Source organism: Algoriphagus confluentis, from assembly GCF_036245625.1.
Classification (GTDB): Bacteria; Bacteroidota; Bacteroidia; order Cytophagales; family Cyclobacteriaceae; genus Algoriphagus; species Algoriphagus confluentis.
In genome coordinates, this window is sequence record NZ_BTPD01000012.1 from 1 (window position 1) to 57,671 (window position 57,671).

The window sequence follows — 57,671 nt, forward strand, 5'->3', positions numbered from 1 at the left end:
GCTTGATATTCTCCCGCAGACAAAAGTCACGTTGGGTCAGACCACTGGATTTGAAGGAAGCTACCATCGCCTCCATTTCTTGTTGACTCGCTCTTTTCATAAGTTTGTTTTTGAAGCAAAATTAGCTGGTCAATGGAGGCTGAAAAATATGCAGTTGCTCGGGTGGATACTTCCTAACACCCTTCGCTGCACGAACCTGGGAGGCTTATCCATCACCAAAACAGCCAAAGAAATCGAGCAAAAGCTGGCGACCAAGCAGTTTTTTAAAAGCTGTTGATCCTTGAGTAGAATTTAACCTACGAAAGAAGAAGGCTAATCAATGGATATGATGGATTGAACACTGATTCTTTGAATCCAATCTTTTCCTGAATTAAACTCAGTGCTTCAGCATTTTGGAACTGAGCGAAAAGAGAAATACCGCTCCGGGAATGATCAACATGGGCCAATCCAGCACGCTGTTGGATTTCAGAACCTGAGTACAAAAGGTGATCAAAAGTGTCAGCAGGATCGCATTCCAGGTTAATTGCTTCAACTGGTAAAAATCCTGAATGACCAGCCAGGAAAGGTTGATTTTTTTCAAAAAGCTGAATTCCGGATAGAATAGCTTCATGAACCCTAAGGACAGAATCAGGAAAACCAAAGCCACCAAAAACAAGTCCAAAGATTCGATGATTTCCAAGCCTGGTTTGGCCTGTGGTCCACCGATCCAGAAAATTGAAAATGCATGGACCGTTTTATAGACTCCCAATCCTGCTGTGAATAAGAAATTTACAAACATAGTCAGTGATATCACCAAAACGGTCCATTGATAAGCCTTGATCATTCTTTTTCTTTTTTGGAGCTAGTACCTATTTCTGGCTTCCAAGGCTTCGGCTGAAGAGCGTGTCGTAATGGCCCTTATGATCAAAGACATCATTGTCTTTGGCATATTCCTGCCAGTTCTGAATGAGTTTTTCCTTGATTTCGGGGTATTGAGCAGAAAGATCCGTTGTCTCACCCGGATCATTTTCCCGATCAAAAAGTTGCCACTCTCCAGGGCCAAAAGGGGGAGGCAGACGCAGGATTTTCCATTTGCCTTGGATGTAGGCTTTTCTCTCGAACAGTTCCCAACCCATTCCCTCTTCAGAAGCGTGAATTTCGGTAGCATTGCCGTCCAACACAGCGCGCATGGATTTTCCAATAGGTTGCCTTACGGCTTTTCCTTTAAACTCCTGAGGATAGCTGGCTTGGGCAAGCTCCAAGAAGGTAGGCATCAGGTCGGTTACATGGAAAAAACTCTTATTCCAAAGCCCTTTTCCAGAATTAGCATTAGGCATTTTCACAATCAGTGGGGCCCTGATTCCTCCTTCAGAGGCAAAACTTTTGAATAAGCGGAAGGGGGAAGAGGAAACTTGTGCCCATCCTGGACCCATTTCAATAAAGGAATTGTGCAATCCTCTGTTTTGGAGTGAATTGTCAAATCCTCCGAGATAAACTCCGTCCCCATTTCCCGGGTAGGTGGTGGCCATTACCCCATTTGCTCCATTGTCTGATAGGAATACGATCAGGGTGTTGTCATACATTCCTTCTTTTTTCAGGTAATCAATGATTCGCCCGATACTCATATCCAGATACTCCACCATGGCAGCATACACTTCCATGTCTTTTGCCAGCTCCTCCTGATGCTCCGGAGACAAAGAAGACCAGGCAGGAATGCCGCTTGGAGCAAAGGTATTTACCCCTTGAGGTACAATCCCGAGGGTTTTTAGGTTTTCAAGGCGAAGTACTCGCAGAGAGTCCCAACCCATATCGAATTTGCCATGGTACTTGTCGATGTATTCCTTGGGAGCATGGAGCGGGTCATGTGGAGCAGTATAAGCAGCATACATGAAGAAAGGCTTCCCATCTCCCTTGTGCTTGTCGATGTAGTGAATAAGAGTGTCCGTATAATTTTTGGTGGAATAAAAATCAGAAGGCAAGGCGTCGATTTTTTTTCCATTGACCCGATAATCCATCACTTGAGGCGGGGAAAGGGGATTTTGGTCTGCATAATGACTCCCTCCTCCCTGAAGTAAGGAAAAGGATTCCTCAAATCCCCTCGCAGAAGGAATTTCCTGATCTCCGTCGCCCAAATGCCATTTGCCTGCCATGTAGGTGTGATATCCGCTTTCCCTGAGGATTTCGGGAAGAGTCACCACCTGATCATTGAGGTGACCGGTGTAGCCGGACATGCCTTCCAATGCCGGATAGCGGACTTCGCTCATGACCCCTATTCCTGTCACGTGGTTATCATTTCCGGTAAGTAAGGCTGATCTGCTGGGAGAGCAGGTGGGAAGTACATAAAAATTGGAGAAAAGCATCCCTTCCCGGCTCAGCTGCTCTAGGATAGGGGTGTGAATGTTTCCTCCAAAAGGAGCAATGTCGCTAAATCCCAAATCATCAGCGACCAGGATGAGGATGTTGGGCCGCTCAGGGCTGCTGACTTCCGGAGTAGGTCTGGTACATGCAGAAGCCAAAAGGAAAACGACAATAAATATTCTTTTCATCATGCTGTAGGGTCAAAGCATAGCATCCCATTGCGGGATGGATGCAGGGTTAGGTTGATTTTTGATGGATGCCTCTTTTTCTTCTCTCAGAATCTTGGGGAAAACAAAAGGTCAATTTCCAGTAATTTCAAATGATTTTTTCATTTTGGCAACAGGCCAGGATTGCTTTATCAAGAATCTGGAATACAGGTGAGTACCAGCCTCCATTCGGGAACTCCCTCATTGGATTCGTATGGTATAATCTTGGTAGATTGCTTCTATGCTCATTTTTTGAGCCGGAAGCTGAAGAGTTGTGGAGGAGAGGTGGCTGGTTCCGTTGGAAAAGTAGGCATAGGTAAGTTTTCCCTCGACCTTGTCTGCTCCCATCAGGCTGCTGAATTCCTTGTAGGTGAACAGCAACGTTTCCGGATCTATCCTTACCAATACCCGGTCGCCATTGACTTTTACATTGAACGCCAGGGCCTCGATTTCTCCTTCTTTCTCTGTGATGGTCGCTTTATCAAAAAAGTCAATGAGTTCACCTTTGCTCATGAAAGCATAGTCAACAGACAGGGAAAGTGCTTTTTGAATGTAATCCATTTTGTCTTCCGCAGCGCTGGTTTGGGCCTTTCCTCTCAGCCCGGGCTTTTTCTCCACGGTGGTTTTGGCTTCTATCCTCTTGGCTTGGAGGTTTCCGGAGTCATCAAAGCTGAACTCAGTCAGTGTGGTCAGTTTGAGTTGACTTTCAACAAAAACATCTGACCTTCTCTTCCAGATGTATTCTTTGAGTTGATTTCTGTTTTCCTCTTCTGCCCTTGAAATATCAAGAGAGAGCAATTCCTTATCCATTTGGGCTTGAGCAGTAGCGGTGATAAATAGCAAGCAGGCTAAAACAAGGATACTTTTTTTCATAGTCAATTAAAATTCCAAAATGTCGGGTCCAACCTAATTCTTTTGTGGATGGGTAAAACTATTATATTGTAGATTCAGTAACCATTCCTCCCAGTTAATTAACCGTTGCATGAGTTTATCTTTTCCTGTCTCCAATACTCAAATAATCAGTCAATTAGAGAAAATACTTGATTTTCAGGTCTTTCGTAATTCCTTGATACTGACTGGGTTTTTAAAGTTTGTCATTGAAGAGACCTTAGCGGGAAGAGCAAAAGATCTCAAGGAATACACGATTGGAACTGAGGTATTGGGAAAAAAAGTAGGCTATGATCCTCAAGGGGATGCTTCGGTCCGGATTCATGCAGGAAGACTAAGGAAGGTTTTGCAGGAATACTATTCCGGGCCGGGCAAGCTGGATTCGGTTTTGATTTCCATCCCCAAGGGGACCTATGTCCCTGTTTTTTCCCAAAAAGACCCTGAGCCACCCGGTTTTTCGGAAACAGGATCCACTATTTCGAAACCCACACTGGCTGTTGTTCCCTTTCAGGATTTAGAGGATGAAGGCCTCAAAGCCTTCGCGGATGGGCTATGTGAACAGATTTGCAGTGATTTAGGTTTTTTTAGCGAATTGTCGGTGATTTCGTATTTTTCTTCACGCAGAATGGCTTTTCAGGAATTGGATTTGAAAAATGCAGGAAAACTGCTGGATGCCACCTACTTGCTCACTGGAAGTATCCAATCCAAAAATGACCGGGTGCGAATTCGGGTCCAGCTGATCCAAAGTGCTTCCCAAAAACTAATTTGGTCCAATCTGTATGAGCGGGAAAAGTCCGAGTTAGGAGGATTTGCCCTCCAGGATGACATTGTTCATCATGTAGTCAATCAAATCGGAGGAACTCATGGGATTATTTTCCGGGAGGGAGCAAAAGCCAATCCCATCCGCCCTGCAGTCGATATCAAAGTGTATGATGCGATCCATTGGTACTATTACTTAGTCAATGACGTCAACGAACCCACGTTTCGGAAAGGGTTGGAAATCATGAAAAGTACGGTCAATTTTGATCCCAACTATGCCTTGGGATGGGCTATTCTGGGTGAAACCTATGTTGCAGGATATTTCTATGGATTTGATGCCATGCTGGATGACCCACTCCGCGAGGCGATCCGCTGCGGTCAAAAAGCGATCAAGCTCGATCCGATGACTCAGCATAGCTATCAGACTTTAGGATTGGCCTATCTATTTCAACGCAAAAAGAAGGAATGCCTCCAAATCATCGCGGAATGGGAAAAACTTCCCCACAGGGCCAATGGAATAGCCGGAGGATTGGGCTTTTGCCTAATCGCGGCCGGGGATTTTGAAAAAGGATATCGGCTTCTTTGCGAATCCATCCAGATCAACCCCTACTACCAGTGGTGGTTCAATGCAGGCTTGAGTTTTTACCATTTTGCCAAAGGAGAATATGACGATGCACAGTATTGGGCTGAAAAGATTCAAGGACAAAGTTTACTCTGGGAATTGATTTTGAAGGCAGCTTCCTACTCCCAGCTCGGGCAGACTTCCTCTGCCCAATCCACCTATCTTCAACTCAAAAATATCCTTCCCGATTCCGTCACTTTGGACCAAATCCTGGGTTCTTTTTTGCTTTCTGAGTCCTTGGTGGAGGAATTGGGAAAGGCTTTGAAGAAAGCCAATTCGGTCAATACTATGGTCTAAATAAGGTGCAGATAAAATATCTTGAGACGAACAAATGCCGATAGAATCAAATCGGTTCACTCTTTAATCAAACCGCTAGTTTTAGTCGATTTTTTTTTGCCTTTGAGCTGAATTAGGGGCTTTAATTACTGATCCAAAAATCCTTTACGGTTACCATTAATCATTTATCCTATCTCCTTCCTCCCGAAAAAAAGCCTCTAACCGATGCACTCCTTGTCGGGGAGCGATGTTGTCCCGGGCCATCATACTGAGAAAGAACTCATAGGGCCCATAAGTCTTTGAACTGCTGAAGGTTCGCATCAATCTAAGGATGGTTTTTCGAATCCAATCCGGCAAATGAACAATCTTCCCCTCTTGCCCCATGGCCTCCAAAGCCAATTTCCCGATTTCATTTTGGGTGAAAATATCCGGGCCACCCACCTCGATTTCCTGCTGTGGGGAATCTATACTGTCTAGGACTACACGTGCCAAGTCCTGTCCATGAATGGGATTGAGCTTAAATTCTCCATCTCCAAAAAGATAAACCCGTCCTGACTTTGCCATGGCTAAAAAGTCCTTCATGTCTGAGAAAAAACCATTTGGTCGGACTATGGTGTATTCCATCCCAGATTCTTTCAACATGTTGACAAAGCGCTCTTTGGCAGCGGTGATTTTCAAGTGGCGCATTTGGGCTCCATTTAGCACGGATACGTACACAAATTTCCTTGCCCGGTGCCGAATGGCAAATTCCAGCAGGTTAAGGTTTGCTTGATAGTCTACTTCCATGTAGCTCATTCCGTCTTTTTGCCGGGTGATTCCTACTGTGGAAATGACCGTATCGATCGGGTCCTGTATTTTTGGAAAGGAGGCCAGTTTGGTGACCTCGACCTTTTGCCATTGATTTTCCGCTAGGCCCAGATTTCTGAGTTTTTCTTCACTGCGACCAAAGGCTAGGAAATCCTTCCCCTGGCGCTTGAGCTCCGTGGCAATGTAAGTTCCCAAATAACCGGTAGCTCCTGCTAAAATGATTTTTCCTTGCATGTTGAATTGGGGTTTTATTGTTAAAACTTCGCAGAGTTTTTAGGACGCTGCCTTCGTATTTTTTAGCTCCATCAAGACCTTGATTAGGAAATCCACAGATCCTTTTTGGAACTCCGACTGATTGAAAGTCCCTGTGAGGTAGGCCTCCAACTCGGGACAGTAGTACATGTAGGATCCGGTAAATCCGGAATGCCCGATCAGGGTGAGCTTGGGTAGAAGCGGAAACAATTCCTTCAGATTCCACCTCATCAGACCAAAACCATAATTAGTTCCTTTACTTGCTGGAGCCCATTGCTGCATCTGCTCGAAGGTTTCCTGCTGAATAAGTTTTCCTTCGAAAAGGGCTTTCATGAAGATCAAGAGATCTTTTGAGGTGCTTTGAAGTCCCCCGCCTGCCCAATCACTGGAAAGGCTGATCATCTGGCTGACTTCCAGGTCTCCAAAGTAGATTTCCATCATTGGCGTGCTAGGCTTTTCAACTGGGTCTGACCTCAGGTGCATGGAGGTATGAACCATCTCCAAGGGCCTGAATATCCTGTTCTGAAATACCTCATGAAGGGGTTTTTGCTCCAGGTTTTCTATAATCAAGCCTAGAAGCAAATACTCCGTGTCGGTATAATGGTAGTCTGTACCCGGCACAAAACGGGCTTGGAAACGACTTCGGTAGAAGTCCAGAAGTTCAATGGGTTCCCAAAACTTGTCTGGCTTTTCGAAAGCTTCCGTAAGCATGTTTTCACCTAGGCTTGGCTGGTCCTCGAAATAGTCGGAGAGTCCGGATTGATGCTGGAGCAAATGGGCTATAGTGATTTCCTGAGTCCAATTTTTTCCATCCAAAACGTGCAGTCCTTGAGTCAGAGAGTCCGGAAGAAATCGGTACATCGGGTCCTCAAAGTTCAACTTGCCTTCCTCTACCAATTGAGCGATAGCGACAGCAGTGAAGGTCTTGCCTAAGCTTGCAGTATGAAATGGACTGTCATTTTGTACTTTTTGCCTATAGGCGAATTCCCCGAATGCCCAGCTTTTCTGAAAGCCTAGTGCTATAAATTCCAGTGAAAAAACACCTTGATGCATCCCTTCCAATGACATAGTTTTCAGGAAAAGCTTATCGAGTTTTCCTTCCAACGTGTGTAGGGTTTGGGCAAATAGAAATTGTAAGAAAAACATGGCCGGAAAGAGAAGATAGATTGTACGGGTTTTCATAAGATCGTAAGGTTTGGAATGAGAAACCCGGCAGGGAAAGCCGATTAAGGCTTTTTCCTGCTGGTTTCTTATTGCTTTCTTCTGATTTTTAGAAGAGGGTGATGCCCACTCCGATGGAGAAATTGGTCCCATCTAGGTTTCCACCCTCACTGCGGGTGACTCGGGCCATGTAGAGTCGGCTTTGAATATCCAGCGCCCATTTTTTACGCTGAAGTACTTCGTAGCCTGTAGAGATCAATACGCCTTTTCCCCATTCATTGGACTTGGAGTCTGCCTTGGATTCATAGAGGGCTCTCATATCTAGCGCAGCACCGTAACCGCCGCTGATCCACCATTTATTGGTAGCCCAGTATTGGATAGAGGGGATGATGCCTTCAAAGCTTCTGTCCACCCCTTCAGATTCGTAGATCTGCCCGACTGTATTCACATAGATGGCAGTACGTGGGGAGACAAACCAACCCATTTTCAAGTTGGGAAGGGAGATGCCTCCCCGGGTGGCTTTTTCACTCATTCCATCGGTGAAGTGCAAGGCTCCGGCTCCTACGGAAGCACCGAGGGTAAAGCCTTTTCGGATAGGTTGTTCTGTTTGGGCCTGAATATTCAAAGTGGTGATCAGACCGATAAAGAAGATGAAGATTAACTTTTTCATTTTTTTGTGTTGTTTAAGTTTGACTTGTGTTTGTTTAAAATTGATAGGACAAATTTGGGTAGCAGGGGAAGGTCAGTCGTCTTGAATTATGAATCGGGACCTTTTGGTGAGATCTAGGACCTTTACCTACCCTTTTGTAGTTTAATCAGTCTTCCTTTGTGGATCTGAGCATAAAATTGACCAGACTGATTCCTCCGCCCACGACCATTCCGGTGCTAATCCAGAAAGTGATTTGATTATCAAAGTCCACTCCCAATAGTCCGAGAGCGATGATTCCGATGGCTGTACCGATAGCGACGCCGATGAGCGTGCCGATGGCTACGCCGATGCCTGTTCCCAGTGTAATTGCTTTGTTTTTCATTTTTGGTTTTGATTAATGACTGGGACAAAATTGGGGTGCAAAGGCAGGTCAGTCGTCTTGAATTATGAATCGGGACCTTTTGGTGAAATCCCGGACTTTGGAGAAGGGAAAGGGAAAAAATCAGGCTTTGGAAGGCTTTTAAAAAAAGAAATGCCAAAAGGAAATTGAATTCCCATTTGGCATTTGAAAAAAGTGAATAGACTAGATCAGATTCAGAGCAGATTTTCTAGCTGATCTCCAGTCAGGTGCTGCACGTTTTCGGTGATTCGCTCGATGGGCCAATCCCACCATTTCAAAGCGAGGAGCTGATCGATTTTTTCTATGGAAAAGCGCTTTCTGATTTCTTGAGCTGGATTTCCTCCGACGATGGTATAAGGCTCGACATCTTTGGTGACTACCGACTTGCTGGCAATGATGGACCCGTCTCCGATTTTGACTCCGGGCATAATGGTCGCCCCATAGCCGATCCAGACATCATTACCGATGATTGTATCACCTTTGTTTGGGTAGCTTTTCCCTTCCATGGCTTTTTCCCAACTCTTTCCAAAGATGGCGAAAGGATAGGAGGAAATAGATTTAGAGAGGTGATTGGCTCCGTTCATGATGAAGGTGACATCCGAGGCGATCATGCAAAACTTCCCGATAACCAACCAATCCCCCACAAAATCGAAGAGGTATTTCACATTTTTCTCAAAATTCTGAACATCCTCAAAGTCATCGTAATACGTATAGTCCCCCACTTGGATTTGGGGGTTCTTCACCACATTTTTCAGAAAGCAAAGCCGGTTATAGCCTGCTAATGGAAAAGCTTGGTTTTTATCTGGTGCTGTCATGAGTTGAATTTTTTGATGGAACGAATCAAAAGTGGAGGAAAAAGCCCTGGCAATCGTCCGGCTTTATGATTTAGGACTTTTTTGATCCGATTTTTCAGCTTTTAATTTTCTTTGACCTTATATCGGCTTTGACCTGATTACTGACCAATAAGACCAACCCAGCAGAAAGTAGCATCAAAATAGCTATAAGCCAGCCTATCTGAGGATAGTAGAGCAGATTTCCGTCAGCTGCTTGAAAAATCACAAAACCTGCTACCGCGGCAGCAAGACCTCCAGCCAACTGCTGAATGGAGGAATCAATCGCCAGAAAAGCTCCTCGGTCGGATTTTTTGGGAACTGCTGTGGCCAGAGCGGTTGCGGACACCATTCGTGCATTGATCCCCAAATACAAGCCCGCATGCATTAAAATGATCCATTCGAAGGCCTGAATTACCCCAGCCGTATAAACCAATACCGCTCCGGTGGAAAGCAAAGTCCCAAAAGCGAAAACGGGCCATTTCCCAAAGCGGTCGGCTAATTTTCCAAAAATAGGAGCTGCTAAAAGGCTGGTCAATCCCACAGCTCCATACACATAGGGGAGTTGACTGTCGGCAAGGCCCAGGTTATTGGTGAGAAAAGCCGCATTGAAAGTCATGAAAATCACATCTCCTCCGACGATCAGCATATTGGCACTGTAAACTGTCCAATAGGATGGCTTTTTGAGATTAGAAATGAGGTGTTCCCAAGGAGGAGAAAAGCTGGTGCTTGAGTTTTTCAAAGGTCGAATCAGGACCAGCACCATCAGGAGCGCCAAAATTCCCAAGCTTAAAATCAACCCATAGGCCATTTGCCAAGAAAAAGAGCTGGCAATAAACAGGGATAAGGGAAGTCCAATTACTAGGCTTGCGGCAAAGGCCATTTGAATCCAACCCGTCACTCTCCCTCTTTGCGATACCGGAAATAAATCGGCCACTATTGCAAAGCAAATCGAAGCCATCATCCCTCCGAAAGCCCCGGTGAGAATCCGTGCGGCCAAGAGAAAGGGAAAAGAAGGGGAGATTGCACAAAGGAGGATTCCAGCCAAAAAGCCGGTATAGAATACCAATAAAAAGGATTTTCGCTCGAAGCGATCAGCAAATCCGGAAGCAAGTAAGGCGGAAATTCCAGCACTCAAGGCATAAGCCGAGGAAATCAGACCAAACTGCTCAGTGCTGAGTTGCAGTTCCGCAAGCAGAGTGCCACTCAAAGCAGGAAGAAGCATGTAGTCTAGCACCACCGTAAATAGTAGGCAGGAAAGACCCAGAATTACTAGCTTTTGATAGGTGCTGAATTTTCCGGGTTTATCCATGAAAAAATCAGTTTCGATGGTCTTTGACCCAAGCCTTAGGAGTAAGTCCGGTGGATTTTTTAAAAAAGTCATTGAACACGGACTTGGAGGTAAATCCGCTTTCATAAGCTAATCCCAACAGCGTGATATGGCTATTAGCCTTATCGGTTGCCTTTCTCTGGAATATTCCCAAACGATGGGAATTAATATAATCATTGAAGTTTTGGCCCAGTTTCATGTTGATCAGCCAAGAAAGTTTGTTGGGATGTAGGTCGATTTGCTCTGCCAGAGATCGTAATGTTAGATTGGTGTCCGTGACCACTTCTTCCATGGCCATTTTTTCTCGGAGGATTTGTAGAAAATGCTCACAATCCTCGTCAGCCATTTGGCTGGATTGGGAGATGATTAGCTGTTGGCTGGAAGGATGCTGTCGGTGGGCTTTATGATCTTGGAAATTCATCTTGTCAAAGATTTCCCTGAACCCCTCATGCTCTCTGATATTATCCCAAACCCACCAATATTTTAGACTGACCATCATGCTGGACTTTTCTTCCAGCCCCTTTTGAAGGAAACGGACGGCTTCTTCCGGCTTGTTCATCAGGCTATACAAGGCGGCCGGATCGCATGGGTCGATGTAATGGCTATTTTCGAGTTCCTCAAGAACTCCTTCTGTTTCTCCACTCAGTACTTTGACCGTCATCAGATCCAGTTTAACCAATCCTTCTCCATTAGTCAGTTGGATAGCCTTATCGAGTGCCTGAAAAGCCTCGGTGAATCTTCCTAAGTAGCCCAAAACCAAGCCTTTCCATCGTAAAGCCTCGCTGAAATTAGGCTCAATTCGAAGACTTTCCTCAAAGGCTGGAAGTGCATCTTCAAATCGCCCTGAAAGGTAATAGCAGAGCCCCAACCACCAGTAACTGATGATGTGCAGGGGATCCCGGCTTTGATTTTCTTTAGCAATGGAAATGGCTAGATCGTAGTCCTTTTGAATGAAAATATAGTAGTTGGTGATAAAGTCGATCTCATTGTTCAGTCCAGCCGCCACCGCCTGATTATAGGACTCAATGGCAGCTTCCCAATTCCAGTCATGAAAGAGATGCACATAGGCCATGACCTTGTGGGCTCGCATGTCTTTTGGATTGATCGCTAGTGCTTTTTGGGCAAATTCCCTGGATTTCTGAAATCCTTCTTTGGCTGAGATCAAATTGAAACCAGCATGATGAAGGTAAGTTTCGCCTATGTAAGCATAAGCTTCCGTGAAATCGGGATCCAACTCGGTGGCTTTGGTGAATAGGACCAAAGCCTCCTTGACATCTGCTAAATCCTTTCGCTTGAAATGATGGCTGGCTTTCAAGAACAGATCATAAGCTTCGGGATTGCTGGTCTTGGAAGATACCAAACGGTCTTCTATATCCATGTGGCCAAAGTTTTCCCGGATTCGGTCGGCTACCAAAAGGCTGATTTCATCCTGTAGCTCAAAAATATCCTGAAGGGTGCGGTCAAAGGTTTCTGACCAAATGTGAAAGCCATTGTCAGTTCGGATGAGTTGGACTGCTATTCGAACCCGGTTGCCAGCCTTTCGGATGCTGCCTTCGATGACCGAGGAAACGCCCAGCTTGTTTCCGATGATTCGAACATCCAGTTTTTGACCTTTGAAGGCAAAGGAAGAGGTCCGGGCAATCACTTTTAGGTCTTGGATTTTGCTTAGCGCGTTGATGATTTCCTCAGCCATTCCATCTGAAAAATATTCGTTTTCCGGATCAGAGCTGAGATTGTCAAAGGGAAGTACGGCGATGGAGCGTTGATTCATCCAAAGGAAAAGAACACCAAGAGTGTGTTCTGACAGTGAAAATTAGGTTTGCAGAGCTTTCAAGATAAAACTTCCAGAAGTTTTTGGCTAAAAAATGAAAGAAAAATGATGAGTCTCCCTTCCGGAAAAATTGGGTTTTTGAAAATCAATCTTCCATCTGAAGAATCATTTCTTTCGCTACTATCGCGGATGATGGAAGGAACATCGTGGAAACAATTCGCTGATCAATGACCACATCATGTTTGTCATTCAAGTCATCTTTGCTTTGAAAAAGAGCTCCATTTTCTCTCAGTTGATCCTCCAGCATGATGGGCAGTAAAGTCCCTTCTTTAGCCCAGCTTTTGGTGACTTCGGTTGAGTTTGGGAAGCCGGTCACTTTTTTGCCTTTCACCATATACTCTCCATTGCTCAACTTGACATTGGCAAAAGCACCCGGCCCATGTCCACAGCCGCCCACAATTCCTCCATTTTCATAAATTTTGGCGATTAAGGTCAGGATTTTTTCATCATAAGTCACATCGAATAAGGGACCATATCCCCCTCCAATAAAAACCGCTTCGTATTCGGTATAATCAACCAAATCTGGGGTCATGGAATTTTCAACCTTTTCGTTAAAATTTTCATACTTGATCGTGTAGCTGCTGATGCCCATGGGATCCATAGAAAAAGGCACTTTAGCTCCTGTCGGGGAAAGGAAGTCTACCTCATAGCCATGCGAAACGAAAATATGATAGGGAGGAGCGACTTCCCAAAGATTATTCCCGGCAAAATGCTTCTCCGGGTCACCCATGTCCTCTGTATTGGAAACGATCATCAATATTTTTCCTTTTTCCAAAGGGTTTGGATTGCATGCACTAAACAACAAGCAAATAATACCTGCAATGATAATTTCTTTTTTCATTTTAGTTTTAAGAATAAAATCTACGTTCAAAATAATGTGTTATCCTATTTCCCAACCTAGGATTATACTCTTAAATGAAAACTAGTCTAAGCTTAAGGCTAGCGAGGGCAAGCTGGGTTTGACCGGTCTTATAAAAGTCGGAAACTCAGAAAGTCAATTTTATTTTTCAGGTAAGTTGTGCTCTTAGAAAAAATTAAAATTGTGTAGAAATGAATTTCAAGAAAGTTCTTTCCCGCGGTTAATAAATTTGATTCATTCATTTGCTTGGTTGATCTAGATTAATTCCATTAAATAATGATGCTAAGCTTACCGGAAATCTTCCCGTTTTTTAGCAGGTTCATAGCTTGAGGAACTTCATCCAACATGAAATTTTGCTGAATATAAGGGCTGATTTTTCCCTTATCAGCAAGTGTGGCTACTGACTCGAGGTCGGCCTGTTTTACCTTTGCGATCAGATTGGCGAATTTCTTCCCTGTACGGAAGGACTTCCAAGGACCTAGAAGAAGGGTGGCCATGGAAAAGCCAAAAGCAACATAGCGACCGCCATCTTTCAAAACTGCTTCTATCTGATTGAGGGCATGATTGACTGGTCCATCTAAAATCAGGTCGAATTTCTTTCCTTCCTTGGTAAAATCACGAACAGCATAATCGATCACTTCATCGGCCCCCAATGACTTTGCTAATTCTACATTTCTTCTGCTGCATACTGCGGTAACATTTGCTCCAAAAGCCTTGGCGATTTGAACTGCAAAACTTCCTACCCCTCCTGAAGCTCCGTTGATCAGCACCTCATCTCCTTTTTTTATCTGTCCCAAGTCTCTCAGACCCTGTAAAGCCGTCACTGAGGCCATGGGCATCGCAGCCGCTTCTTCGAAAGTCAAACTCTTAGGCTTTTTAGCCACTGTTGTTTCTTTGGCCACAGCATACTCAGCGAAGCCACCAAAGCCACTGCCCGATAGATCCCCAAATACCTCATCACCCACCTGAAACTGCTTGACCTCTTTCCCGACCCGTTCGATTACTCCGGAGATATCCGCCCCAAGAATTTGATTTTTCGGACGGAATAATCCAGCTGAAAAACGGAGGGGGAAGGGAGTTCCGCTCAACATATATCCGTCGGCTTGATTGAGCGAGGCAGCTAAAACTTTGACAAGGACCTCATCTGCCTTAGGTTCGGGGCGATTGACTTCTTGTAGGGTAAGATTTTCCGGCGAACCGTACTTTTGATAGATGATTGCTTTCATGAGGTCGTGGATTTAATTTTTGAGCCTTTGATCAATAGGTAGAGAGCCAAGGTCACTTCGCCCAAAGCAGCGGTTATCCCGACAATCCAGGCAAACAGCGATTCGTTTCCCGGAAAAGCAAAGTCTCCGAAGGTTTCTATCAAATACCCTAAACCTGCAAGCACCATCAAAGCTCCGAGAATTTTTTGGAAAATTCCGCTTCGAATCAGCTGAAATCCCAACAATGCGCAATGAACCCCGAAAAAGGCTCCGGCTAATAAGTAGCCATAGCCATGTGCATCTAAAAAAAGATAGCTCAATGACTCAATTTGCGGTACTTCGAAGCTGGCTTGAATGGTTTCAGTTTTTAATACATGAAGAGCCAGGTAGTGGTTGAGAAGATTGAGCGTGCCGATTGCCGGATGGGCTAGGAGCCGAAGGGAGGAGGAGACCAGAGCGAGCATTTTTCCATATGGCTTCAAGAGCAGATACAGCATCACAGAGATGATCGCATCCAGCAAAAAGGCCAAAAGGTCTGCAATAAGCCCAATCCGAAAAAGTCCCTCGTTTTCCAAAATGTTTGAGGCTGAGGTCGCAGGATCTCCAGGTATAAAAATTCCTTCCCTCACATAACCTTGACTGAAGCCTGCCAAAATGATGATCAAGACATAAATCAGCCCCATGAGTCTGAATTTCTGTGTGGTTTGGATTTGATTTTCCATGCTTAATAGAGATCGTTTTTTATTTCAGCGGATCAGGAAATAATCATTCCAGTATATTTTCTTCTCTTCAACCCACCATTGGGGAAAGCGAAGAGTTCCTGAGATTTCCTGGGTTTAAAGCTGATTTACTTGATGAGGGTAAAGGTAAGGCTAGTTTAAAAAGTGGTGTTGACGCTTTGGGCCAATTCCTTGACCTTAGAGGCCAAGCGGCCCGGATCACTTGGATTTTCTGTACTCCATGGGCGAAAGCTGCGTCCACCGTTTGAAGGCTCTGTTAAAAGCACTTTGCTCGGAAAAGCCGGTCTGAAAGGCGATTTCTGCCACGCTAAGAGAGGAATTGGATAGTAAATCCTGCGCGGTCTCTTGCTGAATTGATTGAATTTGGTCTCTAAAAGTCAGCCCTTTCTCTGCCAGTCTCCGTTTCAGCGTTCTTGCACTTATGTGGAGGTGATCGGCGATTTGGATGATGCTTGGGATCCCACTGGGAAGACTTTCAGTAATCAAATAGTGGATGTCCAGAAGCATTCGGTCTGATTGAGAAAAAATCCCTTTTTTTTCCTCTTCCAAACGATCCACAAGAAATTGATGGATGCTTTTATCTGCTTTGATTGTCCGTATTTGAAGGGAGTGTGTCCGAAATTGTAGTGAATTATGCACAGCATCGAATTCGACCGGGCATTGGAAAAATTCCTGAAGCGCTTCTGCCGAGGAAGTATCCGAATGTTGAAAAGTAACCCCGATTGGCAGGATTTTTTTACCAGTCACTTCCTCCAAGATTCCTGTAAGCATAACAAAAGACACTTCATTGGCTATTTGAATGCCCTTTCTATTGGGTGGGCGGTGGAGAAAAAGTTGGGATAGCCCATTTTCTTCCTGTAACCTAACGCTGCCTTGATCTGTGACCAAGATCATGTACCGCTGCAACCTCTCCAGGATGTCACCGGCTTGCCAGCTGGTTTTCCAGGATAGCCCAAGTGTGCCATAATCGTCAGTATTTAGTTGTTTTCCCTGTCGAATGCTGAATCCGGGAGCAAGTTGATCCCCCGCCCATTCATAAATTTCGTAAAACAGCTCAATGGGAAGGTACTTGGAGCCATGAAATACTTCTGGTCGGGTATCGTGTGTTTGGAGTCGATTTCGTGGCATTCCCTCAAGAAAGCAAAGGGCTTTTGCTTTAAAATATATGCTGGAACTGACGAATTGCATGGTTCAATTCTCTGGTAAGGTAAAACTATCCAAAAAATGCAGAGAATCCCAGCAGATTAGTGAAGGAGTGGTTTTTCGAGCTTTACCTTAGGGAGGGGGGCTACTTTCCTGTTAAGATTGAGTTTAAAGGAGGATTTTTGGTTGCGCCCTGCATTTTTCACTACTTCCTTCCAGGTTTTTTGGCGTTCAACTTCGAGAGATGGACCAATGATGAATTACAAAATGCAAGTTTAAATTAAATGTATATCCGCTTTCTTACCAGTCACGAAACTTTAAAACTACTCCCCTCCTAAAAACTATCCAAACCCGGAGGTCGAGCTCGGTCACTGAGCTGGTCGAAGTGTCGAGGCCATTTCAATCAATCGCATCATAGCGGATATGCGTATCAATTTAAGTCTTTCAATAAAGTCACTCTTTGTTTTGCTGCTTTGGGATAGGTTTTAATTCAAGTTTGAATATCTACTGGCATAATAGTTTATTTTCTCCATAGAGAAAATCAACCTGCCAAAGGAAACTCAATGAAAGTTGCAGTACCTTGATGTCTGCCGTCCGCGGGTGATTATCTAAAACATTTACACTTATGACTGCCCTACGGGTAGGATTGGCGATACTTAAAAGTTTTATACCTTTCTCAAATGGTTGAAAAATAGAGAGTTAAAGAGGGGTGAATATTTTTTGTTCTTTATTTGGAGAACTAACCGAACCAAATTATCTTTGTCTCGTTATTAATTCCAACAACAACCAAAACCCAAAATGCTGAACGAAAACAAACTGGAGTTGATCGAACGAATAGGCGTATTTCACGAACAGCGTGGAATGCAACCTTTGATGGGTCGGATCTTCGGTTTATTGCTTGTATTGGAGGAAGCTGAGGCAACTTTTGATGAGATTGTTGATTATCTGAATGTGAGTAAAAGTGCCGTGAGTAATGCCTTGAATATTCTTCAGCTTCAGGGACATATTGCCTACAAAACGAAACCAGGAGAGCGAAAAAGGTATTTTTTCCTGACCATGGATAAGTGGGAAGAGGCAATGGAGAAAGAGTTATGTGACATTTCACAGGTGAGTTCCTTCATGAAGGATGTCCTGAAAGAAAGGGGAAATGAGAAGCCGGAATTCAATCACCACCTGCAGGATTTGTGCAATTTCATGGAGTTTCTAAAAAATAAAGTACCAGCTCTCTTCAAGGAGTTCAGAAAGTCTCAGTCCTAAAAAAATTTCTCCAAATAGTTCTTTTTTTACAGAACAAAACGAATAAACTATTCAAAACAATTCTTACTAATATGCACAGAATCTTAATTCTAGTCTTATTGTTGCTTTTCGCTTCCCCTTTTGGCGTTAAGGCAATTCGGGTAAACCACACCCCTCCTGATACTCTGGATCTGAAAGCCTGTCTTTTGCTTGGTCTGGAAAACAGCCGTAGCATTAAAAAAGCCCTGATGGATGAAGAGTCCGCCAGATACTATCGAAATGAAGTCAAGGCTAGCGGACTTCCGCAGATTTCGGCCTACGGCAATTACAATAACTTCGTTGATGTGTTTCCTCAGGCTGTTCCGGGGGGATTGTTTGGTCCAGGAGAAGCAGACGAAGTTCAGGTGATTGCCTTGGGAGTACCCCAGTCGCTCCAGGCTGGAGTTACAGTTAATCAGCTGATATTCAACAGTTCCTACCTGATTGGTTTGAAGGCCGCACGGACGTCTGAGGAATTCTATAAAATGCTTTCTTCCCAGACTGAAGAGCAGGTCATCTACGACATTGCAATGAACTATTTGAGAGTGGCTCAAATGGAGTTGCAAAGAGAGAATCTGAATGCCAACGTGGTCCAATTGAAGGGTTTGGAGAGGATACTGGAAGCTCAGGTAGCCAACGATCTGGTCAGGAAAGTGGACCTTAATCGAGTCAAAGTCAACCTTTCCACCCTGGAAAGTGAAACGGAAAATCTTGAGACCGAGATTTTCAGAGGACTGAGTTACCTCAAGTTGATTATGGGGATTCCGGTAGATACACCATTGGAATTGGAAAAGTCTGAGGTAAGCCCGAGGTATATTCTCGACTTTAAGGTAGCTGACCTAGATCCGGAAAACAGGAAGGATATTCAAATTCTTGACATCCAGAAAACGCTCTATGACTACGAATACAAAAGTATCAAATCGACCAATCATCCAAGTTTGGTAGGGTTTGCTGACTTCAATCGAAATTCCTTTTCAACCAATTTTGACTTTTTGAGTGAAAGCAAAGTGTGGTATCAAGGTTCTCTTGTCGGGTTAAAACTTCAGATTCCGATTTTCGACGGCTTTGCAGTCAAATCCAGAGCCGCCCAATCCAAGGTCCGTCAGCAGCAACTTCTCATTGACCGAAGTCAGACTTTGGATGCCGCCAAAATGGAATACAACAATGCCACCAAAAAGTACTTCAATGCCCTCCAAACCTTACGAGCCAACGAAGAGAATCTTCTTCTCGCTGAGGATGTACTCAAGGAAACCACCTTGCTCTACAAGGAAGGCCTTAGCCCTCTCACTGATCTTCTGGAAGCCGAATCCACCCAAAGACAAGCCCAAGCCAACTACAACAATCAACTGATCCAAGTCCGGATTGCCCAATTGGAAATACTCAAATCAACCGGTCAAATCACCCGAATCATTAGCTAATCCAACAACCCACTTTATCATGAAAAAGACAATACTCATCCTCTTTCTGTTTGTTGCGGCCGGAGCGGTAGCATTTACCCTCTATTCTAACAAATCAGAACTGGAATCAGCTGCAGAAGAAGCGATGAAATCCAGTGAATTTGTCCCTGTGACTCTTGAAAGGGTCGAATCCAAAACCATGGAACTAAGCTTTGAGTCCAACGGGATTTTTGAAGCTCATCAGGAGCTTACTATTATGGCCGAAACCGGCGGTGCCGTGGTGAAAATCCACAAACGCAAAGGAGACTATGTCCGGGTAGGGGACCTGATTTTGCAGATTGATGACCGATTGATTCAGGCCGAACTCACCATTGCGGAGCTCAATCTGGATCAATCCAAAAAGGATCTGCAGCGGTTTACCAATTTGATGGATACGGATGCTATCACCAAAAAGCAATACGAAGACACCGAAAGAGGCTTCAAAATAGCCGAAGCCCAACTCAAGTCCATTCAAAAGCGAGCAGAAGACACGCAAATCAAAGCACCGATTTCGGGTTATATCAATCAAGATTTCTATGAACAGGGAACCTTGGTCAGTCCTGGGATGCCTTTGGCGGAATTGATCAATTCCAATCCCTTAAAACTGAACCTTCAAGTTTCTGAACGGGAAGTAGCCACAGTAAAATTAGGGCAGAAAATTCCGGTAAAAGTCAATGCTCTTCCAAATGTTATCCAAGAAGGAACAGTCTCATTTATCTCCAACAAAGCAGATGGGGCATTCAAATATGAAGTGATTTTGGAGATAAAAAACCCTTCTCCTGAGATCAAACCGGGGATGTTTGGTACGGCCACATTTGTTAGTCCGGACCAAGCAGAAAGGCTCCTGATCAACAGAAAATCCATAGTGGGAGGCTTAAAGAACCCTGGTGTGTTTACCGTCGAAAACGGGGTTGCAGTCTATAGATCTGTCCAAATTCAACCCATCAATTCCTCCTTGGTAGAGGTATTGGAAGGGTTGGCTGCCGGCGATGAAATTATCGCCTCCGGATTGATCAATGTGAAAGCGGGTGTTCAGGTAAAAGCTCAATAACATGCAGATTACCAAAATTTCCATCCAAAGGCCAACCTTGGTTGTCGTCATCTTTACCGTTCTCACCTTGCTGGGATTGTTTTCTTACTCCCAACTTTCTTATGAGCTTTTGCCAAAGTTTGCCTCCAATGTGGTGACCATTTCCACGGTCTATCCTGGTGCGGCACCTGCCGAAGTGGAGAACTCGGTAACCAAGAAAATTGAAGATGCAATAGCGTCCCTGGAAGGGATCAAATCCATCCAATCGACGTCTCTAGAAAATGTTTCGATCGTTACAGTAGAGCTCACCGATAAGGTGGATGTGGATTTCTCGATTCAGGATGCCCAAAGGAAAATCAATGCCATCCTCGGGGATTTACCTGATGAAGTTGAGCCACCCAGCTTGGGGAAATTTGACCTGGGTGATTTGCCGATCATGCAGATAGCAGTGAATTCCGGCTTGGAGCAAGCTGACTTCTATGACTTGATGAAAAATCGGATTCAGCCGGCACTTTCCAAAATTCAGGGGGTAGCGCAGGTAAATATTCTGGGAGGTAACGAGCGGGAGATTAAGATCAATTTGGATCGAAACAAAATGGATGCTTATGGCATTTCTCCATTGGCCGTTTCACAGGTGATCGGTTCTGGAAACCTGGACTTTCCTACAGGAAGACTAAAAAATGATGAGGGTCAGGTATTGATCCGATTGGCTGGAAAGTTTTCCAGCTTAAAAGAAATAGAAGAAATGGTCGTGGCCTACCGTGAAAATCAGGCTCCGGTGAAGCTCAAAGAGATTGCAGAAGTCCAGGATGATTTCAAGGATGTCACCATCCTCAACAGACTCAATGGAAATGATGCGATAGGGCTCACTATTCAAAAGCAGTCTGATGCCAATGCCGTGGAGGTCGCTGAATTGGTAGAAAAGACCCTTCACGATCTGGAATCCTCCTATCAGGCTGAAGGGCTCCAGTTTCAAATCTCACAAAACAGCTCTGAGTTTACGCTGGAAGCTGCCAATGATGTGATCAAGGATTTGTTGCTCGCGGTTTTGCTGGTGGCGATGATCATGTTACTGTTTCTTCACAGTATCCGCAATGCCGTGATTGTCATGGTGGCAGTGCCTACCTCGATCGTAGCCACGTTTACGATTATGTTTTTGGCAGGATTTACCCTGAACCTGATGAGCTTGCTGGCCCTTTCCCTGGTTGTGGGGATTTTGGTAGATGATGCTATTGTGGTGATCGAAAACATCTACCGTCATTTGGAAATGGGGAAAAATATCCTGCAGGCCTCCTATGACGGGATTCGTGAAATCGGCGGGACGGTCGTATCCATCACCCTGGTTATTGTGGTGGTATTTGTGCCTTTGACGTTGACCGGAGGGTTGATTTCCGGGATTCTGACCCAGTTCAGTATTACTGTGGCAGCTGCCACAATGATCAGTTTGTTGGTGGCATTTACTCTGATTCCACTTCTGACCTCCCGCTTTTCAAAAATGGAAAAGGTAAACCCCAATTCCTTTTTTGGTCGAGTGATTGGCGGGTTTGAAAAAGGAATCGACGGGTTCATAGACTGGATCCTTGGGATTCTGAAATGGAGTTTTGCCCACAAAACCGTGACATTGATTCTTACTCTGGTCTTGTTTATCTCTTCGCTTATGTTGGTCGGCTTTGGCTTTATAGGCAGTGAGTTTGTATCCGAGGGAGATCGTGGGGAGTTTATCGTCAGGATAGAGCTACCCAAAGATGCAACCATCGAGCAGACCAACTTTCAAACTCAGGAAGTGGAAAAATACCTCCGGTCTAAACCTGAAGTCACAGAAGTATTTACGACAGTGGGGATAACTAGTGGATCTATTTCAGGCTCACAATCAGTGCCTTATACTTCAGAAGTTTCCGTCAAGCTTGTTCCAAAAGAAAATAGAAGTAAGACTGGACCTGAATATGCCAGGGAAGTGGAGCGCTACCTGGAAGAAAACCTAATCGGTGCAGAATACACCGCAGTTCCGGTTTCTATCTTGGGGACAGCCAATGACGCTCCCATTCAGGTTATTGTATCAGGTCCTGATCCGGACAGCTTGAAATATGCCTCCGACAAGATCATCGCTGCGATGAATTCGATCCGTGGCGTACGTAAAATCGAAAGCTCCCTGGAGGAAGGTAACCCGGAAATCAAAGTGGAGGTGGATCGTGACAAGATGAACGAGCTGGGACTTTCCCTTGATGCCGTAGGGGGGACCATGCAAATTGCCTTCAACGGCAATGATGATTTCAAATATCGTGATGGGGAATTCGAGTACGATATTCTGATCAAACTCAATGAATTTGACCGAAAATCCCTATCCGATGTTGAGAACATCACCTTTACCAACAGCAGAGGCGAATTGATCAAACTGAAACAGTTTGCTGATGTAACCCAATCTGAAGGGCCGACCAAATTGGAGCGAAGAGATCGGATTTCTTCAGTTTCCATCAAATCCCAAGTAGCTGGCGTCCCATCCGGAACTGTAGGGGCAGAGTTGACAGCGCAGATTGCAGCCATGGACCTTCCTGATCAGGTTCAGATCGCCTATGAGGGAGATATGAAAAACCAAAGTGAAGGTTTTGGAAGTCTTGGAATAGCACTTTTGGCTTCCATTCTCCTGATTTACCTGATCATGGTGGCACTCTATGACTCTTACATCTATCCTTTGGTTGTGATGTTTTCCCTGCCGCTAGCCATCATCGGTTCTTTCTTGGCCTTGGCTTTGACCAAAGGAACTTTAAGTATTTTCTCCATAATGGGTCTGATCATGCTGATGGGTTTGGTAGCTAAAAACGCCATTCTCCTGGTGGACTTTACCAATCAGTTGAAAGCTGCCGGAGTACAAGTAAAAACAGCTTTGGAAAAAGCGGTAAGAATTCGATTTCGGCCGATTCTGATGACCACACTCGCCATGGTGTTTGGGATGATGCCTATAGCTTTGGCTAGTGGGGCCGGAGCGGAATGGAAAAACGGACTAGCTTGGGTGATTATCGGAGGTCTGATTTCTTCCATGTTTCTGACTCTCGTGGTGGTTCCTGTGATTTATTACCTTTTTGACCGGATACTTGAAAAACTGGGTAAAAACAAGAAGAAAGAAATCATTTTGGATGACACGCCGATAAGTGATTTTGAAACAGAGGCTTCAGCTTATGTATGATTCGTTTAGGATGATGAGTATGACTAAGTATGGGCCCGATTACTTCAAATTGGGGATACGGGCCCTAGCCTTGTTTCAGCTTTACCTCGCCTATCTGCTTGGAGTAGGTGCGGGATTTGGATTCGAAACCTTAGGCTTTACCCTAAAATACGCTGGAGCTCTGATGCTGATTTTTTTATCCTATCTCTTTTGGATAGCCTCCTATCGGTCGGATCAATACTTCCGCATACGGATAGCATTGGGCCTTGTCAGTGTCGGTTTATTGCTTTTGTTGCCCGATTTACCTGAGTTAATTATGGGGAGCTGGACGCTAAGTGATTGGATTTTTCTGGGATATTTTCTGATTGGATCAGGGGCTATTCTGGAGTTGTATCGAAAAGAAAATTTAAAGAAAAAATAGAGAAGTATGAAAGGATTAACCATTGTCAAGAAGTTGAGGAAAGTTTTTGATGCCTATGGCATCAGATTAAACGGAGAACAAGGGAATCTTCACCTGAAGAATGACCTCCACATGGATGAAGTTTTCATTAACGGGCTGATCTTTGAACTGGAGTTTGCTTCAAAGAAAAACCTCGACAAAGACTTAAAAGAATTTGAGTTGAGGCCGATTCGGCTGATGCAGGAATTTGTCTGATGAAGTTGCTGGTGTGAGTTGTTTGATTGCCTACCCGGATTGCGTGTGTAATCCGGGTTTTTTTTACTTTTTTTAGGCTAAGGCAAATGGCTCTGGCCGGCAAAAAGGGAAGATCATTTTCTATTGGAAGGCTATTTCAAATGGAGTGACCACCATGCGAAATCAAGTCAGGGATTCATTTACCCAAAGGTCAATGGGAAAAACCGGGAGGCTTGGCTTTGGCTGTTTAGTGTTTTGACAAAATTATCATTGATGGGGAAAGAAAACGAGGGTTTTTTCGGGACTGATTGACCAAATCAATAATCAAGCTTATCGAAAAGTAAAGCGCTATTTAAAGGTTGTTTGGGAAGGATTGAGGAAGAAGTAACGCAGGGAAGCCGGCGTGATTTAACCACTGAATTCAACCGAATAAAATCCACTTTTTTCAGACCTCTGTTTTTTATCCTTTTCTACCCAAGGTATAACTAGGAAGATTGTGCAACGCCCTGCTTATTTCCCCAAAAAATAGGCCTTGGTCTGTTCCTTGTAAGTTCTGGAGATGGGGATGGTCTCCTTGACGTTCATCTCGAGTTCCTGTCCCTTGTAGATTGCAAAATCTGGATTGATCAAAAAAGCCCGGTGAACTCGGAGAAATTGGGGTAGTCTTTGGGCCCATTCGCTGATTTTCACGCCGTTTTTCAGGGATTGCCCATTGACCAATTGAATGGATGTGTATTCTCCCAGACTTTCAATAAATAGGATTTCGTCCTGCCTCAGGGAAATCAATTTTCTATTGCTGTAAAAGCTGATGGTTTCGGGAGGGCTGGGGTGTGTGGAGTTTTTCTTTCGAAAGAGAAAGAAATAAAGCCCCGCAAAAAATCCCATGATGACCCAAAGCAAAATGGGGTTGATGATGGACTTTTCAAAGAAGTTGGAATTGAACCCCAAAAAATACCAATACACAAAAGTGATGGCCAAATAGGCAAGGTAAAGGGAGGAAACGCCTTCGAGAATTAACCGATTGTAGCGTTTCCAATGGACGAATTGGAGTGCCCAGGAAATGCCTTTTTGGAGAAGAAGCGTAGGAAGCAGCAAAAGGCATCCTGCGAGCCAACTTCCTGAGGAATCGGAGAAGGCATCCCGGACGATCAGGGCCATCAGGAAAGCGGTGACCAACCAAAAGCCAATTTCAAGTCGAATCGATTTGGACATGGCCAAAAATAGCAAAATTGGGTACAGAAGGGGTTTTGCCATTTCCGGAAGTCCGTTATTCCTGTTTTTGACTGCTCAGGGCGGGTTTATTGCTTACCTTGGAGGGTACGTTTTGGGCTAATTTTGAGCTGTACCAAAACCAAAAAATTATGATCGATTTATTCAATGCGGGAGGGCCCATCATCATGAGCATCCTGACCCTTTTGCTCGTAGCTGTCCTTATGACAGCCTTTAAGTTTCAAGAGTGGACCAAGGAACTGGGAATATTGGCCTTGTCTGTTGGTATCCTTGGGCAAGTGGTAGGCTTGTATGGAATGTTTGAGGGGATTGAGTCCTTTGGAGGAAATATCAATCAAGCGATGATCGCCGGAGGACTGAAGTACAGCGCCATTTCGACGATTTATGGGCTGCTGATCTTTATCCTTTCCCTTGGGATTCGGGTGGTCAATAAGACAAGATTTGTGGAGTCCTGAAAAGGAAAAAGCTGTCTCAAAATTAGATTTGTCCCATTGAGATAAGAAAGTTTCTAAATCGAAATGTGTACTGAATAATTGGAAATGGCCTTCGACTCCCGTGCCCCTGAGTCTTAAATGTTTTCGAACATACAAAAAAGGGATGACAGGGTAAGCCAAAATGAACTTTTGTTTTGTCATTTCGCAATTGAAATCGGTTTTTGACGAAAACTTATTTAGTGTGGGCGCGGTGGGCTGACGCAGCAGCGGGCCAGCGTTCGGCCTTGTGCGGTTGGAGCTTTGCTGCGTCTCGAACTTTTGGTTCTTTTGGTTCAAGCCAAAAGAACAAAGAGAAAAAATAAAACAATCAATCGCCACATCAGGCACTTGAACTATCTACAACTTGCTTTTCATACCAAAAATTAAATTCCGAAATAATTGAAATTTCGGAATTTAATTTAAACTGTCATTGGTAGCACTTGAAATACCGGAGTCTCTAAATTGAAGGGTCAGGCTGACAATGAAACGATTTATGAGACAGCTTTTTTTCCAAGTAAAAACCGCTAAAGCCTTTCCCTCAATACAAAATCGAATTATACCCCAAAGCCTGCAGCTGTAAAATCCGGATGGTGTAGGTCTCCACCGTCTCCAATCCTGCAAAAAGCTGGTCTTTGGTAACTCCCTGCCGCTTCATCGCCACACTGCAAATACTCACCCGGATTTTGCCTTGGTATTTTTCAAACGCTTTTTCTAGTTCCGAGCCTTTGACTAGCTTTTTTACAATGGGTCCTTTGACCACAATTTCAAAATTCTCGAATTGAACCCCATTTTCTTCAAAGGTATCAAACAGGGACAGGGCGCTCATCAACCCATCTTCGTCTTTGACTCCGCAGGCGTAGTTTGGTGTTTTGTTGAGGTCTGAAATGGTTTCCTTTTCAAGGGTGGTTTGGGCGAAACTGGTTTTAGGGGCCAGAAGTAGAAGTACTAGCGAAAAGACGATCAACAGCGGTTTTTTCATAGTCGAATGATTAGAGGATTAAAAATAAGGGTTTTGAGGGAAAGGGAGCTAGGTGGAGAAAGCGGATATAAGTTTAATTCTACCGTTATGACGGATTTTTTCTTTTTATTATTAGTGCTTCTCAATAAAACCAAGATAACTTTTGATCAAAAAAACTAAAGTTCAAATAAAAAATTAATTGTCTCAATCTGCCAAATTCCCCATATTGAAGGAAAATTTTTCAGACTTTTCATGGCTTTTAACGAAGACTCAAGGGTAAAAATCCCGGTTATTTTACATCTGATTCGGTTGGGGTTTACCTATATTCCTCAACATCAACAAAATCGTAAAGAAGAGACCAATATTTTTGAAGAGATTTTTATCCAAAGTATTCAGAAAATCAATCCTCAGCTCAAAGAGCCAGAAATCAAAAGAATCCTGGAGGAGATTACTCTGGAATTGGATTTTGAGGATTTAGGCAGGAAGTTTTTTGAGCGTTTGACTTCCAATTCTGGGGTTAAGTTGATCGATTTTCAGAACTTCTCCAATAACTCTTTCCATGTTACCACCGAACTCACTTGCAAAAATGGTGATGAGGAGTTTCGCCCAGATATTACAGTTTTGATCAATGGAATGCCCTTGGCTTTTATTGAAGTGAAAAAGCCTCACAATCGCGAGGGAATCATTGCAGAGCGGAAAAGAATCAATGAGCGATTCCGAAAAAAGCACTTTCGCAGATTTGCCAACATCACTCAACTGATGGTGTTCTCCAACAATATGGATTATGAAGATGGAATTGTAGACCCTGTTTTTGGAGCTTTTTATGCAACCTCATCCTATAAAGAACTGCATTTTAATTACTTCCGGGAAGATCCGGAATATCCTGTAAAACAGGGACTGAAGACCATTTCTGAAGAGCAAGAAAACGCAATTCTAAAGGATACCAACCTGATGGTTATCAAGCATAGTCCTGAGTTTATCACCAATAAATCTGAGTTTACCCCTACGCATAGAATTTTAACCTCACTGTTTAGCCGAGAGCGTTTATCATTCATCCTAAAATATGCATTGGCGTATGTGGAGGAAGAAACTGGTTTGGAAAAGCACATCATGCGCTATCCTCAGCTTTTTGCCACTTTGGCGATTGCTCAAAAATTGGCTGAAGGACGGACCAAAGGAATTATCTGGCACACACAAGGTTCAGGGAAAACGGCTTTAGCCTTTTTCAATGTAAAGCATCTCACGGATTACTTTCAAAAGCAACAGATCGTTCCCAAGTTTTACTTTGTGGTGGACCGCTTGGATTTATTGATTCAGGCTTCTACTGAGTTTAGCAATCGAGGATTGAAAGTTAAACAGGTTAATTCCCGACAGGAATTTGTGGAGGATTTGCAGGTACTAGGGGCAATTCACAACGATTCTGGCCTTCCTGAAATCACAGTAGTTAATATTCAGAAATTCAGTCAAGATGCTACTGTGATAGCCAATTTGGACTATGATATCAATATTCAACGGGTATTTTTCTTGGATGAGGCCCATAGAAGTTACAATCCCAAAGGAAACTACCTCGCCAATCTGATCAATTCGGATCGGAAGGCGATTAAAATTGCCCTCACAGGCACGCCTCTGCTAAGAGAAGTAGCCGGAGATTACGATTCCAAAACCCTCTTTGGCAACTACATCCACAAGTACTATTACAACATGTCCATTGCCGATGGATATACGCTCCGGTTGATTCGGGAGGAGATTGAGGGAAAGTTCAAAATGGAGATGAAGGAGCTGATGGATGCGATAAAAGTCAAGCAAGGATTGGTCTCCAAATCTAAGATTTATGCCCATCCCAAATTCGCCGAACCACTTTTAGATTACATCTTGAAGGATTTGATTCAGTTCAGAAAAGACCAACAGGATGCCAGCTTGGGAGGGATGGTGGTTTGTGATTCCTCAGACCAGGCAAAAGAGCTTTTTCGTCTTTTTGAAGCTAAATATGGGAAACAGGAAACGGATGCCGGCGTATTGCTGGCTGCTGAACCCAAGGAAAAGTATGCAGCCCATGAGATTCCTATTCTCAAAGCGGCTTTGATCCTTCACGATGAGAATGACAAGGGAATCCGAAAGGACTTGGTGAAAGTCTACAAAAAAGGAAATATTGACCTCCTTTTTGTGTACAATATGCTCCTAACGGGATTTGATGCCAAGCGACTGAAGAAGCTGTACTTAGCTCGGGTGATTCAGGATCACAACCTTCTCCAAACCTTGACTCGGGTCAATCGGCCTTATAAAAAGTATAAATACGGGTATGTGGTTGACTTTGCGGATATTTCCAAAGCTTTTAACCGTACCAATAAACTCTACTTTGACGAGCTTCAGGAGCAGTTGGGGGATGAGATGCAGCTCTATTCCAATCTCTTTAAATCCCCCGAGGAAATTGCTCAGGAGATTGAAGAGATCAAAGAGGTCCTCTTTCAGTTTGACACGGAAAATCGAGAGTTGTTCTCCCAGCAGATTGCACAGGTCACGGATAAAGGACTTTTGATCCGATTGGTCAAAGCCCTGAGAACAGCTAAAGAGCTAAAAAACTTGATCGCGATCAATGGCTATGAAGCCTTGGATGGGGAGGCGGATTTTGAAGTTTGGAACCGACTACTGATTGAAGCTCAAAACCGCCTGGATAATATCAACTATGTCGAAAGCTTGGGTAAAGAGGATGAATCCATCAACATCATCAATACGGCTTTGGAAGATATTGTCTTCCAGTTTATCAAGGTATCCGAGAGTGAATTGGTCTTAGCGGATGAGTTCAAGGACATGCTGAGAAAAACCCGCGAAACTTTACGGGATAATTTTGACCAACAGGATCCTGCTTTTGTAAGTTTGCGGGAAGAGCTGGAGCGAATTTTCAAAAAGAAGAATCTGAGTGAGGTTAGTCAGGAAGACTTGGCTGAAAACATGCCTTTGCTTCGCAAAATCCATGAAAGAGCTAAGGAACTCAATCGGCAAAACAGCAATATCAAGGCTAAATACAGTCAGGATGAGAAATTTGCCCGAGTCCACAAGCGATTGCTGGAAAAAGGAACCCTGTCCCAGAAACAGCTCCAATTGCAAGCTGCTCTGCTGAAAGTCAAGTCACAGGCTGATGAATCCATCCAGAACAGCGAGGATATCCTGAGGAACGAGACCTTTTTCAAGCGCTATATGATGCAGCTCGTGATCAAGGAGTTTAAAAATGAACGAAGGATGAATATTGATTATCCCACTACGGAGGGAATCAATCAATTGATCGTCAGTGAATATATGCAACAGTACCAATCCTCATCCATACGATGACCCAAGATTTAAATTTCATTACCAAAACCAAGGAACTCATTGATAACCTGAAAAGTGTCTGCGCCAACTATGGTTTGGGCAATGACGGGAATGAGTTTAAAATCATTACCCAAGTTTTCCTCTACAAATTTCTGAATGACAAGTTTCGCTATGAGGTGAAAAAAGCCATGCCCGAACTGGCTTCTGTGGAAGACTTCTCTGGCGCACTGCTTAAAATGCCAGAGGAAGACTACTTGTTTTTGGTCAATTCTCTGGATGCCAATATTCCCCGATTGCAGTCTCATCAGCTGATCTCTCACCTCTACAACAATCAGAATCAAGGAGATTTTGCGAAAACCTTTGACGATACCCTTCGGGATATTTCGGTAGAAAATGCCGATATCTTCTCCATCAAGTCCTTTTCCGGAGCCAAGGACAAGTTGTTCGATGAGCTGAGTCAATACATTTCCGACTCTTCTCAGCGGGATGCCTTTTGCCGGGCCTTGGTCAATAAGCTCTTTGAATTCAGCTTCGAGGAGATGTTTGAGGAGAAATACGACTTCTTCGCGACCATCTTCGAATACCTGATCAAAGACTACAACTCAGATTCAGGAGGGAAATACGCCGAATACTACACGCCTCACGCCGTGGCCCGTATTATGGCAGCGATAATGGTTCCCGAACCGGTCAAAGGCGTACGGTGCTATGATCCCAGTGCAGGGTCGGGAACGCTTTTGATGAGTTTGGCCCATGAGATCGGCGAGCAAAACTGCAGCATCTATTCAGAGGATATTTCCCAAAAATCCAGCTCCATGCTACGACTGAACTTGGTACTGAATGGGTTGACCCATAGCATTCCCAATATCATCAAGACTAATACCATCGCGCAGCCTTACTATTTGAATCAGAAGTTTGACTATATCGTGTCCAATCCTCCTTTTAAGCTGGATTTTTCCGATTTCCGGGATGATTTGGAAAAGGACGCCTTCAAGGATAGGTTCTATGCCGGGATTCCTAAAGTGCCAAAGGCCAAGAAGGAATCCATGGCGATCTATCTGCTTTTTATCCAACATATCATGCACAGTCTGAGTGAGAGCGGAAAGGCAGCCATTGTAGTGCCTACAGGCTTTATCACCGCACAGAGTGGGATCGAGAAAAAGATCCGGGAGAAACTGGTCAAGCAGGGCTGGCTGAGGGGTGTGGTGAGTATGCCGAGCAATATCTTCGCCAGTACAGGAACCAATGTATCTGTGCTCTTTCTGGATAAAAAGGCCGACTCAGCCCATATCGTGCTGATGGATGCCTCCAAACTGGGACAGACCGTGAAGGAAGGGAAAAACCAACGTACCGTCCTTTCCCGGGAGGAGGAGCGACAGATCATCGAGGTATTCAATGCCAAAGAAGCTGTCGAGGATCTATCTGTGGTGGTGAGCCAAGATCAAGTGGCTGAGAAAAACTACAGCTTCAGCGCCGGGCAATACTTCGAAGTCAAGATCGACTATGTGGACATTACGGCTGAGGAGTTTCAGGCCAAGCTAAACGGATTCGATGAGCGCTTGTTCGGGATGTTTGCCGAGGGGAAAACTTTGGATAGCGAGATCTTGCGGAATTTGAAAAATCTCAAATTTGAAGCTTAGGCCAACGGTTTAGAAAGTCTGAAGAATTTAAAAGATTTTAATCCTTAGAAATGATATTTAACGAAAGTGATTTAAATAAACATTGGGGTTTAAAAAGCCTTGAAGATCTAGGTATTGTTCAAAGAGGAAAATCAAAGCATAGACCTCGGAACGACTCCAGGTTATTTGAAAATGGAACAATACCTCTGGTACAAACTGGGGATATTAAGGCTGCAAACTTATTCATTTATGAGGCAAATGAATTTTACAATGAATTTGGATTACATCAAAGTAAACTTTGGGATGAGGGAACACTTTGCATAACTATAGCAGCAAACATTGCGGAAACTGCGATATTAAAAAGAAGGATGTGTTTTCCAGATAGTATTGTTGGATTCATTCCTTACAAAGGAAAAACTACCAGCCTTTATATTCACTATCTCTTTACATACATCAGGTATAGGATTCAAAATTCAATTCAAGGAAGCATTCAGGATAACATCAATATCGATTATTTAACAAAATTAAAGTTTCGAATTCCTGAATTTGCAGTCCAACAAAAAATCGCCAAAGTCCTATCCGACTTGGATGCCAAGATCGAGCTCAACAACCGCATCAATTCGGAACTGGAGGCGATGGCGAAGTTGATGTATGAATATTGGTTTGTGCAGTTTGATTTTCCCTTCAACTTTGCTTCGACTTCGCTCAGCACAGGTGCTCAGGGCAGGCCCGATGTCACCCTGAGCGGAGTCGAAGGGTATAAAAGCTCCGGCGGCAAAATGGTCTGGAATAAGGAGTTGAAACGAGAGATTCCGGAGGGGTGGGAAGTGAAAACTCTGAGAAAAATTGCAAAAACTGGATCAGGAGGAACACCACTTAGCAATAAGAGAGAGTACTATGAAAATGGAAATATTCCGTGGATCAACAGCGGTGAAGTGAATAATCCATTTATCATTTCATCAGAAAAAAAAATCACCAAGGCAGGACTAGAAAACTCAAGCGCCAAATTATTTCCTAAAGGAACCATTCTGATGGCAATGTACGGAGCTACTGCGGGAAAGGTGAGTTTAATTGATTTTGAAGCCAGTACTAATCAAGCTATTTGCGCAATAATGCCAAATCAAGATGTTTACAGGTACTTCATAAAATTTAAACTGGAAACATTGTATGAATTCCTTGTAAACCTAAGTTCAGGTTCTGCTAGGGATAACCTATCTCAGGAGAAAATAAGGGAATTGAAATTTGTGTTACCAGACAGTCAAATACTTGACAACTTTCACAAAACAATCTCCCCGTTCATGGCGAAGATCTTAAAAAACCTAAAACAAAACCAAGAACTCTCCACGCTTCGAGACTGGCTATTGCCGATGCTGATGAATGGGCAGGTGAGTGTCGCTGATGCGGAAGAACGGGTGGAAGAGGAATTGGGGATGGTGGCGGAGAGAAGGGAATCTTACAAAAAGGAGTAGATTTTTGATAAATGGCTTGATTAAATTAAGCTATTGCTTAATTTTGACGTGAAAAGAAAGGCTGAACTGGTACAAGTTTCAAAAGATGGAAAAAAGGCCCTTTACCTGGATGAGGAAAACTCCGGGGAAATCATGGCTTTTTTGAAATCGGATCCTGCAAACTTGAAGAAATTTAGAAAAGCCGTAGAAATGATTTTAGACCACCACGCTCCTAGGGATTTGTATGACAAGGAGGATTTTGAAAAAGGTTGTGAAAAGGTTACCGCAATTAAATTGTTTAAAGGGAAGAAAAATCCTAGAATCTATTGCCAGCAGTTTGCTGATGGCGACACGGAGCGATTTGTCATCATTGGGGTAGAAGTTCTGGAAAAGAAGAAATCCCAAAAGCTGACATCGACAGAAAAAGCAATTATCAGAAGAGTATCCAAGTACGAGTACGACTTAAAACCCAAACCATGACAGATTCTATCAAAAAAGAATGGGAAGACTTATTCAATGAGAGTTCCTATGAAGACCGCGTCGCCTCATTGGCCGATGTATTGGCTTTGCAGTTTTTGGGCTTGGTAGATCGCAAGATGGAAATGGAACGAATTTCCAAAAAGCAATTGGCTGAAAAAATAGGTACCTCGGCTGCCTTTATCACTCAGCTGTTTCGTGGCGATCGAAAACCCAATTGGAATACTCTAGCAAAAATGTCCCTTGAGTTAGGTCTGGAATTTAAAGTCATGACTGACGAACTTCTTCAAGAGAAAGTACAGGAAGAGCTAATTGCCTACCATAAGCGCTGGTCCAAGACTCAAGAATATTTAAAATTAAAAGAACAAGTCACCAATCCTCAACTCGTAATGGCAGTTAGCCAAGCCGGAGAGGATGAATACGCCATGGCCGGATGAAAGCAAAATTTTCTCCCTTACAATTATTGGATTTCAAGCTATTGGAGTCCCACTATGAATTTATAGTTCCGGAAGAGGACGAGGTAAATGTGCCGGATCTTTTCCAATCCTATCCGGTGGATATTGATTTTGGGATAGGCAAAACAGAGGTAGAAGGTGAAATCCAGCTGTTCACCAAAATTGAAGTGAATTTCACCAAGAAGAAGCCTTTGCCTGGATATAAGCTGATGGTGGAGGGCGGAGGAACTTTTCGAATCCAAGATCCCGAAAAAGTGGAGGAGAACTTAAGAAATAATCTAAGTCAGTTTTCCACTTTGAACATGATGATCAATAATCTTAGAAACATCATTTATCAGATCACCAACCTTGGTCCGATGGGTGGGTATTTATTGCCTCCTATTGATATCAGTCAGTTATTGAGGGATAAGGCAGCAGAACAGCGTTAGGGATGAAACCCAATCAAGACCTCCTTTTTCAATTTGTTTTAAAACACTTTGCCTTTACATGTCAGAATTTGATTTTAATGCTTTTGTAAAAACACTGTCTGAAGAAAAGTTGGCGGAGTTGGTGATTAGGTTTGCACCGGAATCGTATAAGGAGGAACTTAAAAACCAACACCTGTCGGACCGAGACGCTGTAGGAACCTTTGACAGGATAGTGAAGAGAATTAAAGGGCTTTTGGAAGATGAGGAATTGTGGGATGAGCCTTCGGAATTTGATTCCAATTTGACCGGATGGGCAGAGAAGCTTTCCGGGCTTTGGGATAGATTTCAGGAAGAAACGGAGCAATTATTTCTTTTCAGTATCAAGCGAATCGAAGCAATCCAAGATGAAGGTAGACTATATCGGCATTGGCCTGAGGAGTATTATGACGGTTGTGGCTTTTTGGCAGTGATTCAGCAGTTTGCCAGGAGTTTACATTTTAATCAAAAAATTGAGTTTGTCTCCAAACTTGAGAACATCCTCCAATCCTATGGGTATGACACTTTTTACAGCTATCCACGGGAGCTGGATCTGATATTTAAGGATTCCGATCAGGTCTTGTTGAAAAATTGGTTTTTGAAATCAGTGAAATCGGAGGAGAATTCTTTTCATAAACACTACTATCATTTCCTTAAAGACAATCTTAGTCTAGCTGAAAGAGCCATAGTATTGGAGAAAATTTACCATCAGGAATCAGGCTTGTGTCTGGATTTGGTGGAAACCTTAGTCGCCTTAAAAATGCCTGGTACTGCAATAGGTTATCTAGAAGAGCTGAGAAAGGTCAATCCAGATCCCTGGATTTTCACCCAAGAACTTTTCATCAAACTGGTCGAACTGAAAAAATCGGAAGGTTTGCCTTTTTTCGAAGATTTGATTTCAGGACTAAAAAAATATAAAACAGATTCTCTGCTTGAAAAATCCATTGGACTATGTCCCGAAAGAAGTTTGGAATTGGAGGCCTTGGTCAAATCAAACAGTCATTACTATTTTCTGAAATATCTGATCAACAGAGATAGGATTGAGGAAGCCCATCAACTTGTTCTGACCAGCAAATCATTGGATGATCAGTCCGTCTTGAATTTTTTTAAAACCTATTGCGAAAAATATCCATCTGATTCCACCAACTATTTTACCAAACTTATAGACAAGGAGTTGGTCCACACCGGTGACCGACATTATGAATCAATTGTCAACTCGCTCCAGTACATTTTCAAAATCAGTCCTTCAAAAGCTGTCGAGATTGTCAGTATGATCAAGCGAGATTATAAACGAAGGAGGAATTTGGTAGCGATGTTGGAGCAAAAATTTTAAAAGGCGGGTCAGATCGAATAAAGGAGTTTAATAATTCATTTTAACCGGATCAAAATGCAGCCTTCTATGCTCCTCAATGGAAGCACAGCAAACGTGACTTTCTTGGTTATGGGTGATTTTAACGATTAATTGATTTGCTTCCGATTCGGTCATAAGCCCTTTGGCTATGGCCACGCAAAATATATCCAAAGTGGTGAGGTAGGCGATGCCATGCTGTTCACAATAGGGCTTGATATCTGTGGTATTGCTGTTGGCGATGATCTCCGAGTGGTGCCTACAATAGACCAGGCATGCCGACTCCCCCTCCCCTTTGATTTGCTTTTTCAGCGATAAGAATTCCTGAAACAGCTTAGGATTGGAAGTAGTGGGAAATGGAATTTCCTGAATCCCCGAAAAAAGTAAAATGCTGTCTATTGCATTCAGAATCGTACGATTCTCTTTTAGTTCACTCAAGACCACATCGAGCGTACATACTCTTCTTGGCTATAATTCCTTCAAAATGGAAATCTTCTCCGCCTTGAACAGGTGAATCAGTACATCCGCATCGATCAGGATTCTTACAATTGGCGCATTACTCTTCCCCATTTTCCAGCGGTTGAAGCGGGTCGATCTGAATGGCATTGAGGTACGAAAAGTACACCGCTTCAGAAATTTTACCCTGTTGAAAAAGTGTCCCTGCCTTCACCGCATAATCCCCAAGCGTCAAGTCTTGATTTCCGGAGTACATTAGGCGGGTATCAAAACCAAGATTCCGCATCTTTGCGGCAGAACCTGACTTATAGATGTCAAAATAGCTAGTATCTACAAATCCCAATTCCACTAATCGATAGATGGTAGCAGTCACCGAAGCAGAATAGACCTGCTGGATTTTGAAAATGGTCTGATCCGATATTTTACCGGTTCGCTCCTCCTTAGGAATCAGCGAAATCACTCCCATTTCAGGCAAGAGCAGGCAGCCTGCAAAAAGGTCGGCTTTCTTCTCTTCGGGATCTTCCTGCTTTAGAAAAAGCCCGGTTTTACACTTTTGAGAGGTGAAATTTTCCTGAACAAACAGGTGATACAATTCATGCGCAATGGTAAAATGCTGCTTACCGAGTGTGTGATTATGGTTGATCATCATAAACCGCTTGCCATCGACAATCATGGCCATCCCAGCAAAGCCTGCACTCATCGGCCGAAAAAGTGTGACCACATTGTGTTGGAGCAGAAAGCTTCTCAGATGAATCGGATCACTAGGGCCATACCCAAACCGGTTTCGAAATTCAGCAGCTTTTTCCTTGCATTCCAGCAGGAGTAATTCATTTTTCTTCATGCTGAATTTTGCTCATTTCAATGTAATTCTTTACTACCCGCTGAAACTCGGCGATGGATTTTAAATCTGTAACATCCAAACCTTCACTTCGGAAGGCAAAGGCAAAATTGGCTTCACGAAGGGCTGCATCATCCTCCAAAAGATCCTCCACTTCCACATTGAAAAGGTGGGAAAGCTTTTTCAGATGAGGATAGCTGATCTCACGGGACCCTTTTTCATAGTGCGCGATCAAGCTTCGATCTACATCGAGATATGAAGCAACCTGATCTTGGGTCAAACCAAGTCTAGTTCGGTAGGCTTGAAGATTTTGGGGAAGGATAGTTTGGAGTTCCATGGGTTTCGTTTGTTTTAAAAAGTGTCACAAATCTATCCAAAAAATTATATTTATTTAAATATGTGACAAATCAATATTTGATAAGCCTATGATTTTCAGATTTAGGAGGAGTTTAAGCCTTATCTTCAAATAAAAAATGCAGTCTGAATGGCAGAAACGAACAAAGGGGATTGGATGGGCTTCGCCTGGGCTCCCATGCTGGGTTTCCCCATTTCCTTCTCTAGTTCTCTTTTCTTTTTTTCTAACTCTTTCTTGGCCTGAATAGCCTCCTCTTGCTCCCTTCTCATTCGACCATAGATCGCTCCGCTCATTTTTCCTTTCCGGACGAGATAGGTAAGGATAGCTGTAAAGCTCAGATGAGTCGCATCGGAAATAGCTTTAATCTCTTCGAAAGAATAGTCATTGGTTTTTCCAATCTCTGGCAATTGATCCAATTCACTCAATTTTTCACCTGACAAGAAGGCAAAAGCGAAGGTGTTGCACCAAGTCTCCACCTTGGAAATCGAACCAGTAGCCAATTGATCGTAATCCATGGACTCAACTTCCTCCTGATTGAGCAGGTAGTGTCCCAGTTCATGAGCCAGCGTAAAAATTTCCCGTTTGAAATAATCTTGATTTCTTCGAAGCACAATGACGTTTGGCTGAAGGTAGAAGCCATCAATATTGACTTTTTGCTTTAGGGAAGGATGCTCTACAAATTCGAAAACCAAAATGTTTGATTCAGCAAATTTGCTGATCATAGCTTCCAAGAATTTCTTAGGGTCTTTTTTGTAATTGGGAAGAAGACCTCTGCGAACTTCCTCAGCCACTGCTTTAGCTTCCTGATTTGTATTATAAATCGGTAAGGATCTCTCAATTTTTAAATCTGAAAGTTTAGCAAGTCCTGAAAGAGAAAACTTCAGCTCTTCAAACTGGTTGACAATCTTTTTGGTGGCCAGGTTGAGATCAGTTCCAAACTTTTCCTTCCTAAAAAAAATACTGGATTCTTTGGATTGAACAGGAGGTGCAGGATCCAAATAATAAGACAGTCCCTTACTAAAAATCTTATCAATTCTTTTCAGGTGATTGAGCTGAATTTCCTCTTTGAAAATATCCTCCCATTGAAGTTTGTTTTTTAATCCCTCACTGATTAAGTCCAAAAACTCTTCCTTCTCCAATCTATATTGGGAGATCAGATGTTGAATTCGGGCGATATTGTAAGTAGAGGTTTCCAAGATTTCTGATGGCTCATGGAAATTAAAGATTTAGATTGTTTTTACAATCATTTTTCATCGGAATAAAAAAATCAAAAAAAGCCACCCATTTCTGAGTGGCTTCAGCTCCCCCTCTTGGGCTCGAACCAAGGACCCCATGATTAACAGTCATGTGCTCTAACCAGCTGAGCTGGCTGTTTGTCAGCATTTTAGCAGGGAGGAAGGAAATGTTGTTCACTCTTTTGGCACCCCAAAGTCGATTTTTGTTGTTTTAAGATAAGAACCAATCATATTTTGAAACTGGGGAACTTAAAGCCTCCACAAGTCCTTGGGTGATTTCTATTGCATTAAGGTTTCTTTGCAGAAAGGTATCAATGTAACTGCTCTTGTTTGCTTGGGTGAACAGATTGTAGAGCTTCCAAAGGTTAATGTCACCAAGTTCATTTTTGCAAAAGCTTTCGTCATGGTAGTAATCATTCACCACAGTATTGAATTGGCTGTCATTGAAAGATAATTCTGGGATCAATTTCTTTTGCATTTTTGGCAGTGCTTGATACAGCTTGCATCTTCCGATAAATTGTGCGAACTGATGATCTGTGAGACAGTATTGAGAAAATTGCCTCATCATTACCAATTGCTTCTCTGCTTGAAAGGACTCTACAAATGAATAGATCTTTTTGAAAAGTTCTTCCATGTTCGAGGCTTTCATTTCCTCTATAAAGCCATCACTACTTACACAGAGATTACAGCAGACCAAATTTTGAAAGCCAATGAAGACTTTGAATTTTTCTGGGCTTTTCTTTTGGTAAAGATTCTCTGTATTGTAACTCCTGACCCCACCAATGGTCAATGTGATTGGATTGCCTCCAATGGTTTCAATGATGGAAGGTACTCTGGCGATGAATGCCATTCTCTCATAATAGATCGTCTTTTCACTTTCCAGAAGTTCAGGAACTGGTTTATGGATTGCATTTGGAGTCCTTCCTTTGATTTGGTGGCTCACTCTGATTTCTGGATGCTCTACCATTAAACCGCCCAAAGCTTCTGAGCAGGCTATCATCGTGATGTCGATGAATTCCTGGTGAGAAATTGTTCTTTCATTGTCTTTTGAAAAGACAGGGATAATGCAGCCATTTTGAAGATGACTCAGTGACACTTCAAGGCTGTTAGCCTCTATGAAAGGCTTTCTTTGGTACCTTTCCTTTTTTGGATCATTGTGTACCCCATTTTGAATAATCGGAAATAGATTTTCCATGATTGAATTTGTTTAGATGAAACATTGCCTTGGGGGATATCCCGAAGACTTCAATCAATGGTGGGGGATTCAATTAGATGTGCCCTTGTTTCCGACTAGTATTGCCAAGAAAAAAAAATAAAAAAATCTCTTAGCAATCATTATTTAGTTAGTTACCATTCTTTAGTAATGGTTTCAAACTTTGATCAATAAATTGATTTGGTTTCCATCCTTGAAGTAGTTTGTCAAGCAAAAAATTGTCAATTGTTGATAGACCTGTAGCTATTGCCGTTCCTAATCCTCCTGTCCCCATTAAGTCTAATGCTATTCCTGCTCCTTCAAAAAGCATAAATCTCACTGTTTTTGTTGGTAGTTTTTCTGCAAAGGTTCCTTTTGAAATTTCTTTTTGATATTCGCCGAACAAATTTTTGTCTTTTGGGACCTTGGAGAGCCAATTTCTAAATTTGTCAGCCTTATTAAATAGATCTAGCAATTCTCCTTTTGAAACAATTCCACCTACAAATGCTGCACCAATGGTGTGACAATCACCTAGCGCATATTGCTCAAATAGTTCAATGTTCTCCTGACTTTTTAACCTCCTTTGAATTAGGTCTTGAAATTGTTGATCGATAAAATCAGAATTAAGTTTTGTTGTAACTAATTCACTTTCAAAGTGAGAAGAAATGAAAATATCTCCTTTTGATTCGGCAAGCGTTAGTAAAAAACCACTAAAATTAAAGTCGTGATGTTTCTGACCATGGAATTTTCGACTCTCTGCATTCAGTTTTTTTAAATCAATATTTGATTTTAAAGAGTAAGCATCCATCATTTCAAATGAACCTTTTTTATCGATGTCTATTTGCAAGTTATCAGGAAGTTCAAAAGTTGGAACTCTCTCTAGAATATAAATTGGGAGTGTTTTTTTAAGTAATTCTACATTTTGAAAATCCTCCTTGATTTGCTGGGTGATTTCGGGATTATATCGAAATGGCTCTGTGATTTTTGAGAGGTGATCAGAGAATTTCATGTTTTTGAAACTGTTACTATTCAATTCTCTATGCGCTTCATAAATGATTTTCGAATAACTTTCATTGCTTCTTTCTAGCAATTCTATGTTAAATCTCCCATCAGGGAAGGCCATGGAGCCTAAGATGTTTTCACGAAGTCTTAAATCTAATCTTCCAGTGATAATTAGTTCACACAAAAAATCTTCTCCAAAATACCTTAACAGAGTTACTAATTCTTCCTTATGGGCAAGTACAATCACCTTTCCATAGAAGAGCATGGTGTCAACTAGAAAAGAGATGTCGATTTTTTGATCCCCTAAATCTTTACTTTTAATACATATTTTATCAAACATACTCGACTTTTAGGTGTTTGAGAGAATAACAAAGAAAAAATTAATTTAAAACTAATTCTAAATGTATTTTCTCTGCTAAAGAAAAGTATTCAAATTCCTTTGATGATAATTCTAGGTTAAAGTTGATTTTATCTTAATCGCTAATTCAGTCATAGCAAATTCGGCCATTTGTTCTGCTATTTCATGGTAAAGCCTTTCCATTTTTGTAGTTTCTTTGATCGTATGAGAAATTTCGCCCTCAAGGTTTTCCGTCCAATATGCAGAAGTGATAGTATCAAATGTTTCATTAAAATGAGAAAAAAGTCTAAATCTCACCTTTGGTTCACTACTACCTATTTGAACCAAAAACATTTCTGTTTCAACAGATCTTGTACTTTCTTTGAAGTTGTATGTGTTTCCACCAGCTACTAAGGATTTATTGATTGTGGCATTAAAGTGATCTAGGAACAATAAATGACAATCTTGAATAGCTTTGATATTGGCCATTCGCTTCTGAAAGAATTGATCTTTAAAAATTTCGTCAAGTGTTTGTGAGGCATTGTTTTCAGTTATTTCTTTTTCTGGCATAGGAGACAATATTTTAATTAGATTTTCCTTCAATTCATTGGCTGTCGAATATCTTAATGAGACTTCGTAGGAAAAGCCTTTCTCAAAAATCTCACGAAAGTTCTTGTCTGACAGAACCTTCAAATCCTTTACCTCAGGCCTTTTTTGAGGTTGTAGACCATTTTCATTTAAAAGTATGTTAGGATGCTGGTTAGTTAATAAGAAAAATAAGATCCCAACTAAAAATGTAATGTCAGAAGCAGATACAGTAACATCTGTCCCTTTTGACAATTCTGGAAGTCTGAGGAATCTATTACCAAGTTCTACTCCTTTTTTAGTTTTAAATCCTGTCTCATCCCTAAGCCAACAAATTCCGAAATCAATAATTATTGGTAATCCTGTTTTTTTGTCTAAAATAATATTGTCTGGTTTTAAGTCTCTATGGATTAGACCGAGATCATGTGCCTTTTGTATTGTGTTGCATAATTCAATTAAAATGCGGACACTGTCATTAATGGTTATAGGTACCTTTTCAAGGAATTTCTGGAGGGTAAATCCCTCAATATATTCCATTAAAATGAACACCTCTCCTTCAATTGAATAATCATATAATTTTGGAACACCTTGTCCATTCATCAATTCTAGAGCTTTGATCTCCCTTTCAAGTCTGAACTTTTTTTCAGTGGATAGTTTAGGATCTTTTGGGACTTTGAGAATAAACTGTTTGTCATCTTTCTCCACCAAAAATGTTAAAGACTGTCCTCCTTCCTCATATTCTTGTAAAATTTTATATTCTTGCTTAATTCTTGATGGTATCTTATGTTGATTTTGTGTTTCCAAGGTTTTTTATTTTAAAGTTAGTGTGGATTTTTTTTGCTTTCAATCCTCAGCAGCCATCCCCAATTCGCCTATTGGAGGCATCTGATAGGTTTTCACTTCTTTATTAATGTAATCTGCCATCATTCTGGCTTGCTCTAGAACTGTTTCAGTGGCTTTCTCTTGCATGTCTGGTGGATAGCCATGCTTTCTGAGGATCTTTTTTACTGCTACTCTCATTTTAGCCTGAACATTCTCCCTTACTGTCCAATCAATGCTGGTATTATTTCGGATGGTATCCACCAGCTCTCTGGCAATGTGCCTCAAAATCTCATCACCCAGTACTTTCACTGAGCTATCATTCACCTCTAAAGCAGTGTAGAAGGCATACTCTCTGAAGTCCAATCCTAAATCTTCTCCTTTTCGATCAGCTTCTTTGATTTCTTTAGCTAGTCGGATCAATTCTTCAATGACTTGTGCTGAGGTAATCAGATTATTCTGATAGTTTTTCACTGCACCATCCAGCATTTCTGAGAATTTCTTAGACTGTACTAGGTTGGTCTGCTTTCTGGTTTTAATCTCATCATTGAGCAATTTCTTCAAGAGCTCTAAAGCCAGATTCTTATGCTCCATCCCTTTTACCTCTGCCAAGAAATCATCAGAAAGTATGGATATGTCAGGTTTTTTGAGTCCTGCTGCATCGAATACATCAATCACTTGATCAGTCACAATAGCATCTGATAGGATCTGCTTGATGGCTGTTTCGATCTCTTCATCTGACTTAGATTTACCTGATTGGGTGACTTTAACTATTCTGGCTTTGATGGCCTGAAACAGTCCTACTTCATCCCGTATTTCAATGGTATCTGGATGAGGTACTGATATGGCAAAAGCTTTGGTTAATGCTGTTACTCCATTCACAAACCTGTCTTTTCCATTCTCCAAGCCCAAAATGTAGTTAGCTGCCTTGATTGGGAAATACAATTTCTCCTTTGGAGTTAAACTAAAAAAGGACTGATAATCAAATCCCTGTTTCAAGTCTGGATCTTTTGGCTTTTCAGAGAATAGCTGTGCTACTACTTCATACTTGCCCATCATCACAGCAGCAGCTTCTTCCTGGTCAAATGCAGGTTTTCCTTTTCCTCCACTTTCAGTGTAGGTAGAAAGTGCTTTTTTAAGGTCTGTAGCAATCCCTATGTAATCCACGATCAAACCACCCTCTTTACCAGCATACACCCTGTTAACCCGTGCTATTGCTTGCATTAGATTGTGTCCTCTCATGGGTTTATCAATGTAGAGGGTGTGCATTGCTGGTGCATCAAATCCTGTGAGCCACATATCCCGTACTATGGCAATCTTGAGCTTATCCTTTGGGTCTTTTAATCTTTCTCCAAGTTCTTTTCTCCTCTGCTTACTTCTGACATGAGGTTGGAATCCTATGTGATCAGAACTTGATCCTGTCATCACCACTTTGATCTCACCCTCATCATCTTTATCACTGTGCCAATCAGGTCTTTCCTTGATGATTGCATTATACAAATCCACGCAAATCCTGCGACTCATGCAGACGATCATTGCTTTACCTTCCAAAATTGAATTCCTGGATTCAAAGTGTGTCACAATATCTTTAGCTATCAGGGATAGTCTGTGTTCATTCCCTACAATAGCTTCCAGTCTTGCCCATTTGGACTTCAATTTTTGAAGGGAAGAGGATTCTTCTGATTCTGTCAGTTCCTCAAATTCCTCATCAATTCTGGGCTTCTCTTCTTCCTTGAGATTGATTTTGGCTAACCTACTTTCAAAGAAAATTCTTACTGTAGCCCCATCCTCCACAGCTTGCTGGATATCATAGATATCGATGTAATCCCCAAATACTGCTTGGGTATTCTTATCGGTGGATTCAATGGGTGTACCCGTGAAACCAATAAATGAAGCATTGGGTAAAGCATCCCGCATGTGCTTGGCAAACCCATCCATGAAATCATATTGGGATCTGTGAGCTTCATCAGCTATCACTACAATATTCCTTCTGTCTGAGAGCAATTCGTATTTTCCCCTGATATTTCTGGTCTTTCCATCCTCCAATTCTACTCGTGCTTCTATCTCAGGAAGGAATTTCTGAATGGTGGTAAAAACTATTCCACCTGAACTAACAGCCAGTAGTTTTTTAAGCTGTTCTCTATTTTCAGCTTGTACCGGAGTTTGTCTTAATAGATCCTGACTTAGTGAGAAAGTATCAAATAATTGATCATCCAAGTCATTCCTGTCTGTCAGTACCATCAGGGTAGGATTGTTCAGTTCTAAAACCAGCTTCCCTGCATAAAATACCATACTTAGGCTTTTTCCTGAACCTTGGGTTTGCCAGATTACTCCTGCTCTCTGGTCACCAGAAGCTGATGTAGCCTTCTGAGTAGTTTTGACTGCCTTGTTTACTGCAAAATACTGATGGTATCTCGGAATGATCTTACTTAACTTCTCTTTGTTTTGGTGAAAAATGGTAAAATGTCTAATCAAGTCCAGAAGTACTTGCTTGTTCAATAGACCCTTAGCCATTACCTCCATCTGAGGGATATCAGAATCTGCTACTAATTTCCCATCAATGGATTTCCAAGGAAGGAAAAACTGCTTGGGTGCTGTTAAGGAACCATACAAAGCATCCCAACCATCTGTAGCAATCAGTAATGAATTATACTGGAATAGAGAAGGAATAGCTTTCTTATAGGTCTGCAACTGATTGAATGCAGCTTGCAGGTCTGCCTTTTCATCTGTAGCATTTTTAATCTCTATCACTACTAGAGGCAGTCCATTTACAAAGAGAATTAGATCAGGTCTTTTGTTTTGATTACCCTCAATGATGGTCAGCTGATTGACTGCTAAAAATTCATTTGCCTCCACATGGGAGAAATCCACCAGCCAAACTTTGTCTCCTACTATTCGATCGCCTTTTCTATACTCAATGTCTACACCTTCAGTAAAATACCTGTGTAAGGTGTAATTATTCATCACCAACTCAGGGCTATCGGCTCTTAGCACTTTCTTTAAAGCATCTTCCTGGGCTTCATATGGGATGGAAGGATTCAGCTTAGCAATTGCCTCTCTCAGCCTTTCCTTCAATACTACCTCCTGAAAAGTCCGCTCAGCATACAGTCCATCAGGTGAAATCACCCCTCCATGGAGGTAGAAATATCCTAGCTCAGTTAGCTCCTGAATCAGTATTTGCTCGATATGATCTTCTGAGAGGACTGCTGACATCGATTAAAAAGTTTGTTCTAAAAGTGATTCATTGACTTCCAATTCTCCTGAGATTAGCTTTGGTAAAAGTGTGTTTCTGAGTTCAGACAAGCTCTCATTTTCAAAATCTCTATTGAAGGAATGTTCAAAATAAGGTTTAAGAACTGTGTCAGAAAAGGAATTTACCTCATCAAATGAAGGTAATGCAACCTTTAAGGTTGAAACTTCAGAAAAAGTAATTTGAGGAAAAGTTCCAGATCTTGATTCAGCCAAAACCTGTAAATACCCAATGGTGTCATCCTGAGTTAGTAAGAAATACATGAAAAATGGATCAATATTGACTCTTGGTCTTAAAACCATAAGCTTGGTTGATACCACAAAACTTTCAGCATTGAAATGAACAAAAGCAAACCTTTTGTTTTGAGGTCTAATTTCACTGTAAAGTATGTCCCCAAGTTGAATGGACTTCTTTGCTTGACCTGGTAGCTGATCTGCTCTTGAATAGTTTTTGTGTAGAAACTTCCCATTTTGAATATCACCTGTGTTTAAAAAAATCACCTCTTTCACCTTTTTCAAGGGATAGGTTTTGGAAATAGTTTCAAGAAGTTCTCCAAAATTGTAAATCCTCCACCCCTTCGGAATCTCACCCAATTCAGAACCTACCATTTCTCCACCTGAGGATTTGTAGAGATCTCCATTTTCATTAGGGAATTCAAAATCCACAAACCACTGCTTAAACAAGGCTTGAGCTAAGGCTTCCAGATTCTGGTTAATCTGATTGTTCAGCTCGATTTTATCATCCAGAGAGGTGAGGATTTCTGCTATGGCTTTTTGGGTGGGGAGATCATGAGTATCGATTTCAAATTCCTCAATCATCCCCTTTGTAATAGCATTTCTTGTTGCCCCTGAAGATGACAACATGAGCATGTATTCCTTGAATTTTGGGTTAAGCAAGTAGTATTTTAAAAACTCAGGGTTTAGAATATTTGGGTTTGGTCGGATAATGGCAACATGCTGATTTACTCTTGCAGGAAGGATTTCTTTTGGAATCTGACAAACTCTTGCTACACTGTCACCAGTGATATTCAATAAGATATCTCGTTCCTCTAGAGCCACATTGTTCAGCTTTGAGGCTTGGTCTTCGTTGATAAATGCTAGCCCATCTTTTGAAAAAGTGAAATCAAGGATATTTTGACTCCTAACTAGGGAATACTCTCCAGATTCATGATAGGCATCTTTACCACCCCTCGGGGTAGCACCTGATCCGATTTTTATACAAACTTCTCCAAGTCTATGTTTTTCAATCTTCATAATTGAATCACCAATGTTAATAATTTGGATCCATCATTTAATTCTAGGTAGATATTCCTTTCCTCTATTTCCCACTCCCTGCCTAACCAATCTCCTGCTAGAACTTCCTTTTTATCCTGTTCATTAAACTCAGTTTTGAAATACTTATCAGGACCAAAAATTTCAATTAGCTGTGAGGTGACTGATTTAAAGTCCTTCCAAGTCTCAATTTTATAGAGGTAATTGAATTCCTTAACGAGAAGGATAAATGTTTCCCCATTATTTTCGTTAATGATTTCAATTTTATTGAAAAATCTAAAAGCCAATGATTTAATTTGATTTCTCTTATCTGTCTTAGGTTTGCAATATCCTGATAATCTCTAGAAATAATACCGGATTTCACTTGATATAAAATGGATTCTAAAAAAGATCTGTTGGTGAATTTAGGTTGGTTCCTTGTAATTGAGAACTTTTTTAAAAACTCTGAAACCGTTGCTGGTTTACAGTCAAAACCAAAGAATTTATACAAAACCTTTGATTTAGTTAGCAATCCCAAATCGTTTGTTACTAAAAAATGACAATGAGCTCCATAATAGGAGTGGAAGGAGTCATAAAGGGTATTTGAAAATTTCACACCTTTATTATTTTCACCATCGATTCCTAGAATGTTTAAATTGAAGTACGAATTGGTGAAAAAGTCATAGTTGTAATTTGGGTCATCCTCCTTGTTATGCATTGAATCTTTTACAAACTGGAAAAAGCTTTTTGCTAAAGGGGTCTTTTCCAGTTTTTTATCGAAATTTATGTCTTCAATTTTTATATTCCATTTTTGAACCAGTGGCATTTGCTCTAGGATAGTCCTTCTTAAATTTCTGTAGTTCTTGGGATCTTCAAAAAGAGCTTTATAAAAGTGCCCAAACTGTTTTAGTAATTCCTCAACGCTGTATTGGTCTTTTATTTCACCAAAATAAAGCTTCAAAAAATCATCACTTTCTCGGCTTTTTCCTGAGTTTTTAAGAATATCTAATTCAATCTTTTGGTTCTTAAGAGTATGAATCATCCTCTTCTCTTCTTCACCTAATTCCCCCAAATTTTCTAATTGGCCAAAATCCAATAGGGAAAGAATTGCTGAATCTTCTCTGTAAGTTTCAAATGCCTGTTTTGGAGTGCAGAGTAAATATTTCAAGTTTTTCTCGCCATATTCCTTAACTAGGAAATTATCATTGGTTATTGTTTCATAAAAGGTCAAGTCCTCAAGGAATTGCTGAGATTTATCATTAGCCAAATCATTTAAATGGGCCATTGAGAAAAAGCAATAGACCCTTCCTCTCAATTCTAATAAAAGGTTGTGGAGTCTTTTAAACTCATCCAGCTTTCCCCCTTTAAGGCCACTTAACACATTAGTATCTAGGTAAACTTTAATCATTCATGCTTAAATATCAACTCCAATTTTAGCCAGATTTACTTTGATTCGCTCCTGAAGCTCATTTGACTTAGCAAATTGCTCTGATAGGCTAGAAGTAATGGTAGCTACTTTTTCTTCAAAGAAAATTCCATCATCCTCGATATCCTCAGCACCTACATATCTTCCTGGGGTTAAGACAAATTTGTTTGCTTCCACTTCCTCAAGAGAAGCTGCTTTACAAAATCCTGAGATGTCCTCATAATTACCATCCAGATTTCTCCAAGCATGGTAGGTCTCTGATATTTTGGCAAGATCCTCATCCCCAAGCTTCTTATTCTTTCTATTTACCATTTGCCCAAGATTTCGGGCATCAATGAATAGGATTTCCTTACTTCTATCTCGAAACTTGTGATTAGTTCGGTTTCTTGCAAGGAACCATAAGCAAGCTGGAATCTGAGTATTGTAGAATAGTTGCGTAGGTAATGCAACCATACAATCCACTACACCTTTTTGGATCAGTTTCTTTCTGATTTCACCTTCATTCCCTGAATTGGTGGTCATGCTACCATTTGCTAGGACTATTCCTGCTGTACCATTCGGACCAAGCTTATTAATAAAGAGTTGCAACCAAGCATAGTTAGCATTTCCTGCTGGTGGTGTTCCATATTTCCAAAGGTGGCTATCCTGCAATTGCTCACCTCCCCAGTCTGAAATATTGAAGGGTGGGTTAGCAATGATGAAATCAGCTTTGAGATCCTTGTGCTTGTCATTGTGAAAAGTATCTCCCAGTTCAATCTTAGCATCAATCCCTCGGATAGCTAGGTTCATTTTTGCCAGTTTGTATGTAGTAGGATTACTCTCCTGCCCATACACAGCAATGTCTCCAATTCTTCCTCCATGAGCTTTAAGGAATTTCTCACTCTGCACAAACATACCTCCACTACCACAGCATCCATCATAGATTCTACCATGGTAAGGTTCCAGCATTTCTACTAGTAATCTTACAATGCTCTCAGGGGTATAGAATTGACCTCCACGCTTTCCTTCAGCATCAGCAAACATTCCAAGGAAGTACTCATAGACTCTTCCAAGTAAGTCCTTACTGTCTTGTCCAGGCTTGTTGAATCCTACATTTCCTATCAAGTCAACCAGTTCACCCAGTCTTTTTTTATCCAAGGAAGGTCTGGCATATTCTTTTGGAAGTACACCTTTAAGAGAGGGGTTATCCAACTCAATAGCATCCATTGCATCATCAAGATCTTTCCCAATGCTTGGAAGTTTAGCCCGTTGATGCTGTAGGTAAGTCCATCTGGCAGATGGTGGAACGTAGAATACATTTTCAGCCAGATACTCATCCTTATCCTCAGCATCAGCTAAAGGGTCTTCTTTGAGCCTGTATAAAGCTCTTCGAATCTGTCAGAAATGTACTTAAGGAATATCAGCCCTAGAACAACATGCTTGTATTCAGCAGCATCCATGTTGTTACGGAGCTTATCAGCAGTTGCCCAGAGGGTCTTTTCAAGGTCTTGGGTCATTAATTGTGCTAGCTAAATAGAGAGATTAACATCATTACAATTACAGTTATTAATAAAAAGATTCCCAAGTAATTCCCCTCTGAACTTTCAGCTTCAGATCGTGAATTTTCTTCAATTTCTTTTATTTTCAATTCAAAGTTTTCAAAATAGGCTAGCAAATTCAAATCGTGTATTTCGTTTTGATTTGCAAAGGATAGGAATTCATTACCCACTCCATCTTTTTTCAGTATCAGAGCTTTACCATCCGCAAAAACCTCGTTCATTAGGATTTTCTTACCTCCCACTTCTATAACCAATGAATTCATTGCAGCAAGGTATTCCCATTTGCTTTCTTGGATCTCTCCTTCTTTTACGATGTACAGGGAATTGTCTTTTCTAAAAATGAGCCTTTGGAGATTTAGATCACCATCCACCATTGTCCAAGGGATATCCACCAACATGTTCTTGTTTGCAAGGCCTTGGCTATAGGATTTAAGAGAAGACTGAAGGTCTTTGATTAGGTCTTGGAGCATTTTTTGGCTTATAAAAAATCTTAGTTCTAACTTATAAAAAATAAATGGATTTTCAGCAAAAGACCAATTCATAATTAATGATTATATATTAATAATGGAATGTTTGGTTTTAAACCTTGAAATTTTTCAGTTTTAGAATTAAAGTCAAGTACCCCCTGAGTTATTGAAACTAATTTGAGTGAAGCTAAAATTCCACTTTTTAGCTAAAAATTGCACCTATTGATCAATTTACCTTTTTCAATAAGAAATATAATTTTATCATGTTTATTTTTTGTGGCCTATCTTGCATTTTTGTAAATTTCAATCCTAATCCAGTCCATTAAAATTCCTTTTTGGGCTGATCACCTGCGGTAAGAATTCATCGTAATAACAAGTAGGTTAGAAGTCGGGTAGTAGTTGCATTCTTGGAATAAAAGAAAAAAATAGCGGTGAGGTGTCCCCGATAGGTTGGAAAATGGAGTAATAATGAAGATTGTGGGTCGAGCATTACAAATTGGTAATTTGTCCTGAATAAACAGGGGATTTAGTTTCGGTGTAGGTGTAGAAGCATTTTGCTTTGACGTACGGCACATATAAGTTTTACTCTGATAAGAGGCTATAAAAGGATTCTCTTGAGAGGTTTAATAGACTTCTCCTTGGGGATTTTCTGTTTTTTTTGAAAAGGTTCTATTAGTTTTTCACAAATTTCCATGGAGGGGGTTAAATCCCTTTAGGTTTAGCCAGAGACCAAATGAGTATTGGCCTCCAGCTAAATTTCAAAATAGTTTAATAGGAACCATTTCTTCCAAAATTCATGGGATTGAAAAGAGGCTTTGGCTTTCTCAACTCTTCAGCTCTCTTGGTGAAAAGGTCAAGGTATTTTTCACCCTCTCCTTTTTCCCTGTAAAGTTTGTGAAGGTTTTCGAGTGAATCTATAGCGTTGATTTCCTCCTCTATGCCAAATATTCCAGACGATGGAATCCGACTTCCATTCTCACACCAAGATTTGATCTTTTGGCCGATACCTTGGTCAATGACAAAGGGTGTTTTTTGACTGCTAAATAGCTGGGTTCTATCTTTAGAGCAGGTAGCTCCATGGTTGATGTCAATTTCGAAGACAAGGCTGAAATCGTATTCCAAACCGTCTCTTTGGATTCCCTTTAGTCCAACCTTTTCAGGAACCTGTTTTCCATTTTTATCAGTTAGAACGTAATCCTGTTTGCTTCTTACTGTTGCAATAACATGAGCAGTGGAATTCAGGATTTTTTGGACGAGTGAATTATGTCTTGGTGTAAGCTTTGACCAGTTTGTAAAGCTGTTTCCTGCCATGGAGGAATGAATGTCAATGATTCCACCAGGGCCTTCCCATTCATGAGAAATGCTGTCAATGATGATCACTTCAATTCCTTCTGCCTCACAAAGCCTTATTGCCTCAATGTATCTCTCAGGGTTATAAGGAGGATCAAGACATAGTACATTGTAGTCTCCTAAGTGTGAGTATAGACTGGCTGATTGGTGTTCAGAATCAATAATGGCTATTTTATTCCAGTTGCCACAGAGCCCAAAGGCTAGAAGGAGGGAGGAGTACGTTTTACCACTTCCACTAGGGCCAAGGATTGCAATTCTGATTTTGGCCTGAGATCGATTTGATTTTTGTAATTTCATAGTTGTATTGTTTAAGTTGTTGGAAATAAAAAAGGCACCCAGTTCTGGATGCCTAATGCCTGATTTAATGTGTTTGATTAGAGGGGCTAATCGTTTTGGTTAGAATAATTGCTTTGATTAGTGACAGAATCCAGAATTTTAGTGGCCATGTTGTCAAGCGATTGCTGATCAAATAACTCCAAATAAATTCCAGTCACTGAATTTCCATATTCATGTCCTAGTGCCTCTGCAATCAAGTCTTTACTGAAGCCCAGCTTCTTTGCCACATTTGCATAAGTGTACCTGAAAACGTAGGAAGTCAAGGGTTCTTGAAATTCCAGCTTTTCACCGATTAGCTTTAGTTTTTTATTGATTCGCTTTGAAACAAGTGCCCTTGAGCTAATTGATTGTACTGGATTCTGAATGTGAAAATCTAGCATCAGTCCTAGCAGAGAAATCCTATCATGTTCGAAGGATTGAAATGTTTCGATGATTCTAGAATCGAGCTTAATGGAATATATTTTCCCCGTTTTCCCTCTCTGGTAGATTATCCGACCTGATTTTATATTTTCCTTTGTTAGAAAAAGCAAATCTCTGAGGTTGATTCCACGAAGCATGAATAAGAGTTTTCCCACATTCCAGACCTTGTACAGAGGTGATTTTGGAAGAAAGCCAGCATTGAAATAGCGCTGGATTTCTTGGAGGCTCAGAACCCTAGGAATTGTCTTCTCCTTTCTGATCTTATAGTTTCTAAAAGGATACCACTCATGACAGATCAAATTGTATTGGATAGCCTTATTACAGATAGCCCTGAATGTCCTCATGTATACTCCAATGGAATTCCAATTATTCCCTCTTGATCTGAGAACCTTCTCGATTTCCATAAGATCTTTGATGCCAATTGTTGAGAAATTGCCATGGAGGGAGATAATTCCTGAAAGAATGGAATAAGTGGATTTGTAAATTGTAGCTGAACCAGTCCTTCCTGAATTATTGAGCTGGACAATAATCTGTTCCCAAAACTCCTTGATTGTTAATTCATCATTGGACTTTTGGAGGATAAAAGACTTAAGCTCTTCAAATTCGAATTCTCTATTGGTATTTTGGCCTATAAACATTCTCAATTTTTTAGAATAAAGTTCCTTTAATTCCTCCAGGTGGTAGGAAATAGAATTATCGCCAATAATCCTACCTCGTTTTCTGTCAAACTTGGAAATAGGAATACTTTCATTGGTTGGAATGTCAAGGTATTGTTTGTGGTGGCAAATTCGAATTACCACAGGATAAGTGCCATCCCTCTTTTTTCTGCTTTTTAGAGTAATCTGTATTGTTGCCATAATAGAGCCAGTTTTTGACTCTGAAATGCCTCAAAAATGAGCAACTATTTTGTAACCCCTTCCCTGAAAAAACTGCCATTTTTCATCACTTTAGACACAAAATGTCTTAAAAGTAAAATTAGCGAAAAAGCAAAAAAGGCCCCAGAATTACTTCTGAAGGCCTTTTTGATTGCTCCCCCTCTTGGGCTCGAACCAAGGACCCCATGATTAACAGTCATGTGCTCTAACCAGCTGAGCTAAGGAGGAATACTTTCTTATTTCAAATTCTCTTTGCTCCCACGATTAATCCCGTACTTACGGGACTCTAACCAGCTGAGCTAAGGAGGAATACTTTCTTATTTCAAATTCTCTTTGCTCCGATGATTAATCCCGTACCTACGGGACTCTAACCAGCTGAGCTAAGGAGGAATTTTTTTTGTAATCCGCTCTCGCTTTCCGAAAACGTGTTGCAAATGTAGAGGCATGTTCCTTTTTTTCCAAACTGTGAATGGAAAAATTATTCATTCTTTATTCGTTTGCCCTTTTTCCTTTTCTTTTTCAGGGACTTAATTTTTCCTTTTTCCGAATAGGATCAGTGCTGGCAAGTGATTCCTAGGACTTTTCTGGAGCTATGCCAATCTATTGCTGTCCGAAACCCTTTGATCTTTACCCAAATTCCATAGTTCAAAAAAGGGGATAGCGATATTAATCACAACCCAAAATCCCGATCTCATTACTTTTCCCTAACTTATACCTTGCTAACTCAGAAAAAACCATCCCTATGGAAAACTATTCGATTTCAATCAACGGAAAAATGCAGACGGTCACAGCTCCTGCAGATATGCCCCTGCTTTGGGTGATTCGGGATTTGTTGGATATGAAAGGTACCAAGTTTGGCTGCGGACACGCACTTTGCGGAGCTTGTACCATTCACTTGGACGGAGAGGCCGTACGATCCTGCAGTCTCCCGATTTCCCAGGTGGGAGAAGGAAAAATCACGACTATAGAGGGACTTTCTGAAGATGGAGATCATCCCCTTCAAACTGCCTGGGTCGAGCATGTGGTGCCCCAATGCGGATATTGCCAATCCGGGCAAATCATGAATGCGGCGGCTTTGTTGTCTAAAAACTCAAACCCTTCCGAAATGGAAATAGAGGCTGCCATGCAGGGTAATCTCTGTCGCTGCGGCACCTACAATCGAATCAAGGATGCCATCATCACCGCCTCCCAGTCTCTCTAATCCCCACTAAAACACTCAAGCTATGCTTCCCAATTTGCCATTTTTGAAAAAACAGAAAACCAATGACTCAGATTCGCTCAGCGCAAATGATCGAAGTGAGATTTTCAGAGCTTCCAGAAGAGATTTTCTGAAGATAGGCTCTCTTGCAGCAGGAAGTTTTGTCCTGGGAGTGAACTTCCAATGCAGTGGACCCAAGGGGGAAATCATCAGTTTCGCTCCCAATGTCTTTGTCACCCTCAGTTCGGATAACCTGGTCACCATCGTGGCCCACCGCTCGGAGATGGGGACAGGGATTCGAACTTCCCTGCCTATGATCGTCGCCGATGAGTTGGGCGCCGATTGGAGCAAGGTGAAGATCGTTCAGGCAGTGGGAGATGAAGATATCTACGGCAATCAAAATACGGACGGCTCCTTTTCGGTAAGGATGTTTTATGAGCCCATGAAAAAATTCGGCGCCACAGTACGACACATGCTTGTGAATGCGGCGGCCAAAGAATGGGGCGTTTCACCGGATGAATGTGATACCGAAGCCAGTCATGTCATCTTGAAGGGAGGAAGTAAGAAAATTCCTTTTGGAGACTTGGTGGAGCAAATCAAGACGATGGAGCTGCCAAAGCAGGAGGAACTTACTTTCAAGGAGTTTTCCAGCTACAAATTGGTGGGAAAAGATGTTGCAATCTATGATGCTAAGGCAATAGCCACTGGAAAGGCGGTTTTTGGTGCCGATGTTAATCTACCGAGTATGCTGATCGCAGTCGTTCAGCGCAGCCCGGTGGTCGGAGCGAAAGTGATTTCCTACAAGGATGAAAAAGCTTTGGCCATTCCAGGAGTGAAGCAGGTGATAAAAATTGAGGGCCCCGGACTTCCTGCAGGTTTGGATAAGCCCTTGGAGGGAGTGGCTGTCTTGGCAGAAAATACCTGGGCGGCTATTCAAGGAAGTAAAGCTTTGGAGATTGACTGGGATTTGGGACCTAACCAAACCTTCAATTCGGCCAGTCAATTGCAGGAAATGCTAAAAAGTACCGCTGGCAAAGGAATGGTCAAGCGAGAACGGGGGGATTTTGCCAAAGCCAGATCTTCCTCAGGCAAAGTAATCGAGCGGACTTATTTGGCACCATTTTATGCTCATTCGACTGTGGAGCCACCCGCAGCAATAGCGGATGTGAAAGCCGATGGGTCAGTGGAAGTATGGGCCCCAACTCAGCATCCTCAATGGGCAAGAGGGGCGGTAGCAGGGGCTTTGGGAATTGAGTTGGCCAAGGTAAAAATGAATGTGACCTTATTGGGTGGGGGATTTGGAAGAAAGTCCAAGCCTGATTTTGTGGCTGAAGCGGCCATTCTATCCAAAGCAGCCGGGGTTCCGGTACGGGTTCAGTGGACCCGGGAATGTGACCTACACCATGATTTTTACCATTCTCACAGTGCCCAGCGAGTTGTAGCGACCTTGGACAAAGAAGGAAACTTGTCGGGGTGGAATCACCATACCGTTTTTCCTGCTATCGGCGCTTCCAATACGCCTGCTCCTCCTTCTGATGGAGAATTGGATTTGGGCTGCCGTGACTTCCCTTACCATGTGCCTAATATCCGGGTGGAAGCCCATGAAACCACCGCACATACCCGGGTAGGTTGGTTGAGGTCAGTCAGCAATATTCACCATGCTTTTGCTATTTGCACCATGCTGGATGAAATAGCCGAAACCCGGGGAGTAGATCCGGTAGATCAGGCCATTCAGATGCTAGGAGAGGATAGGCATCTTGATTTTACTGCTGAAATGGTGGGCGATTATGGGAATTATGGAGAAAAGATAGAGGACTTTCCTTGGGATACTGCCCGGATGAAAAAAGTAATCCAAACGGTAGCCGAAAAATCAAATTGGAAACAAAATCTGGCCGATGGAAAAGCAGTGGGTTTTGCGGCTCATAAGAGCTTTTTGACCTATGTGGCTTGTGTAGTGAGGGTGGAAAAAGATGCGGAAGGAAAATTAATCATCCCGGAGGTGCACTATGCCGTGGATTGTGGGATTGGAGTCAATACCGACCGAATTAAGTCCCAGTTTGAAGGGGGAGCCCAATTTGCCACCAGTTTGGCAATGACCTCTGCGATCACGTTCGAAAACGGGAAGGTGCAGCAAAACAACTTTGACACCTACCAAATCATCCGTATGCCTCAGGCACCTAAAAAGATAGAAGTACACATCGTGCCCAGTATGGAGAAGCCAACCGGCGTGGGAGAACCTCCCGTTCCGCCCTATATCCCTGCCTTGGCCAATGCTCTGTACAAGTTGACTGGTGAGAGAAAGTATGAATTACCCTTGAAGGTTTAGTTTTGATTGAAAAATTGACAGTAAGCCATTGGTAGTTTGCAGTGAAAGTGACTAGTATGTTTTCACTGTAGACTACCTCAATTCTTTTATAATCTACTATTCACTATATACTATTCACTATATACTATTCACTATTTACTATTCACTATTTACTATCCTCTGATTGGTGCCCACTCTCTACTGATCCTTTGCGCTAAACCTTCTCGTCAGAGTTTTGATGTATTTCACCTTTCGAAATCTCAGTGCGGACCAGTCCTCATTGATGGCGATTTGTCGGACTGCCTCATAATCCAGCTCTCCAGCTTTAGTCCAACCTGAATCCCGGTTGATATTCACTTTGTATTTCTTGGAAGTTCCCTTTGGGTAAGCTATCCAAAGCGCCTCATCCTCCGGAGAAAGCGCATGCATGGCTTCAAAATACTGGTCTATATCCTCTTTGCTGTAAACAAAGGCCAGAAAGAAATCAGCTTTTTCTTCGTTTTCAACTAGAAATCCATCTTTTTTCCAGGTTTGGATCAGACTGGCTAATTCCTCCGGAGCATTCCAGATTTGGGCCTTCATTCCAGGCTTAAAGTTCATTTTTTTCAATAATGGATCCATGATATTAAGCGATGGTTTGCTTAAAGTTGGCTATTTCTTCATACAAACCCAATTTCAAATTGGTACTTTTGGGCCATGAAAAATCTCCTCCCTGTCTATGCGGCATTTGTTATCCTCCAATTTCCATTACAGGCTCAGGAAATACCCATGGATAGTCTTTACCTTCCTGGTGAGCGGATCAAGGAGATCAATGATCCGGCTTTAGAGGAAGTCAGTGGACTTGCTTTTTCCC

At 42.0% G+C, this 57,671-nt stretch carries 52 protein-coding genes and 2 tRNA genes (1 of these 54 running past the window's edge); 19 read left to right on the forward strand and 35 right to left on the reverse strand.

Annotated features, from left to right (window positions below):
* A partial coding sequence (tnpA, locus tag AAA943_RS21925) for an IS66 family insertion sequence element accessory protein TnpA (protein WP_420915618.1) occupies positions 1-100 on the reverse strand: 100 nt, incomplete at its 3' end.
* Between the two features lie 48 nt (positions 101-148).
* Between tnpA and AAA943_RS21930 the strand changes: the two genes are divergently transcribed.
* On the forward strand, positions 149-277 hold the full coding sequence (locus AAA943_RS21930) for a hypothetical protein (protein ID WP_420915615.1): 129 nt from the start codon (positions 149-151) through the stop codon (positions 275-277).
* 99 nt (positions 278-376) lie between these two features.
* On the opposite strand, the gene AAA943_RS16870 is transcribed toward AAA943_RS21930, so the two are convergent.
* The 3 genes from AAA943_RS16870 to AAA943_RS16880 all read right to left on the reverse strand — a co-directional run bounded on the left by AAA943_RS16870 (position 377) and on the right by AAA943_RS16880 (position 3,416).
* A complete protein-coding gene (locus AAA943_RS16870; protein WP_338225456.1) occupies positions 377-823 on the reverse strand; it encodes a YqhA family protein in 447 nt (148 codons plus the stop codon).
* Between the two features lie 25 nt (positions 824-848).
* Positions 849-2,528 (reverse strand): arylsulfatase, encoded by a 1,680-nt coding sequence (locus tag AAA943_RS16875; RefSeq protein ID WP_338225457.1) that lies wholly within the window; start codon positions 2,526-2,528, stop codon positions 849-851.
* Positions 2,529-2,744: 216 nt separating this feature from the next.
* On the reverse strand, positions 2,745-3,416 hold the full coding sequence (locus AAA943_RS16880; protein ID WP_338225458.1) for a hypothetical protein: 672 nt from the start codon (positions 3,414-3,416) through the stop codon (positions 2,745-2,747).
* 109 nt (positions 3,417-3,525) lie between these two features.
* Between AAA943_RS16880 and AAA943_RS16885 the strand changes: the two genes are divergently transcribed.
* Positions 3,526-5,109 (forward strand): tetratricopeptide repeat protein, encoded by a 1,584-nt coding sequence (locus AAA943_RS16885; RefSeq protein WP_338225459.1) that lies wholly within the window; start codon positions 3,526-3,528, stop codon positions 5,107-5,109.
* A gap of 156 nt (positions 5,110-5,265) precedes the next feature.
* Here the strand turns inward: AAA943_RS16885 and AAA943_RS16890 are convergent, their stop codons facing one another.
* The 11 genes from AAA943_RS16890 to AAA943_RS16940 form a co-directional block, all read right to left on the reverse strand.
* Positions 5,266-6,129: an SDR family oxidoreductase gene (locus AAA943_RS16890; RefSeq protein ID WP_338225460.1), complete on the reverse strand. Its 864-nt coding sequence runs from the start codon at positions 6,127-6,129 to the stop codon at positions 5,266-5,268.
* Positions 6,130-6,168: 39 nt separating this feature from the next.
* Positions 6,169-7,329, reverse strand: coding sequence for a serine hydrolase domain-containing protein (locus AAA943_RS16895; RefSeq protein ID WP_338225461.1), 1,161 nt, complete (start codon positions 7,327-7,329; stop codon positions 6,169-6,171).
* An 88-nt stretch (positions 7,330-7,417) separates the two neighbouring features.
* Entirely contained in the window at positions 7,418-7,978 is a 561-nt protein-coding gene (locus tag AAA943_RS16900; RefSeq protein ID WP_338225462.1) for a hypothetical protein, read from the reverse strand.
* Positions 7,979-8,123: 145 nt separating this feature from the next.
* Positions 8,124-8,339: a hypothetical protein gene (locus AAA943_RS16905; protein WP_338225463.1), complete on the reverse strand. Its 216-nt coding sequence runs from the start codon at positions 8,337-8,339 to the stop codon at positions 8,124-8,126.
* 212 nt (positions 8,340-8,551) lie between these two features.
* Complete coding sequence (locus AAA943_RS16910) at positions 8,552-9,172, reverse strand: CatB-related O-acetyltransferase (RefSeq protein ID WP_338225464.1); 621 nt, start codon at positions 9,170-9,172, stop codon at positions 8,552-8,554.
* Positions 9,173-9,266: 94 nt separating this feature from the next.
* Positions 9,267-10,499, reverse strand: coding sequence for an MFS transporter (locus AAA943_RS16915; protein ID WP_338225465.1), 1,233 nt, complete (start codon positions 10,497-10,499; stop codon positions 9,267-9,269).
* 7 nt (positions 10,500-10,506) lie between these two features.
* Entirely contained in the window at positions 10,507-12,288 is a 1,782-nt protein-coding gene (locus tag AAA943_RS16920; RefSeq protein WP_338225466.1) for a tetratricopeptide repeat protein, read from the reverse strand.
* Between the two features lie 145 nt (positions 12,289-12,433).
* Positions 12,434-13,189, reverse strand: coding sequence for a type 1 glutamine amidotransferase domain-containing protein (locus AAA943_RS16925; RefSeq protein ID WP_338225467.1), 756 nt, complete (start codon positions 13,187-13,189; stop codon positions 12,434-12,436).
* Positions 13,190-13,476: 287 nt separating this feature from the next.
* Positions 13,477-14,433 (reverse strand): NAD(P)-dependent alcohol dehydrogenase, encoded by a 957-nt coding sequence (locus AAA943_RS16930; RefSeq protein WP_338225468.1) that lies wholly within the window; start codon positions 14,431-14,433, stop codon positions 13,477-13,479.
* Positions 14,430-15,134 carry a DUF4386 domain-containing protein gene (locus tag AAA943_RS16935; protein ID WP_338225469.1) on the reverse strand — a complete coding sequence of 235 codons (705 nt, stop codon included), beginning with the start codon at positions 15,132-15,134 and terminating at the stop codon, positions 14,430-14,432. The genes AAA943_RS16930 and AAA943_RS16935 overlap by 4 nt, the downstream gene beginning before the upstream one ends.
* 216 nt (positions 15,135-15,350) lie before the next feature.
* Positions 15,351-16,340 carry a helix-turn-helix transcriptional regulator gene (locus tag AAA943_RS16940; protein ID WP_338225470.1) on the reverse strand — a complete coding sequence of 330 codons (990 nt, stop codon included), beginning with the start codon at positions 16,338-16,340 and terminating at the stop codon, positions 15,351-15,353.
* Positions 16,341-17,093: 753 nt separating this feature from the next.
* Here AAA943_RS16940 and AAA943_RS16945 point away from each other — a divergent pair.
* From AAA943_RS16945 to AAA943_RS16970, 6 genes are all read left to right on the forward strand, one after another.
* Positions 17,094-17,552, forward strand: a complete 459-nt coding sequence (locus AAA943_RS16945; RefSeq protein WP_338225471.1) for a GbsR/MarR family transcriptional regulator — start codon at positions 17,094-17,096, stop codon at positions 17,550-17,552.
* Positions 17,553-17,623: 71 nt separating this feature from the next.
* Positions 17,624-18,988 carry a TolC family protein gene (locus tag AAA943_RS16950; RefSeq protein WP_338225472.1) on the forward strand — a complete coding sequence of 455 codons (1,365 nt, stop codon included), beginning with the start codon at positions 17,624-17,626 and terminating at the stop codon, positions 18,986-18,988.
* A gap of 19 nt (positions 18,989-19,007) precedes the next feature.
* Complete coding sequence (locus AAA943_RS16955) at positions 19,008-20,057, forward strand: efflux RND transporter periplasmic adaptor subunit (RefSeq protein ID WP_338225474.1); 1,050 nt, start codon at positions 19,008-19,010, stop codon at positions 20,055-20,057.
* A gap of 1 nt (position 20,058) precedes the next feature.
* The gene (locus tag AAA943_RS16960; protein WP_338225475.1) at positions 20,059-23,217 is read left to right on the forward strand and encodes an efflux RND transporter permease subunit; all 3,159 of its coding nucleotides are present in this window, start codon (positions 20,059-20,061) and stop codon (positions 23,215-23,217) included.
* A complete protein-coding gene (locus tag AAA943_RS16965) occupies positions 23,210-23,617 on the forward strand; it encodes a hypothetical protein (protein WP_338225476.1) in 408 nt (135 codons plus the stop codon). Before AAA943_RS16960 ends, AAA943_RS16965 begins: the two co-directional genes overlap by 8 nt.
* A gap of 6 nt (positions 23,618-23,623) precedes the next feature.
* Entirely contained in the window at positions 23,624-23,851 is a 228-nt protein-coding gene (locus AAA943_RS16970) for an acyl carrier protein (RefSeq protein ID WP_338225477.1), read from the forward strand.
* 489 nt (positions 23,852-24,340) lie between these two features.
* On the opposite strand, the gene AAA943_RS16975 is transcribed toward AAA943_RS16970, so the two are convergent.
* Positions 24,341-25,084 carry a LytR/AlgR family response regulator transcription factor gene (locus AAA943_RS16975; RefSeq protein WP_338225479.1) on the reverse strand — a complete coding sequence of 248 codons (744 nt, stop codon included), beginning with the start codon at positions 25,082-25,084 and terminating at the stop codon, positions 24,341-24,343.
* Positions 25,085-25,191: 107 nt separating this feature from the next.
* Between AAA943_RS16975 and AAA943_RS16980 the strand changes: the two genes are divergently transcribed.
* On the forward strand, positions 25,192-25,515 hold the full coding sequence (locus tag AAA943_RS16980) for a MotA/TolQ/ExbB proton channel family protein (protein WP_338225480.1): 324 nt from the start codon (positions 25,192-25,194) through the stop codon (positions 25,513-25,515).
* A gap of 556 nt (positions 25,516-26,071) precedes the next feature.
* Here AAA943_RS16980 and AAA943_RS16985 read toward each other — a convergent pair.
* Positions 26,072-26,512 (reverse strand): hypothetical protein, encoded by a 441-nt coding sequence (locus AAA943_RS16985; RefSeq protein WP_338225481.1) that lies wholly within the window; start codon positions 26,510-26,512, stop codon positions 26,072-26,074.
* A gap of 231 nt (positions 26,513-26,743) precedes the next feature.
* Here AAA943_RS16985 and AAA943_RS16990 point away from each other — a divergent pair, with 231 nt between their 5' ends.
* The 7 genes from AAA943_RS16990 to AAA943_RS17020 are packed head-to-tail and all read left to right on the forward strand — an operon-like array spanning position 26,744 to position 35,569.
* On the forward strand, positions 26,744-29,818 hold the full coding sequence (locus AAA943_RS16990; RefSeq protein ID WP_338225482.1) for a type I restriction endonuclease subunit R: 3,075 nt from the start codon (positions 26,744-26,746) through the stop codon (positions 29,816-29,818).
* Entirely contained in the window at positions 29,815-31,434 is a 1,620-nt protein-coding gene (locus AAA943_RS16995) for an HsdM family class I SAM-dependent methyltransferase (RefSeq protein ID WP_338225484.1), read from the forward strand. The genes AAA943_RS16990 and AAA943_RS16995 overlap by 4 nt, the downstream gene beginning before the upstream one ends.
* A 50-nt stretch (positions 31,435-31,484) precedes the next feature.
* A complete protein-coding gene (locus tag AAA943_RS17000) occupies positions 31,485-32,882 on the forward strand; it encodes a restriction endonuclease subunit S (RefSeq protein WP_338225485.1) in 1,398 nt (465 codons plus the stop codon).
* Positions 32,883-32,915: 33 nt separating this feature from the next.
* Positions 32,916-33,341, forward strand: coding sequence for a hypothetical protein (locus AAA943_RS17005; RefSeq protein WP_338225486.1), 426 nt, complete (start codon positions 32,916-32,918; stop codon positions 33,339-33,341).
* Positions 33,338-33,775, forward strand: coding sequence for a helix-turn-helix domain-containing protein (locus AAA943_RS17010; protein ID WP_338225487.1), 438 nt, complete (start codon positions 33,338-33,340; stop codon positions 33,773-33,775). Before AAA943_RS17005 ends, AAA943_RS17010 begins: the two co-directional genes overlap by 4 nt.
* Positions 33,772-34,221 carry a preprotein translocase subunit SecB gene (locus AAA943_RS17015; RefSeq protein WP_338225488.1) on the forward strand — a complete coding sequence of 150 codons (450 nt, stop codon included), beginning with the start codon at positions 33,772-33,774 and terminating at the stop codon, positions 34,219-34,221. Before AAA943_RS17010 ends, AAA943_RS17015 begins: the two co-directional genes overlap by 4 nt.
* Positions 34,222-34,279: 58 nt before the next feature.
* On the forward strand, positions 34,280-35,569 hold the full coding sequence (locus AAA943_RS17020) for a hypothetical protein (RefSeq protein ID WP_338225489.1): 1,290 nt from the start codon (positions 34,280-34,282) through the stop codon (positions 35,567-35,569).
* Positions 35,570-35,596: 27 nt separating this feature from the next.
* Here the strand turns inward: AAA943_RS17020 and AAA943_RS17025 are convergent, their stop codons facing one another.
* From AAA943_RS17025 to AAA943_RS17105, 17 genes are all read right to left on the reverse strand, one after another.
* The gene (locus AAA943_RS17025; RefSeq protein WP_338225490.1) at positions 35,597-36,022 is read right to left on the reverse strand and encodes a hypothetical protein; all 426 of its coding nucleotides are present in this window, start codon (positions 36,020-36,022) and stop codon (positions 35,597-35,599) included.
* Between the two features lie 118 nt (positions 36,023-36,140).
* Positions 36,141-36,881, reverse strand: a complete 741-nt coding sequence (locus tag AAA943_RS17030; RefSeq protein ID WP_338225491.1) for an ImmA/IrrE family metallo-endopeptidase — start codon at positions 36,879-36,881, stop codon at positions 36,141-36,143.
* The gene (locus AAA943_RS17035; protein ID WP_338225492.1) at positions 36,868-37,215 is read right to left on the reverse strand and encodes a helix-turn-helix transcriptional regulator; all 348 of its coding nucleotides are present in this window, start codon (positions 37,213-37,215) and stop codon (positions 36,868-36,870) included. The genes AAA943_RS17030 and AAA943_RS17035 overlap by 14 nt, the downstream gene beginning before the upstream one ends.
* Positions 37,216-37,340: 125 nt before the next feature.
* The gene (locus AAA943_RS17040) at positions 37,341-38,429 is read right to left on the reverse strand and encodes an ImmA/IrrE family metallo-endopeptidase (protein WP_338225493.1); all 1,089 of its coding nucleotides are present in this window, start codon (positions 38,427-38,429) and stop codon (positions 37,341-37,343) included.
* Positions 38,430-38,537: 108 nt separating this feature from the next.
* A tRNA-Asn gene (locus AAA943_RS17045) sits at positions 38,538-38,600 on the reverse strand.
* Between the two features lie 79 nt (positions 38,601-38,679).
* Positions 38,680-39,663 carry a DUF3871 family protein gene (locus tag AAA943_RS17050; protein ID WP_338225494.1) on the reverse strand — a complete coding sequence of 328 codons (984 nt, stop codon included), beginning with the start codon at positions 39,661-39,663 and terminating at the stop codon, positions 38,680-38,682.
* A 148-nt stretch (positions 39,664-39,811) separates the two neighbouring features.
* Positions 39,812-41,002 (reverse strand): hypothetical protein, encoded by a 1,191-nt coding sequence (locus AAA943_RS17055; RefSeq protein WP_338225495.1) that lies wholly within the window; start codon positions 41,000-41,002, stop codon positions 39,812-39,814.
* A 111-nt stretch (positions 41,003-41,113) separates the two neighbouring features.
* Positions 41,114-42,388, reverse strand: a complete 1,275-nt coding sequence (locus AAA943_RS17060) for a serine/threonine protein kinase (protein WP_338225496.1) — start codon at positions 42,386-42,388, stop codon at positions 41,114-41,116.
* Between the two features lie 39 nt (positions 42,389-42,427).
* A complete protein-coding gene (locus AAA943_RS17065; protein WP_338225497.1) occupies positions 42,428-45,616 on the reverse strand; it encodes a type I restriction endonuclease subunit R in 3,189 nt (1,062 codons plus the stop codon).
* A gap of 3 nt (positions 45,617-45,619) precedes the next feature.
* Positions 45,620-46,906, reverse strand: a complete 1,287-nt coding sequence (locus tag AAA943_RS17070) for a restriction endonuclease subunit S (RefSeq protein ID WP_338225498.1) — start codon at positions 46,904-46,906, stop codon at positions 45,620-45,622.
* 166 nt (positions 46,907-47,072) lie between these two features.
* On the reverse strand, positions 47,073-48,311 hold the full coding sequence (locus AAA943_RS17075; RefSeq protein WP_338225499.1) for a hypothetical protein: 1,239 nt from the start codon (positions 48,309-48,311) through the stop codon (positions 47,073-47,075).
* Positions 48,312-48,317: 6 nt separating this feature from the next.
* Positions 48,318-49,703 (reverse strand): type I restriction-modification system subunit M, encoded by a 1,386-nt coding sequence (locus AAA943_RS17080; RefSeq protein ID WP_338225595.1) that lies wholly within the window; start codon positions 49,701-49,703, stop codon positions 48,318-48,320.
* The gene (locus AAA943_RS17085) at positions 49,664-49,825 is read right to left on the reverse strand and encodes a type I restriction-modification system subunit M N-terminal domain-containing protein (RefSeq protein ID WP_338225500.1); all 162 of its coding nucleotides are present in this window, start codon (positions 49,823-49,825) and stop codon (positions 49,664-49,666) included. The genes AAA943_RS17080 and AAA943_RS17085 overlap by 40 nt, the downstream gene beginning before the upstream one ends.
* An 8-nt stretch (positions 49,826-49,833) precedes the next feature.
* Complete coding sequence (locus tag AAA943_RS17090) at positions 49,834-50,409, reverse strand: hypothetical protein (RefSeq protein ID WP_338225501.1); 576 nt, start codon at positions 50,407-50,409, stop codon at positions 49,834-49,836.
* Positions 50,410-51,102: 693 nt separating this feature from the next.
* A complete protein-coding gene (locus tag AAA943_RS17095; RefSeq protein WP_338225502.1) occupies positions 51,103-51,981 on the reverse strand; it encodes an AAA family ATPase in 879 nt (292 codons plus the stop codon).
* An 86-nt stretch (positions 51,982-52,067) separates the two neighbouring features.
* The gene (locus AAA943_RS17100; RefSeq protein ID WP_338225503.1) at positions 52,068-53,297 is read right to left on the reverse strand and encodes a tyrosine-type recombinase/integrase; all 1,230 of its coding nucleotides are present in this window, start codon (positions 53,295-53,297) and stop codon (positions 52,068-52,070) included.
* A 172-nt stretch (positions 53,298-53,469) separates the two neighbouring features.
* Positions 53,470-53,543, reverse strand: a tRNA-Asn gene (locus tag AAA943_RS17105).
* A 514-nt stretch (positions 53,544-54,057) separates the two neighbouring features.
* On the opposite strand from AAA943_RS17105, the gene AAA943_RS17110 reads away from it, so the two are divergent.
* Positions 54,058-54,516, forward strand: a complete 459-nt coding sequence (locus AAA943_RS17110; protein WP_338225504.1) for a (2Fe-2S)-binding protein — start codon at positions 54,058-54,060, stop codon at positions 54,514-54,516.
* 43 nt (positions 54,517-54,559) lie between these two features.
* Positions 54,560-56,839 carry a xanthine dehydrogenase family protein molybdopterin-binding subunit gene (locus AAA943_RS17115; RefSeq protein WP_338225505.1) on the forward strand — a complete coding sequence of 760 codons (2,280 nt, stop codon included), beginning with the start codon at positions 54,560-54,562 and terminating at the stop codon, positions 56,837-56,839.
* Between the two features lie 177 nt (positions 56,840-57,016).
* Here the strand turns inward: AAA943_RS17115 and AAA943_RS17120 are convergent, their stop codons facing one another.
* Complete coding sequence (locus AAA943_RS17120) at positions 57,017-57,439, reverse strand: hypothetical protein (protein ID WP_338225506.1); 423 nt, start codon at positions 57,437-57,439, stop codon at positions 57,017-57,019.
* A gap of 75 nt (positions 57,440-57,514) precedes the next feature.
* On the opposite strand from AAA943_RS17120, the gene AAA943_RS17125 reads away from it, so the two are divergent.
* On the forward strand, positions 57,515-57,671 hold the 5' portion of the coding sequence (locus AAA943_RS17125; RefSeq protein ID WP_338225507.1) for a hypothetical protein. The gene runs 716 nt beyond the window's last position; 157 of the gene's 873 nt are visible here — the first part of the coding sequence; it begins with the start codon at positions 57,515-57,517; its stop codon lies beyond the right edge, outside the window.

Coding starts and splice junctions, on each gene's coding strand:
- AAA943_RS21930 (WP_420915615.1), top strand. CDS start 149: ATGCAGTTGCTCGGGTGGATACTTCCTAACACCCTTCGCTGCACGAAC.
- AAA943_RS16870 (WP_338225456.1), bottom strand. CDS start 823: ATGATCAAGGCTTATCAATGGACCGTTTTGGTGATATCACTGACTATG.
- AAA943_RS16875 (WP_338225457.1), bottom strand. CDS start 2,528: ATGATGAAAAGAATATTTATTGTCGTTTTCCTTTTGGCTTCTGCATGT.
- AAA943_RS16880 (WP_338225458.1), bottom strand. CDS start 3,416: ATGAAAAAAAGTATCCTTGTTTTAGCCTGCTTGCTATTTATCACCGCT.
- AAA943_RS16885 (WP_338225459.1), top strand. CDS start 3,526: ATGAGTTTATCTTTTCCTGTCTCCAATACTCAAATAATCAGTCAATTA.
- AAA943_RS16890 (WP_338225460.1), bottom strand. CDS start 6,129: ATGCAAGGAAAAATCATTTTAGCAGGAGCTACCGGTTATTTGGGAACT.
- AAA943_RS16895 (WP_338225461.1), bottom strand. CDS start 7,329: ATGAAAACCCGTACAATCTATCTTCTCTTTCCGGCCATGTTTTTCTTA.
- AAA943_RS16900 (WP_338225462.1), bottom strand. CDS start 7,978: ATGAAAAAGTTAATCTTCATCTTCTTTATCGGTCTGATCACCACTTTG.
- AAA943_RS16905 (WP_338225463.1), bottom strand. CDS start 8,339: ATGAAAAACAAAGCAATTACACTGGGAACAGGCATCGGCGTAGCCATC.
- AAA943_RS16910 (WP_338225464.1), bottom strand. CDS start 9,172: ATGACAGCACCAGATAAAAACCAAGCTTTTCCATTAGCAGGCTATAAC.
- AAA943_RS16915 (WP_338225465.1), bottom strand. CDS start 10,499: ATGGATAAACCCGGAAAATTCAGCACCTATCAAAAGCTAGTAATTCTG.
- AAA943_RS16920 (WP_338225466.1), bottom strand. CDS start 12,288: ATGAATCAACGCTCCATCGCCGTACTTCCCTTTGACAATCTCAGCTCT.
- AAA943_RS16925 (WP_338225467.1), bottom strand. CDS start 13,189: ATGAAAAAAGAAATTATCATTGCAGGTATTATTTGCTTGTTGTTTAGT.
- AAA943_RS16930 (WP_338225468.1), bottom strand. CDS start 14,433: ATGAAAGCAATCATCTATCAAAAGTACGGTTCGCCGGAAAATCTTACC.
- AAA943_RS16935 (WP_338225469.1), bottom strand. CDS start 15,134: ATGGAAAATCAAATCCAAACCACACAGAAATTCAGACTCATGGGGCTG.
- AAA943_RS16940 (WP_338225470.1), bottom strand. CDS start 16,340: ATGCAATTCGTCAGTTCCAGCATATATTTTAAAGCAAAAGCCCTTTGC.
- AAA943_RS16945 (WP_338225471.1), top strand. CDS start 17,094: ATGCTGAACGAAAACAAACTGGAGTTGATCGAACGAATAGGCGTATTT.
- AAA943_RS16950 (WP_338225472.1), top strand. CDS start 17,624: ATGCACAGAATCTTAATTCTAGTCTTATTGTTGCTTTTCGCTTCCCCT.
- AAA943_RS16955 (WP_338225474.1), top strand. CDS start 19,008: ATGAAAAAGACAATACTCATCCTCTTTCTGTTTGTTGCGGCCGGAGCG.
- AAA943_RS16960 (WP_338225475.1), top strand. CDS start 20,059: ATGCAGATTACCAAAATTTCCATCCAAAGGCCAACCTTGGTTGTCGTC.
- AAA943_RS16965 (WP_338225476.1), top strand. CDS start 23,210: ATGTATGATTCGTTTAGGATGATGAGTATGACTAAGTATGGGCCCGAT.
- AAA943_RS16970 (WP_338225477.1), top strand. CDS start 23,624: ATGAAAGGATTAACCATTGTCAAGAAGTTGAGGAAAGTTTTTGATGCC.
- AAA943_RS16975 (WP_338225479.1), bottom strand. CDS start 25,084: ATGGCAAAACCCCTTCTGTACCCAATTTTGCTATTTTTGGCCATGTCC.
- AAA943_RS16980 (WP_338225480.1), top strand. CDS start 25,192: ATGATCGATTTATTCAATGCGGGAGGGCCCATCATCATGAGCATCCTG.
- AAA943_RS16985 (WP_338225481.1), bottom strand. CDS start 26,512: ATGAAAAAACCGCTGTTGATCGTCTTTTCGCTAGTACTTCTACTTCTG.
- AAA943_RS16990 (WP_338225482.1), top strand. CDS start 26,744: ATGGCTTTTAACGAAGACTCAAGGGTAAAAATCCCGGTTATTTTACAT.
- AAA943_RS16995 (WP_338225484.1), top strand. CDS start 29,815: ATGACCCAAGATTTAAATTTCATTACCAAAACCAAGGAACTCATTGAT.
- AAA943_RS17000 (WP_338225485.1), top strand. CDS start 31,485: ATGATATTTAACGAAAGTGATTTAAATAAACATTGGGGTTTAAAAAGC.
- AAA943_RS17010 (WP_338225487.1), top strand. CDS start 33,338: ATGACAGATTCTATCAAAAAAGAATGGGAAGACTTATTCAATGAGAGT.
- AAA943_RS17015 (WP_338225488.1), top strand. CDS start 33,772: ATGAAAGCAAAATTTTCTCCCTTACAATTATTGGATTTCAAGCTATTG.
- AAA943_RS17020 (WP_338225489.1), top strand. CDS start 34,280: ATGTCAGAATTTGATTTTAATGCTTTTGTAAAAACACTGTCTGAAGAA.
- AAA943_RS17030 (WP_338225491.1), bottom strand. CDS start 36,881: ATGAAGAAAAATGAATTACTCCTGCTGGAATGCAAGGAAAAAGCTGCT.
- AAA943_RS17035 (WP_338225492.1), bottom strand. CDS start 37,215: ATGGAACTCCAAACTATCCTTCCCCAAAATCTTCAAGCCTACCGAACT.
- AAA943_RS17050 (WP_338225494.1), bottom strand. CDS start 39,663: ATGGAAAATCTATTTCCGATTATTCAAAATGGGGTACACAATGATCCA.
- AAA943_RS17055 (WP_338225495.1), bottom strand. CDS start 41,002: ATGTTTGATAAAATATGTATTAAAAGTAAAGATTTAGGGGATCAAAAA.
- AAA943_RS17065 (WP_338225497.1), bottom strand. CDS start 45,616: ATGTCAGCAGTCCTCTCAGAAGATCATATCGAGCAAATACTGATTCAG.
- AAA943_RS17070 (WP_338225498.1), bottom strand. CDS start 46,906: ATGAAGATTGAAAAACATAGACTTGGAGAAGTTTGTATAAAAATCGGA.
- AAA943_RS17075 (WP_338225499.1), bottom strand. CDS start 48,311: ATGATTAAAGTTTACCTAGATACTAATGTGTTAAGTGGCCTTAAAGGG.
- AAA943_RS17085 (WP_338225500.1), bottom strand. CDS start 49,825: ATGACCCAAGACCTTGAAAAGACCCTCTGGGCAACTGCTGATAAGCTC.
- AAA943_RS17090 (WP_338225501.1), bottom strand. CDS start 50,409: ATGAATTGGTCTTTTGCTGAAAATCCATTTATTTTTTATAAGTTAGAA.
- AAA943_RS17095 (WP_338225502.1), bottom strand. CDS start 51,981: ATGAAATTACAAAAATCAAATCGATCTCAGGCCAAAATCAGAATTGCA.
- AAA943_RS17100 (WP_338225503.1), bottom strand. CDS start 53,297: ATGGCAACAATACAGATTACTCTAAAAAGCAGAAAAAAGAGGGATGGC.
- AAA943_RS17110 (WP_338225504.1), top strand. CDS start 54,058: ATGGAAAACTATTCGATTTCAATCAACGGAAAAATGCAGACGGTCACA.
- AAA943_RS17120 (WP_338225506.1), bottom strand. CDS start 57,439: ATGGATCCATTATTGAAAAAAATGAACTTTAAGCCTGGAATGAAGGCC.